The organism is Streptomyces sp. NPDC107581, assembly GCF_055657175.1.
Window position 1 is genome coordinate 169,839 of record NZ_JBVKBH010000016.1, and the last position, 57,171, is coordinate 227,009.

General features: G+C 72.6%; 48 protein-coding genes (1 of these 48 cut by a window edge). 29 read left to right on the forward strand and 19 right to left on the reverse strand.

Annotation, left to right across the window (positions count from 1 at the left end; genetic code table 11):
* Positions 1-216 precede the first annotated feature (216 nt).
* From murC to ACZ7P3_RS33665, 6 genes are all read left to right on the forward strand, one after another.
* Positions 217-1,608 (forward strand): UDP-N-acetylmuramate--L-alanine ligase, encoded by a 1,392-nt coding sequence (murC, locus tag ACZ7P3_RS33640; RefSeq protein ID WP_472087454.1) that lies wholly within the window; start codon positions 217-219, stop codon positions 1,606-1,608.
* A gap of 14 nt (positions 1,609-1,622) precedes the next feature.
* Positions 1,623-2,030 carry a peptide-methionine (R)-S-oxide reductase MsrB gene (gene msrB / locus ACZ7P3_RS33645; RefSeq protein ID WP_472087456.1) on the forward strand — a complete coding sequence of 136 codons (408 nt, stop codon included), beginning with the start codon at positions 1,623-1,625 and terminating at the stop codon, positions 2,028-2,030.
* A 79-nt stretch (positions 2,031-2,109) separates the two neighbouring features.
* Positions 2,110-3,405 (forward strand): PP2C family protein-serine/threonine phosphatase, encoded by a 1,296-nt coding sequence (locus tag ACZ7P3_RS33650; RefSeq protein WP_472087457.1) that lies wholly within the window; start codon positions 2,110-2,112, stop codon positions 3,403-3,405.
* Between the two features lie 284 nt (positions 3,406-3,689).
* Positions 3,690-4,817, forward strand: coding sequence for an ABC transporter ATP-binding protein (locus ACZ7P3_RS33655; protein ID WP_472087459.1), 1,128 nt, complete (start codon positions 3,690-3,692; stop codon positions 4,815-4,817).
* Positions 4,814-5,467, forward strand: a complete 654-nt coding sequence (locus ACZ7P3_RS33660) for an ABC transporter permease (RefSeq protein WP_472087460.1) — start codon at positions 4,814-4,816, stop codon at positions 5,465-5,467. The genes ACZ7P3_RS33655 and ACZ7P3_RS33660 overlap by 4 nt, the downstream gene beginning before the upstream one ends.
* A complete protein-coding gene (locus tag ACZ7P3_RS33665) occupies positions 5,464-6,132 on the forward strand; it encodes an ABC transporter permease (protein ID WP_472087461.1) in 669 nt (222 codons plus the stop codon). The genes ACZ7P3_RS33660 and ACZ7P3_RS33665 overlap by 4 nt, the downstream gene beginning before the upstream one ends.
* Positions 6,133-6,136: 4 nt before the next feature.
* Here ACZ7P3_RS33665 and ACZ7P3_RS33670 read toward each other — a convergent pair whose 3' ends face one another.
* Genes ACZ7P3_RS33670 through ACZ7P3_RS33685 form a run of 4 tightly spaced genes read right to left on the reverse strand, consistent with a single transcriptional unit; the run spans position 6,137 to position 10,176 of the window.
* Positions 6,137-6,760, reverse strand: coding sequence for a GTP-binding protein (locus tag ACZ7P3_RS33670; protein WP_472087462.1), 624 nt, complete (start codon positions 6,758-6,760; stop codon positions 6,137-6,139).
* Complete coding sequence (locus ACZ7P3_RS33675; RefSeq protein WP_472087463.1) at positions 6,747-7,169, reverse strand: DUF742 domain-containing protein; 423 nt, start codon at positions 7,167-7,169, stop codon at positions 6,747-6,749. The genes ACZ7P3_RS33670 and ACZ7P3_RS33675 overlap by 14 nt, the downstream gene beginning before the upstream one ends.
* Positions 7,170-7,201: 32 nt before the next feature.
* Positions 7,202-7,672 (reverse strand): roadblock/LC7 domain-containing protein, encoded by a 471-nt coding sequence (locus ACZ7P3_RS33680; protein ID WP_472087465.1) that lies wholly within the window; start codon positions 7,670-7,672, stop codon positions 7,202-7,204.
* Positions 7,669-10,176 carry a sensor histidine kinase gene (locus tag ACZ7P3_RS33685; RefSeq protein WP_472087467.1) on the reverse strand — a complete coding sequence of 836 codons (2,508 nt, stop codon included), beginning with the start codon at positions 10,174-10,176 and terminating at the stop codon, positions 7,669-7,671. The genes ACZ7P3_RS33680 and ACZ7P3_RS33685 overlap by 4 nt, the downstream gene beginning before the upstream one ends.
* A 218-nt stretch (positions 10,177-10,394) precedes the next feature.
* On the opposite strand from ACZ7P3_RS33685, the gene ACZ7P3_RS33690 reads away from it, so the two are divergent.
* The 3 genes from ACZ7P3_RS33690 (at position 10,395) to ACZ7P3_RS33700 (ending at position 15,691) form a co-directional block, all read left to right on the forward strand.
* Positions 10,395-11,354, forward strand: a complete 960-nt coding sequence (locus ACZ7P3_RS33690; RefSeq protein WP_472087468.1) for an ABC transporter substrate-binding protein — start codon at positions 10,395-10,397, stop codon at positions 11,352-11,354.
* 622 nt (positions 11,355-11,976) lie between these two features.
* A complete protein-coding gene (locus tag ACZ7P3_RS33695; RefSeq protein ID WP_472087470.1) occupies positions 11,977-14,022 on the forward strand; it encodes an NAD(+) synthase in 2,046 nt (681 codons plus the stop codon).
* A 256-nt stretch (positions 14,023-14,278) separates the two neighbouring features.
* A complete protein-coding gene (locus tag ACZ7P3_RS33700) occupies positions 14,279-15,691 on the forward strand; it encodes an MFS transporter (RefSeq protein ID WP_472087472.1) in 1,413 nt (470 codons plus the stop codon).
* A gap of 57 nt (positions 15,692-15,748) precedes the next feature.
* Here ACZ7P3_RS33700 and ACZ7P3_RS33705 read toward each other — a convergent pair whose 3' ends face one another.
* From ACZ7P3_RS33705 to ACZ7P3_RS33720, 4 genes are all read right to left on the reverse strand, one after another.
* Positions 15,749-16,735 (reverse strand): Lrp/AsnC family transcriptional regulator, encoded by a 987-nt coding sequence (locus ACZ7P3_RS33705; RefSeq protein ID WP_472087474.1) that lies wholly within the window; start codon positions 16,733-16,735, stop codon positions 15,749-15,751.
* 35 nt (positions 16,736-16,770) lie between these two features.
* Entirely contained in the window at positions 16,771-17,226 is a 456-nt protein-coding gene (locus ACZ7P3_RS33710; RefSeq protein ID WP_472087476.1) for a tellurite resistance TerB family protein, read from the reverse strand.
* 180 nt (positions 17,227-17,406) lie between these two features.
* Entirely contained in the window at positions 17,407-17,856 is a 450-nt protein-coding gene (locus ACZ7P3_RS33715; protein WP_472087478.1) for a DUF6114 domain-containing protein, read from the reverse strand.
* A gap of 4 nt (positions 17,857-17,860) precedes the next feature.
* Positions 17,861-18,556, reverse strand: a complete 696-nt coding sequence (locus tag ACZ7P3_RS33720; protein WP_472087480.1) for a DUF6230 family protein — start codon at positions 18,554-18,556, stop codon at positions 17,861-17,863.
* A 645-nt stretch (positions 18,557-19,201) separates the two neighbouring features.
* On the opposite strand from ACZ7P3_RS33720, the gene ACZ7P3_RS33725 reads away from it, so the two are divergent.
* Positions 19,202-19,855: a Tat pathway signal sequence domain protein gene (locus ACZ7P3_RS33725; protein WP_472087481.1), complete on the forward strand. Its 654-nt coding sequence runs from the start codon at positions 19,202-19,204 to the stop codon at positions 19,853-19,855.
* A gap of 34 nt (positions 19,856-19,889) precedes the next feature.
* Here the strand turns inward: ACZ7P3_RS33725 and ACZ7P3_RS33730 are convergent, their stop codons facing one another.
* Positions 19,890-20,834: a lytic polysaccharide monooxygenase auxiliary activity family 9 protein gene (locus ACZ7P3_RS33730; protein WP_472087482.1), complete on the reverse strand. Its 945-nt coding sequence runs from the start codon at positions 20,832-20,834 to the stop codon at positions 19,890-19,892.
* Positions 20,835-21,381: 547 nt separating this feature from the next.
* Here ACZ7P3_RS33730 and ACZ7P3_RS33735 point away from each other — a divergent pair.
* Together ACZ7P3_RS33735 and ACZ7P3_RS33740 are read left to right on the forward strand one after the other, a co-directional pair.
* Entirely contained in the window at positions 21,382-22,029 is a 648-nt protein-coding gene (locus tag ACZ7P3_RS33735) for a ScbR family autoregulator-binding transcription factor (protein WP_472087483.1), read from the forward strand.
* 23 nt (positions 22,030-22,052) lie between these two features.
* Positions 22,053-23,252: a damage-control phosphatase ARMT1 family protein gene (locus ACZ7P3_RS33740; protein ID WP_472087484.1), complete on the forward strand. Its 1,200-nt coding sequence runs from the start codon at positions 22,053-22,055 to the stop codon at positions 23,250-23,252.
* Here the strand turns inward: ACZ7P3_RS33740 and ACZ7P3_RS33745 are convergent.
* Together ACZ7P3_RS33745 and ACZ7P3_RS33750 are read right to left on the reverse strand one after the other, a co-directional pair.
* Positions 23,229-24,491, reverse strand: a complete 1,263-nt coding sequence (locus ACZ7P3_RS33745) for a cytochrome P450 (protein ID WP_472087486.1) — start codon at positions 24,489-24,491, stop codon at positions 23,229-23,231. The two genes, ACZ7P3_RS33740 and ACZ7P3_RS33745, sit on opposite strands and share 24 nt — an antisense overlap.
* A complete protein-coding gene (locus tag ACZ7P3_RS33750) occupies positions 24,488-25,279 on the reverse strand; it encodes an alpha/beta fold hydrolase (RefSeq protein ID WP_472087488.1) in 792 nt (263 codons plus the stop codon). Before ACZ7P3_RS33750 ends, ACZ7P3_RS33745 begins: the two co-directional genes overlap by 4 nt.
* A 272-nt stretch (positions 25,280-25,551) precedes the next feature.
* Here ACZ7P3_RS33750 and cyc2 point away from each other — a divergent pair, with 272 nt between their 5' ends.
* Entirely contained in the window at positions 25,552-27,708 is a 2,157-nt protein-coding gene (gene cyc2 / locus ACZ7P3_RS33755) for a germacradienol/geosmin synthase Cyc2 (protein WP_472087490.1), read from the forward strand.
* A gap of 120 nt (positions 27,709-27,828) precedes the next feature.
* The gene (gene phsA / locus ACZ7P3_RS33760; protein WP_472087491.1) at positions 27,829-29,727 is read left to right on the forward strand and encodes an O-aminophenol oxidase PhsA; all 1,899 of its coding nucleotides are present in this window, start codon (positions 27,829-27,831) and stop codon (positions 29,725-29,727) included.
* A gap of 11 nt (positions 29,728-29,738) precedes the next feature.
* Here phsA and ACZ7P3_RS33765 read toward each other — a convergent pair whose 3' ends face one another.
* Positions 29,739-30,473: a CTP synthase C-terminal region-related (seleno)protein gene (locus ACZ7P3_RS33765; RefSeq protein WP_472087493.1), complete on the reverse strand. Its 735-nt coding sequence runs from the start codon at positions 30,471-30,473 to the stop codon at positions 29,739-29,741.
* Positions 30,474-30,566: 93 nt separating this feature from the next.
* Here ACZ7P3_RS33765 and ACZ7P3_RS33770 point away from each other — a divergent pair, with 93 nt between their 5' ends.
* From ACZ7P3_RS33770 to ACZ7P3_RS33785, 4 genes are all read left to right on the forward strand, one after another.
* A complete protein-coding gene (locus tag ACZ7P3_RS33770; RefSeq protein ID WP_472087494.1) occupies positions 30,567-31,433 on the forward strand; it encodes a LysR family transcriptional regulator in 867 nt (288 codons plus the stop codon).
* 512 nt (positions 31,434-31,945) lie between these two features.
* Positions 31,946-32,509, forward strand: coding sequence for a PDZ domain-containing protein (locus ACZ7P3_RS33775; protein WP_472087495.1), 564 nt, complete (start codon positions 31,946-31,948; stop codon positions 32,507-32,509).
* Positions 32,510-32,724: 215 nt separating this feature from the next.
* On the forward strand, positions 32,725-33,852 hold the full coding sequence (locus ACZ7P3_RS33780; protein ID WP_472087497.1) for an aminopeptidase P family protein: 1,128 nt from the start codon (positions 32,725-32,727) through the stop codon (positions 33,850-33,852).
* 53 nt (positions 33,853-33,905) lie between these two features.
* On the forward strand, positions 33,906-34,859 hold the full coding sequence (locus ACZ7P3_RS33785; RefSeq protein WP_472087499.1) for an aminoglycoside phosphotransferase family protein: 954 nt from the start codon (positions 33,906-33,908) through the stop codon (positions 34,857-34,859).
* 53 nt (positions 34,860-34,912) lie between these two features.
* Here ACZ7P3_RS33785 and treZ read toward each other — a convergent pair whose 3' ends face one another.
* Positions 34,913-36,658, reverse strand: a complete 1,746-nt coding sequence (gene treZ, locus ACZ7P3_RS33790; RefSeq protein WP_472087500.1) for a malto-oligosyltrehalose trehalohydrolase — start codon at positions 36,656-36,658, stop codon at positions 34,913-34,915.
* Positions 36,659-36,832: 174 nt separating this feature from the next.
* Here treZ and ACZ7P3_RS33795 point away from each other — a divergent pair, with 174 nt between their 5' ends.
* Both ACZ7P3_RS33795 and ACZ7P3_RS33800 read left to right on the forward strand, forming a co-directional pair.
* Positions 36,833-37,408: an FHA domain-containing protein gene (locus tag ACZ7P3_RS33795; protein WP_472087502.1), complete on the forward strand. Its 576-nt coding sequence runs from the start codon at positions 36,833-36,835 to the stop codon at positions 37,406-37,408.
* 79 nt (positions 37,409-37,487) lie between these two features.
* Positions 37,488-37,910: an SSI family serine proteinase inhibitor gene (locus ACZ7P3_RS33800; protein WP_472087503.1), complete on the forward strand. Its 423-nt coding sequence runs from the start codon at positions 37,488-37,490 to the stop codon at positions 37,908-37,910.
* Between the two features lie 244 nt (positions 37,911-38,154).
* On the opposite strand, the gene ACZ7P3_RS33805 is transcribed toward ACZ7P3_RS33800, so the two are convergent.
* Positions 38,155-39,405, reverse strand: a complete 1,251-nt coding sequence (locus ACZ7P3_RS33805) for a M14 family zinc carboxypeptidase (RefSeq protein ID WP_472087505.1) — start codon at positions 39,403-39,405, stop codon at positions 38,155-38,157.
* Between the two features lie 136 nt (positions 39,406-39,541).
* Positions 39,542-41,119 carry a dihydrolipoyl dehydrogenase gene (gene lpdA, locus ACZ7P3_RS33810; RefSeq protein WP_472087507.1) on the reverse strand — a complete coding sequence of 526 codons (1,578 nt, stop codon included), beginning with the start codon at positions 41,117-41,119 and terminating at the stop codon, positions 39,542-39,544.
* 88 nt (positions 41,120-41,207) lie between these two features.
* Between lpdA and ACZ7P3_RS33815 the strand changes: the two genes are divergently transcribed.
* The gene (locus tag ACZ7P3_RS33815) at positions 41,208-42,149 is read left to right on the forward strand and encodes a LysR family transcriptional regulator (protein ID WP_472087509.1); all 942 of its coding nucleotides are present in this window, start codon (positions 41,208-41,210) and stop codon (positions 42,147-42,149) included.
* Positions 42,150-42,172: 23 nt separating this feature from the next.
* Here the strand turns inward: ACZ7P3_RS33815 and treY are convergent, their stop codons facing one another.
* Together treY and glgX are read right to left on the reverse strand one after the other, a co-directional pair.
* Positions 42,173-44,542, reverse strand: coding sequence for a malto-oligosyltrehalose synthase (gene treY / locus ACZ7P3_RS33820; protein WP_472087510.1), 2,370 nt, complete (start codon positions 44,540-44,542; stop codon positions 42,173-42,175).
* Positions 44,543-44,774: 232 nt separating this feature from the next.
* A complete protein-coding gene (gene glgX, locus ACZ7P3_RS33825; protein WP_472087512.1) occupies positions 44,775-46,883 on the reverse strand; it encodes a glycogen debranching protein GlgX in 2,109 nt (702 codons plus the stop codon).
* A 196-nt stretch (positions 46,884-47,079) separates the two neighbouring features.
* Between glgX and ACZ7P3_RS33830 the strand changes: the two genes are divergently transcribed.
* From ACZ7P3_RS33830 to ACZ7P3_RS33845, 4 genes are all read left to right on the forward strand, one after another.
* Entirely contained in the window at positions 47,080-47,892 is an 813-nt protein-coding gene (locus tag ACZ7P3_RS33830) for a Tat pathway signal sequence domain protein (protein WP_472087513.1), read from the forward strand.
* Between the two features lie 58 nt (positions 47,893-47,950).
* Positions 47,951-49,276, forward strand: coding sequence for a copper amine oxidase (locus ACZ7P3_RS33835; RefSeq protein ID WP_472087515.1), 1,326 nt, complete (start codon positions 47,951-47,953; stop codon positions 49,274-49,276).
* A gap of 103 nt (positions 49,277-49,379) precedes the next feature.
* A complete protein-coding gene (locus ACZ7P3_RS33840) occupies positions 49,380-50,621 on the forward strand; it encodes an SAV2148 family HEPN domain-containing protein (protein WP_472087517.1) in 1,242 nt (413 codons plus the stop codon).
* Positions 50,622-50,722: 101 nt separating this feature from the next.
* Positions 50,723-51,454 (forward strand): exonuclease domain-containing protein, encoded by a 732-nt coding sequence (locus tag ACZ7P3_RS33845; RefSeq protein ID WP_472087519.1) that lies wholly within the window; start codon positions 50,723-50,725, stop codon positions 51,452-51,454.
* Between the two features lie 249 nt (positions 51,455-51,703).
* Here the strand turns inward: ACZ7P3_RS33845 and ACZ7P3_RS33850 are convergent, their stop codons facing one another.
* On the reverse strand, positions 51,704-52,717 hold the full coding sequence (locus ACZ7P3_RS33850) for a DMT family transporter (protein WP_472087521.1): 1,014 nt from the start codon (positions 52,715-52,717) through the stop codon (positions 51,704-51,706).
* A 94-nt stretch (positions 52,718-52,811) separates the two neighbouring features.
* Here ACZ7P3_RS33850 and ACZ7P3_RS33855 point away from each other — a divergent pair, with 94 nt between their 5' ends.
* Positions 52,812-53,720 (forward strand): LysR family transcriptional regulator, encoded by a 909-nt coding sequence (locus tag ACZ7P3_RS33855; protein ID WP_472087523.1) that lies wholly within the window; start codon positions 52,812-52,814, stop codon positions 53,718-53,720.
* A 150-nt stretch (positions 53,721-53,870) separates the two neighbouring features.
* Here ACZ7P3_RS33855 and ACZ7P3_RS33860 read toward each other — a convergent pair whose 3' ends face one another.
* The gene (locus ACZ7P3_RS33860; RefSeq protein WP_472087524.1) at positions 53,871-54,734 is read right to left on the reverse strand and encodes a phosphotransferase enzyme family protein; all 864 of its coding nucleotides are present in this window, start codon (positions 54,732-54,734) and stop codon (positions 53,871-53,873) included.
* A gap of 159 nt (positions 54,735-54,893) precedes the next feature.
* Here ACZ7P3_RS33860 and ACZ7P3_RS33865 point away from each other — a divergent pair, with 159 nt between their 5' ends.
* The 3 genes in view from ACZ7P3_RS33865 to ACZ7P3_RS33875 are tightly spaced (each overlapping or abutting the next) and all read left to right on the forward strand, a layout consistent with a single transcriptional unit that may run on beyond the window.
* Entirely contained in the window at positions 54,894-55,826 is a 933-nt protein-coding gene (locus ACZ7P3_RS33865; RefSeq protein WP_472087525.1) for a carbohydrate ABC transporter permease, read from the forward strand.
* Positions 55,823-56,656 carry a carbohydrate ABC transporter permease gene (locus ACZ7P3_RS33870; protein ID WP_472087526.1) on the forward strand — a complete coding sequence of 278 codons (834 nt, stop codon included), beginning with the start codon at positions 55,823-55,825 and terminating at the stop codon, positions 56,654-56,656. The genes ACZ7P3_RS33865 and ACZ7P3_RS33870 overlap by 4 nt, the downstream gene beginning before the upstream one ends.
* Positions 56,656-57,171, forward strand: partial view of an ABC transporter substrate-binding protein gene (locus ACZ7P3_RS33875; RefSeq protein ID WP_472087527.1) — the start only. 762 nt of this gene lie beyond the right edge of the window; only the first 516 of its 1,278 coding nucleotides appear in the window; its start codon is at positions 56,656-56,658; the stop codon falls past the right edge of the window. The genes ACZ7P3_RS33870 and ACZ7P3_RS33875 overlap by 1 nt, the downstream gene beginning before the upstream one ends.

Genomic DNA, 57,171 nt, shown 5'->3' on the forward strand with positions numbered 1-57,171 from the left:
GTGCCGTTCCGGGCGCGGGTACCAGTGGTGCGGGTGCGGGTGCGGGTGCGGGTGCGGGTGCGGGTGCCGGCGCGGTGCGTGTGCGGTGCGTCGCGGACCGGTCGCGGAGTTCGCCGTGCCCCGGTCCGGACCGGCGGGGCCCGTTGCAGGGCGACCCGTGCTCCAGCGCATAGGCTAGGGCTGCTCAGCCTCGTACCGGATCTTATGGAGACACGCATGGCACCCGGACTTCCCACCGCCATGGACCGACCGCACTTCATCGGCATCGGCGGCGCCGGGATGTCGGGGATCGCCAAGATCCTTGCGCAGCGCGGGGCCGAGGTGGCCGGCAGTGACGCCAAGGAGTCGGCGACCGCCGAGGCGCTGCGGGCGCTGGGCGCCACCGTGCACATCGGGCATGCCGCCGGGCACCTCGCCGACGACGCCAGCTGTGTCGTCGTGTCGTCGGCGATCCGCAAGGACAATCCGGAGCTGGCCCGCGCGGCCGAGCTGGGGATTCCGGTGGTGCACCGGTCCGACGCGCTGGCCGCGCTGATGCAGGGGCTGCGTCCGATCGCCGTGGCCGGTACCCACGGCAAGACCACCACCACCTCCATGCTGGCCGTCTCCCTCTCCGAGCTGGGGCTGGAGCCGTCGTACGCCATCGGCGGCGACCTGGACGCGCCCGGCTCGAACGCGCTGCACGGCGACGGCGACATCTTCGTCGCCGAGGCGGATGAATCGGACCGCAGCTTCCACAAGTACGCGCCCGAGGTCGCCATCGTCCTCAACGTCGAACTGGACCACCACGCCAACTACGCCTCGATGGACGAGATCTACGAGTCCTTCGAGGCCTTCGCCGGGAAGATCGTCCCCGGCGGCACCCTGGTGATCTCCGCCGACCACGAGGGCGCGCGCGAGCTGACGCGGCGGCTGGCCGGCACGGTGAAGACCGTGACGTACGGCGAGGCCGAGGACGCCGATGTGCGGGTCCTGGCCGTCGTACCGCAGGGGCTGAAGAGCCAGGTCACCGCCGTGCTGGGGGGGCAGGAGCTGACCTTCGCGGTCTCCGTGCCCGGCCGTCACTACGCGCACAACGCGGTCGCCGCGCTGGCCGCCGGTGCCGCCCTGGGCATTCCCGCCGCCGAGCTGGCGCCCGCGCTGGCCGCCTACACCGGTGTCAAGCGTCGCCTCCAGCTCAAGGGCGAGGCGGCCGGGGTGCAGGTGATCGACTCCTACGCCCACCACCCCACCGAGATGACCGCCGACCTGGAGGCCATGCGGGCCGCCGCCGGTGACGCGCGCATCCTCGTCGTCTTCCAGCCGCACCTGTTCTCCCGCACCCAGGAGCTGGGCAAGGAGATGGGCCAGTCGCTGGCCCTCGCCGACGCCTCCCTCGTGCTCGACATCTACCCGGCCCGCGAGGACCCGATCCCCGGGGTGACCAGCGAGCTGATCATCGAGGCCGCGCGCGCGGCGGGCGCCGACGTGACCGCCGTGTCCGACAAGGCGGAGATCCCGGCGGCGATCGCGGGAATGGCGAAGCCCGGTGATCTCGTTCTCACCATGGGCGCGGGTGATGTGACCGACCTGGGCCCGCAGATCCTGGACCGTCTGTCGCAGCAGTAGAGGGGCTGAGGCTCATGTCGTACGACGTCGAGAAGCCGGACGAGCAGTGGCGCGCGGAGCTGACTCCGGCCGAGTACGCCGTGCTGCGCGAGGCCGCCACCGAGCCGGCCTTCACCGGTGAGTACACGGACTCCAAGACCAGGGGCGTGTACTCCTGCCGGGCCTGCGGGGCCGAGCTGTTCACCTCCACGACCAAGTTCGAGTCGCACTGCGGCTGGCCGTCCTTCTACGACCCGAAGGACAGCGACGCGGTGGAACTGATCGAGGACCGCTCGCACGGCATGGTCCGCACCGAGGTGCGCTGTGCCCGGTGCGGCTCCCACCTCGGCCATGTCTTCGCGGGCGAGGGCTACCCGACCCCCACCGACCAGCGGTACTGCATCAACAGCATCTCGCTGCGGCTGGAGCCGGACGAGGCCTGACCTCACCGGGGCTCACGGGGCGGCCGGGACATCAGGGACTGGTGCCCGGCCCGCTCCGGTTTGAGATTCTGTGAAGGTGATGGGTGTCGCGCGCTGGATCCAGGCCCGTCGCAGACCCATGCCTCCCCACGGTCACCGCCGCGACGACGGAGCCGGCGAGCCGGAGAGCGGGACGGTGCGACTGGAGGAGCTGCGGGCCGCCGCCGCGGGGATCGGCACCACGCTCGACGAGGAGACGACCTGCAACGAGCTGACCCGGGCCACCGTCCGGCTGACCGGCGGCGCGGCCGCGATCATGCGCCGCATCGGCAAGACGGTCTCCGGATACCAGTCGATCGCCGGTGAGGAGGATGTGCTGCCCGATGCCCGGTGGGCGATGGCCGTGGCCCGGGACGCGGGTACCCCGGCGGCCGACAGACAGCCGGAGCCATGGATCGAGCAGCCACCGAACCTCCGCGGGCTGCCCGCGCTCTGCGTGCCGCTGACCAGCGGAAGCGATCAGTACGGTGTCCTGGTCACGGGGCGGCACGGAGCGCGGTTCACCCGTTCGGAGGCCGAGCAGCTCACTCTCCTCGCCGAACGCGCCACCTCCCACATCCGGCACGCCCGCGCCTACGACCAGGTCAGCCGGACGGCCGGTGACCTGCAACGCGCGCTGCTCGCGGAGCCCGGCCGGCCGCACCCGAACCTGGACGTCGCCATCCGCTACCTGCCGGCCGGCAGCAGCCGGGTGCTGGTCGGAGGCGACTGGTGCGAGACCGTACGGCTCCATTTCGGCCGTACGCTGCTGGTCGTCGGCGATGTGATGGGCCACGGTCTGGAGGCCGCCGTCGACATGAGTGCCTACCGCTCCTCACTGCGCTACATCGCCTCCTCCGACCTGCCCCCGCACCGGGTGCTGCGGCAGATGGACGACATCGCCTCCGGCGAGGCCGACCGGAGGCCGGCCACCTGTCTGCTCGCGCGGATCGACCCGGGACGGGGGCAGATCACACTCGCCAGCGCCGGTCATCTGCCGCCGGTGCTCATCAGCGAAGACGGCCTGGCCGCACCGCTGCCCGTGCCCGTCGGGCCACCGCTCGGCACCGGCTTCGGCGGCTACGAGTCGGCCACCCACAAGCTGGCCTCCGACGAGACCCTGGTGCTCTTCACCGACGGGCTCGTCGAGCGCCGCGGCGAGGACATCGACAGCTCCATGGCCCGCCTGTCCGCCCTGCGCTTCACCGCCGGCCACGGCGTGGACGAGGTTCTGGACACCATCCTGACCACCCTGGACGCGCGTCACGCGGAGGACGACGTGGCGGTCCTCGCGGCCCGGCCGCACCCGCGGCAGTCGGCCGCGGAGATGCTGGACGGCGTCGAGGTGACGGGGTGACGGGGTGACGGGGTGAGCGTGCACACCTTGACGGCCTGACCGCGATGACCGCGACTCCCGCGATGACTTGACCGCGAGCCCGGCGAGCCGGGCGGGGCGGACCGCTGTCGGTGTCAGGGCGAACGCGAGCCAACTCACAGGTCAGACAGGGTCCGGTCACGCAGGGTTGCGGTCACTGTCCCGCCAAAGTGCTGAAACACTCGCCGTCTAGACTCTCCCGGCAACGGACCAGGTTCTCCCGGCAACGGCCCAGGCTTCGCCAAATCCGAAGGGTACGCGGCGTTTTGATACGGATAGATGCAGTTACCAAGCGGTACCCGGACGGCACGGTGGCCGTCGACGGGCTGTCGTTGGAGATACCGGACCGCGCGATCACCGTCCTCGTCGGCCCCTCCGGCTGCGGCAAGACGACGACCCTGCGGATGATCAACCGGATGGTCGACCCCAGCGAGGGCAGCATCCTCCTCGACGGCCAGGACATCCGGCAGCAGCCGGTCAACACCCTGCGCCGTTCGATGGGATACGTCATCCAGAACGCCGGTCTCTTCCAGCACCGCACCATCCTCGACAACATCGCGACCGTGCCCCGGCTGCTCGGCTGGAGCAAGCAGAAGGCACGGGCGCGCGCGGCGGAGCTGATGGAGCGGGTCGGGCTCGACACCGCGCTCGCCAAGCGGTACCCGTACCAGCTCTCCGGCGGCCAGCAGCAGCGCGTCGGCGTGGCCCGGGCGCTCGCCGCCGACCCGCCGGTCCTGCTGATGGACGAGCCGTTCTCCGCGGTCGACCCGGTGGTGCGCAAGGTCCTGCAGGACGAACTCCTCAGGATCCAGGACGAGCTGGGCAAGACCATCGTCTTCGTCACCCACGACATCGACGAGGCCATCAAGCTGGGCACGATGGTCGCCGTGCTGCGCACCGGCGGCAGGCTCGCCCAGTTCGCCCCGCCGGCCGAACTGCTCAGCGCGCCAGCCGACCGCTTCGTGGAGGACTTCCTCGGCGCCGACCGGGGCATCCGGCGGCTGTCCTTCTTCTCCTCGGGCGAACTGGAGCTGCAGACCGCGCCCGTGGTCGCGATCGACGCGAGCGCGGAGAAGCTCGCCTCTCCCGGCCCGGCCCCCCATCTCCTGGTGACGGACACCGACGGCAGGCCGCTCGGCTGGGGTGCGCCGGACGACCTCACCGCCGGCCCGGTCGACCGGGACCGGCTGCTGCCGTTCGGGCGGCCGTTCGTGCCCGGCAGGGACTCGCTGCGCACCGCGCTCGACGGGGCCGTTCTGTCGCCGACCGGCTGGGCGGTGGCCGTGGACGACGAGGGGCGTGCCGTCGGTGTCGTCTCCCAGCAGGTGATCGGCGAGGCGATCCGCGCCGCCCACGCCGGGGGCGGCCGGCAGGACGCGAAGGCCGTGCGATGAGCGGCTTCTTCGACATTCCGAGCGACCTCCAGTACGGCTACTTCGGGCTGATCGGCCTGCATCTGCGGGAGGCCCTGCTGCCGGTGCTGGCCGGACTGCTCGTCTCGCTGCCGGTGGCCCAGCTGTGCGTGCGGTTCCGCTGGCTCTATCCGCCCGTGTTCGGCGTGACCACCGTGCTGTACGCCATCCCGTCCCTGGCCTTCTTCGTCGTCCTCATCGACTACACCGGCCTGAGCGAGACGACGGTGATGATCCCGCTGGCGGTGTACAGCCTGGTGGTGCTGGTCCCCGCCATCGTGGACGGTGTCCGCTCGGTGCCGCCGGAGACCCTCGCGGCCGCCACGGCCATGGGGCTGGGACCCGTACGGCGTTACCTCCAGGTCCAGTTGCCCATCGCCGTACCCGCGATCATCGCGGGCCTGAGGGTGGCGACCGTGTCGAGCATCTCCCTGGTCAGCGTCGGCATGCTCATCGGCAACCAGGGCGCCCTCGGCAATCTGCTCAACGACGCGCAGATCTACCACCGGCCCGAACTCGCCGTGAACTCCGTGCTGACCACGGCGGTCCTGGCGATCCTCGTCGACGCCCTGCTGGTCCTCGTCCGTGTCCTGCTGACCCCCTGGATGCCGCGGAAGGGTGCCACCCGGTGAACGTACTCAACTTCGTCCAGGCCTTCTTCAGCGACGGCGCGCACTGGCACGGCCAGGACGGCATCCCCACCCGCGTCACCGAGCACCTCCTCTACTCCCTGCAGGCGCTCGCCGTCGCCGCCGCGATCGCCCTGCCCGTCGGCCTGGTCACCGGCCACTACGGGCGCGGCGGCAACGCCCTCGCCCTCATCGCCACCGCCGGCCGCGCGCTGCCCAGCTTCGGCCTGCTGGTGCTGATGTTCACCTGGCTCGGTTTCGGGCAGCTGCCGGTGATGATCCCGCTGGTCGCGCTCGCCGTACCGCCGATCCTGGTCACCTCCTACGAGGCGGTCCGCTCCCTCGACCCGTCACCGGTGGACGCGGCGCGGGGCATGGGGATGTCCGAGCCGCGGGTGCTGGTGCAGGTGGAACTCCCCGTCGCGCTCCCGCTGGTGCTCAGCGGGCTGCGCACGGCGGCCATCCAGATCGTCTCCACCGCCACCATCGCCGCCTACGTCAGCTTCGGCGGCCTCGGCCGCTACATCATCGACGGCCTTTACCAGAAGGACTACGAGAAGGTCGTCGGCGGCGCCACCCTGGTCGCCGGGATGGCGCTCGCGACGCTCGCACTGTTCTGGGCCGTGTCCCGGATCGCGGTCTCGCCGGGGGTGCGCCGCGGCAACTGAGGATTCAGGGCCTTTCTCCCGGGAGGCCCTGCTCCTCGGTGCGGGCCAGCGCCAGTTCCAGGACGACGAGCAGCGCGTCCCGCACGGAGCCGCGCTCCCGGGCGTCGAACACCACCACCGGGACGCCCTCGGACACGTCGAGGGCCCAGCGGACCTCGTCCAGCGAGTGCTCCACCGTGCCGTCGAAGGCGTTGACCGCCACCGCGAACGGGATGTCCTTGTGCTCGAAGTAGTCGACGGCCGCGTAGCAGTCGTCCAGACGGCGCGTGTCGACGATGACCAGGCCGCCGACCGCGCCCTCCACGATGTCGTCCCACATGAACCCGAACCGCTCCTGCCCGGGCGTGCCGAACAGATACAGCTTCAGGGTCGGGTCGATGGTGAGGCACCCGAAGTCCATCGCCACCGTGGTGGTGGTCTTGCGCGGGGTGTGCGTGAGGTCGTCCACGCCCGCCGCGACCTCGGTGATCGAGGCTTCGGTGGTCAGCGGCTCGATCTCCGAGATCGAGCCGACGGTGGTGGTCTTGCCCACGCCGAAGCCGCCCGCGATCACCACCTTCACCGGCAGCGGCGGCCGTACGGCGGCGGGTGCGGCCACGCCCCCGGTGAGCGGTTCAGTCGGTGTCACTCGGTACCCCTCGGGAGTCGGGAACGGCCCGCAGGCCGTCGATGACCCTGCGCAGGACGGAGGCGTCATGGGTGGCTTCCGCATCGGGTATGTGGACCGCCAGCTGCCCCGCCTCGCGCAGGTCTTCGGCCAGCACACGGACCACGTTGAGGTGCAGCCGCAGCCGGGCCGCGAGTTCCGCGACCGACTGCGGCAGCCGGCAGGCGGCGACGATGTCGTACCGCTCGAAGGAGAGCCGGCCGAGCGCGTCGAGGCCGGCCGCGGTGGCCACCACCTGGGTCTCCACGGGCAACGACCGGCCGGGGGCGGCGTCCGCCACCCGGCCGGCGGTGACCAGGAACGGCCGCACGGCGGGGGCGGGGCCGACCGGGTCCGCTTCCCGGTCCGGGCCCGGGGTGCCGTCCGCCATGCCTGTCAGCTCTTTCTCTCCGCGCGGACGTCTCAGCCGATGGCGCCGACGCTGTTCTTCAGCTCCAGCACCAGCTGCGGGCTGAGCGCGCCACCGGCGCGGTTGGCGAACAGCGTCATCTCGTAGGCGATGTTGCCGAGTTTGGCGTCCTTGTCGGCGACCACGCCGAGGACGGCGCCGCTGCCGATCGCGGAGACGATGACATGGCCGCCCTCCAGATCGATGATGACCTTGTTCAGGCCGCCCAGGCCGTAGTTGCCGGAGGCGCCCGCGGCCAGGCTGGTGATGCCCGAGACGATCGCGGCGAGCCGCTCGGAGTGGGCGCGCTCGCGCAGCTCGGAGACGGCGATCAGCAGGCCGTCGGAGGAGACGGCGATGGCGTCGACGACGCCGGCGGTCTCGGTCGCGAAGCGGTGCAGCAGCCAGGTGAAGTCGGCTGCGGCTGCCTGCAGGTCGGTCGGCGTGGTGCCGCCCGTCGGGGTGTCACCTGTCGACGTGCTCACTGCTCGGCTCCTTCCGGAAGGTGGTTCTGCTCGTGCGGCTGGGTGGGCGTGGAGGGAAGGTCGGGGTCGCCCTCGGGGCGGGGTCGCCGGGTCGGCGCGGGCGGAAGGTCGGGGTCGCCCTCGGGGTGGGGTCGCCGGGTCGGCGCGGGCGGAAGGACGGAAGCGCTCTCGGGGTGGGGTCGCGCGTGGCTTCCGGTCTCGCAGTCCTGGTGGGCGCGTTCCACCGCCGCCTCGAACTCCTCCAGCTCGCTGCGCTCCGCCTCCGCGTCACGCGGGCGGGCCGCCTGCGGCACGGCCTGGGCGGTGCCGGCAGTCGTGCCGGCGGTCGTGCGGAGCGTGGCCCCGCGCACCCGGCGGCGCAGGGGGCGGGCGGTGCCGGAGGGGACGGGCTGCGGCCGCTCCCCGGGGACGGCGGCCTCGCGGCTCGGAAGGCGGCGGGGCAGGGAGCCGGCGGCGCCGGTCCGCTCCCCGGCGGAGTCGGACGGTACCGGTCCGGAGGCGGCGTCCGCCGCCGCCGGTGCCACGGCGACCGGCTCCGCCACCGGGCTCGGCGTCAGCAGCAGGGCGGCCGGCAGGGTCGCCTCGGCCGTCACGCCGCCGCCCGGGGTGTGGGTCAGCTCGACCCCGATCTCCCAGCGGCGGGCCAGCGCGCCGACCACGAACAGGCCCAGCACCTTCGTCGGGACCAGGTCCAGGCGTTCACGGCGGATCAGGCGGGCGTTCTCCTCGGCGAGGCGCTCGGCACTCATGCCGAGGCCGTGGTCGGTGACGACGACGTGCGCGCCGTCGGCACCGGAGCGCACGGTCACCTCGACGGGGCTGCCCTCGGGGGAGAACGACACCGCGTTCTCCAGCAGTTCGGCCGTCATCAGGGTGAGGTCGCCGATGACGTCCGGTCCGACCAGGGCGTCCGAGGCGGCGTACAGCCGTACCCGCTGATAGCCCTCGATCTGTCCGAGCGCGGCCCGTACGACGTTGGACAGCGCCGTGGGACCGTCGTCCAGCCCGGTCTCCCGGATGCCCGCGAGCAGCATCAGGCTGTCGGCGTTGCGGCGCAGGCGTACGGCGATGTGGTCGATGGAGTAGAGGCGCTCCAGCAGCGCGGGGTCGGTCTCGCCGCGCTCCACGGAATCGATCAGCGCGAGCTGGCGCGTGGTCAGGTTGCTGACGCGGCGGCCGACGTTGCCGAACATCTCGGCGGTGTTGCGGCGGCTGAGCACCTGGCGCTCCAGGAGGGCGCCGGCGGTGGTCTGCACCCGGTTGAACGCCTCGGCCAGATCGCCGATCTCGTCGCGTGCCGTGACCGGCATGTCCCGCAGCCGGGGCGGCCCGTCGTCCTCGGCGTCGTCGTCGGCCACCCGGGCCAGTTCGCGTCCGGCCACGTCGGCGACCTCCCGCGCGGCCCCGGTCAGCGCCTGCACCGGCCGGATCACCGAGCGGCGCACCAGCACCGCGAGGGCGATCCACAGCGCGAAGCCGATGACCGCGCACCACAGCAGCAGGCCCGCGCGCCACTTCGCGGAGGAGGCGGCGTCGTCGGCGCGGTCGGCGATCTGGCCGATCAGCGCGGTGGTCATCTTCAGCCGGGCGGCGGCCTGCTCGGGGTAGTCGGGGTAGTGCTCCAGCGCGCTCTGGACGGCCCGGCGTATCTCCTCCCGGCTGCCCGCCTCCAGTCGGGTGGGGTCGATCTGCAGCTCGGCGTACGACTCGGCGATCTTCAGCTGGGCGGGGGTGTGGTCGATGCCGGCCAGCTGCCGGGCCTGGTCCTCGGTGGCGAACCGGGAGAAGCGGTCCGACTGGTGGGCGTAGAGGTCGTAGGAGCCGACCGCGTTGGTGAACTCGATCAGCGCGTTGGTGTCCCCGGTGGTCGCCGAGAACACGCTGGTCTCGAAGGCGCCGTGGGCGGCGTCCGTGCGCAGCAGGGAGTCCAGCAGGTTGCCGGTGAAGGTGGTCGCGAGGGTGGTGTTGCGGTCGAGCCCCAGACCGTCGATCACCCCGCTCGCCGCGTCCGTGTAGGCGGGGTCGATGTTGTCGGCCGGGAGATAGCCCCGCTCCACGCTCTGGCGCAGGCTGGACAGGCCTTCGACATCCCTCAGTGCCTGCTTCTCGGCGTCCGGCAGCCGGTCGCCGAAGGTGTCGCGCACCTTCTTCACCTGGTCGTCCACCGCCTCCTGCGCGGCACGGTAGGTGGCGAGCGAGGGCTTGGAGTAGCCGGATTCATGGCGTGCGGAGAGCAGGATCGCCTGCTGGTGCTCGGCTTCCACACGGTCCATCAGCCGGGCGACCTGTGCGCTGTCCCGAACCAGCCGGGCCGCCGATCCGGCGCTGTCCGACTGCTGGATCAGGTCGGTGACCGGGTACCACAGCAGGACGGCGACGACGGCGAGCGGGATGCCGACGAGCAGGTTGAGCTTGCGCCGGAAGGGCCAGCGGTCGGCGAAGCCCCGCACACCGCTGTGTACCGGGGCATGCCGGGCGGGCGCGTCCACCTGGTTCGTGGACACCTGGCCTCCTTCGGGGGGTGCCTTGTGGCGGAAGCGGGCCCCGTGCACCGCTGTGACCGATTTCAACTGCCGTGAGACTACCGCGTCCTTGAAGCGTCAATGAGCACGGCTTTTATCAAGAATCCGTTACAAGGCGCTGCCAACTGATCGCAGATCGAAGCCAATCAGTGACCTGGATGCACTTGACTGGTCTAGAACTGGCTGGATTGGATCAATGGGTGACTTTCACCAAGCGCATCAGCAGGCCCATCCGGAGGAACCGAGGCGCGGCGGCGGTCGCCCTTGCGGCGGCCACGGCCCTGCTGGCGGGCTGTAGCTCCTCCGACGGCAAGGGCGACGACCCCCTTTCGGACAACAAGGCCGGCGGCGACACCGTCGTCGTCGGATCCAACAACTTCGCCGAGAGCATCCTGCTCGCGGACATCTACGGCGAGGCCCTCAAGGCCAAGGGAATCAAGGTCACTTACAAGCCGAACATCGGCAGCCGCGAGACCACCTACGGTCTGCTCAAGAACGGCTCGGTCTCCGTCCTGCCCGAGTACAACGGCGCGTTGCTGGCCTACCTCGACCAGAAGGCGGCCCCGAAGACCGTCGAGGAGACCACGTCCGCCATCGAGGCCAAGCTGGACTCCAAGCTGAGCCTGCTCAAGCCCTCGCCCGCGCAGAACAAGGACTCGGTCACGGTCAACGCGAGCACCGCGAAGAAGTACCACCTCACCGAGAAGTCCTCCATCGCCGACCTGAAGGACGTCGCGAAGGACGTGGCCATCGGCGCCTCGCCGGAGTTCCAGACCCGCCGGCAGGGCCTGGTCGGCCTTAAGGACGTCTACGGCCTGGAGTTCAAGTCCTTCAAGGCGCTGGACGCGGGCGGCCCGCTCACCCAGGCGGCGCTGACGAAGGACGCCGTGCAGGTGGCGGACATCTTCACCACGGACCCGACCATCACCAAGCAGAAGTTCGTCGTCCTGCAGGACCCGAAGAACCTCTTCGGCTACGAGAACGTGCAGCCCCTCGTCCACAAGGGCGCCCTGCCCCAGAAGGGCGCCGACGCGCTCGACGCCGTCTCCGTCAAGCTGGACACGACGACCCTGCTGGACCTGGACACCCAGGTGCAGTCGCAGAACAAGGACCCGCTGGACGTCGCCAAGGCCTGGCTGAAGTCCGCCGGCCTCGGCTGACCGATGGACGTCGCCAGGGCCTGGTTGAAGTCCGCCGGCCTCGGCTGACCGATGGACGTCGCCAGGGCCTGGTTGAAGTCCGCCGGCCTCGGCTGACCGACCGCGGCACGGGCGCGACCGTGGCCACGACGACGCGGGTGTCCCCGGAGGCCGGGGGCACCCGCGTCGTGCTCGACGGCACCGGCCTCGGACCGGCCGCGCCGGTCCGCCCCGCCGACGGTGCTGCGGAGGCGTACGGAGGCGTACGGAGGCGTACGGTGCTCCTGTGCACGCCCTGCGGCCCTGCCCCGGGCCGGCCGGCCCTCCACCGTCGCGGCCGCCGCCCTGCCGGCCGGCACCGAGGGCCGCCCGCTGACCGGCGACATCACGACGGCGGCCGGCCTCCTGCCCCGGCCCGCCCAGCCGCGCGCGCCGAGGCCCGGCCGACTCGTGCAGCTGTGAGCACGAGGGGCCGCCCGATTCGTGCAGCTGTGGGCGCCGAGGCCCGGCGTGCAGCTGTGAGCGCCGAAGTCCGGCCGACTCGTGCAGCCGTGAGCGCGGAGGGTCGGCCGGCGACGGCGCGCGCCCCGGATGTGATCCACTGCAAGGTGTCCATCCGTCGTGTTCTCCTGAGGAAGCCCCGTTGAACTTCTGGTCGATCTACCAGCACGGCTTCGCACGCATCGCCGCGTGTACGGGCCACTCCGCCATCGCCGACCCGCACACCAACGCCGAGGCCGTCCTGCGACAGGCGCGCCGGTGCGCCGAGGAGGGGGTGGCCGTCGCCGTCTACCCCGAGCTCTGTCTGACCGGCTACTCGATCGAGGACCTCCTGCTGCAGGACGCGGTCCTCGACCAGGTCGAAGAGGCGCTCCAGACCATCGTGGCCGGGTCGGCGGACCTGCTGCCGGTGCTGGTCGTCGGCGCCCCGCTGCGCCACCGTCACCGGATCTACAACTGCGCGGTGATCGTGCACCGCGGCCGGATCCTCGGTGTCGCGCCCAAGTCCTACCCGCCGAACTACCGCGAGTTCTACGAGCGGCGGCAGATCGCCTCGGGCGAGGACGAGCGCGGCGGCACGATCCGGGTGGCCGACGCCACCGTGCCGTTCGGGGTGGACCTGCTCTTCGAGGCCGAGGACGTCCGCGGCCTCGTGCTGCACGCGGAGATCTGCGAGGACATGTGGGTGCCGGTGCCCCCGAGCGCGGAGGCGGCGCTGGCCGGGGCGACCGTGCTCGCCAACCTCTCGGGCAGCCCGATCACGGTCGGCCGCGCCGAGGACCGGCGGCTGCTGTGCCGCTCGGCGTCCGCGCGCTGCCTCGCCGCGTACGTCTACGCGGCGGCCGGACTCGGCGAGTCGAGCACCGACCTGTCCTGGGACGGCCAGACCATGATCTACGAGAACGGCGCGCTGCTGGCCGAGACCGAGCGGTTCCCGCTCGACGATCAGATCGCGGTGGCCGACGTGGACCTCGACCTGCTGCGTCAGGAGCGGCAGCGGATGGGCACGTTCGACGACAACCGTCGTACCCACGCCGCCCGTACCGGCGGCTTCCGCAGGGTGCCGTTCCGGCTCGACCCGCCTACGGCCGACCTCGGTCTGCGGCGCCGCGTCGAACGCCTCCCGTTCGTGCCCGCCGACCCCGACCGCCTCGCGCTGGACTGCTACGAGGCCTACAACATCCAGGTCGCCGCCCTGCAGCAGCGGCTCGCTGCGATCGGCGGCCCCAAGGTCGTCATCGGGGTGTCCGGCGGCCTCGACTCCACGCATGCGCTGATCGTCGCCGCCCGGGCGATGGACCGCGCGGGCCGCCCGCGCAGCGACATCCTGGCCTTCACCCTGCCCGGCTTCGCCACCAGCGAGCACACCAGGGACAACGCCCACCAGCTGATGCGCGCGCTCGGCGTCACCGCGGCCGAGCTGGACATCACACCGACCGCACGGCTCATGCTGCAGGAGATGGACCACCCGTTCGCGTCCGGTGAGCCGGTGTACGACATCACCTTCGAGAACGTGCAGGCCGGGCTGCGCACCGACTACCTGTTCCGGCTGGCCAACCAGCGCGGGGGCATCGTGCTCGGCACCGGCGACCTCTCGGAACTGGCGCTCGGCTGGTGCACCTACGGCGTGGGCGACCAGATGAGCCACTACAACGTCAACTCCGGTGTGCCGAAGACGCTGATCCAGCACCTGATCCGCTGGGTCGTCAGCAGCGGCCAGGTCGACGAGGGGACCGGCCGGACGCTGGCTGCCATCCTCGACACGGAGATCAGCCCGGAGCTGGTGCCCGGCGAGGAACTGCAGTCCACCGAGTCGAAGATCGGCCCCTACGCGCTGCACGACTTCACCCTCTTCCATGTGCTGCGCCATGGATTCCGCCCGTCGAAGATCGCCTTCCTGGCCTGGCACGCCTGGCACGACCGGGAGGCCGGCGCCTGGCCGCCCGGCTTCCCCGAGTCCGAGCGGGTGGCGTACGACCTGCCGGAGATCCGGCGCTGGCTGGAGGTCTTCTGCCGCCGCTTCTTCGCGTTCGCGCAGTTCAAGCGCTCGGCCATGCCGAACGGACCGAAGGTCTCGGCCGGCGGTTCCCTCTCGCCGCGCGGCGACTGGCGCGCCCCGTCGGACAGCACGGCCCGGGCCTGGCTCCGCGACCTGGCCCGCTTCGACGCACCGGACGAGGGACGGTAGCCGCCCGGGGTGTGAGGTCCCCGCACCGGGGACGGGTACGAGGGAAGGATCCCGCACCTTTCCCTGCCTGGTTCGCGCTCGCATTCCTGCGGTGGGCGGCAGCCGCCCGGCACGTGAGTTTTCTGCACCGGGGACAGGCGCGAGGGAAGAATTCCTCATACCTTCCCGTCTGGTTGGAGCCTGCCTCCCTCGCACTCGCACGCTGACCCCTGCCGGCCCGTCCGGGCCGGCGCGTGTCGAGTGCGAGAGGAACCCCATGACCACGGAACGCGTGCGGCCCGCCGAGGCCCACCGATGGCGCTGGCCCGCCCTGGCCGCCCTGCTGCTGGGCGAGGCGATGAACCTGCTGGACGCGACCGTCGTCCAGGTCGCCGCACCCGCCGTCCACGCCGATCTGGGCGGCTCGGTCTCCGACGTCCAGTGGTTCGGCACCGCCTACACCCTGCCGTTCGCGGTGCTGCTGATCACCGGCGGCCGGCTCGGCGACCTCGCCGGCCGGCGCCGCCTGTTCGTCCTCGGGGTCGTGGCCTTCACGGCGGCCTCGGCGGCCTGTGCCCTGGCACCCACGGCGGGCCTGCTGATCGCCTCCCGGGCCGTGCAGGGCGCGGCGGCGGCCCTGATCATCCCGCAGACCATCGGGCTGATCAAGGCGATGTTCTCGGGGGAGGAGACGGCGAAGGCGCTGGGCAGCATAGGCCCCGTGATGGGCCTCGCCGCCGTCTGCGGGCCCGTCCTCGGCGGTGTCCTGACCCACGCCGATCTCTTCGGCTCCTCCTGGCGGGCCGCGTTCCTCGTCAACGTGCCCGTGTCCGCGATGGTCCTGGCCCTCGCCCCGCTGCTCCCGGAGGACCGGGCACCGGTCCGGCCGGCCCTCGACTGGCCGGGTACGGCGCTGGCGGCGGCCGGCACCGGGCTCGTCGTGTACCCCCTCATCGGCGCCGATGTCACCCAACTCACCGTGCGGCGCTGGGCGTTGATGCTCGCCGGACTGCTCGCCCTCGCCGGCTTCGCACGGCACCAGCGGCGCTCGGCCCGGCCCCTGCTGGAGCCCGGCCTCTTCACCCACCGGGGCTTTCCCGCCGCCCTCGTCGCCTCGACCGCCTTCTTCGCGGTGACCAGCGGAATGACCACGGTGGTCGTCCTCCAGCTCCAGCTCGGCGCGCACACCGGCGTGCTGGCGGCGGGCCTGAGCCTGATCCCCTGGTCGGCCGGTCTCGCGGTCGCCTCCTGGCTCGCCGGCGCTCGTCTGGTACGGCGGTACGGGCGCCGGGTGATGCCGTACGGGCTCGGCACACTGCTCGCGGGCCTGCTCGCCGCCGCCGGGGCCTACCGCACGGCCGCGCCCGGTCACTACCCGGCCGCGCTGCTGCCCTGCCTCGCCCTGGTCGGCCTCGGTGCCGGTCTGTTCACGCCCGCCTTCTTCACTCTCGCCCTGCATCCGCTGCGCCCCCAGGAGGTCGGCTCGGCGGCCGGGCTGCTCAACGCGGTCCAGCAACTCGGGGCCACCATGGGCGTGGCGGTGCTCGGCAGCGTGTACCTCGCCGGTGCGGGGACCGGCGGCCGGGCTGCGGCACCGCACGCCGCCGCGGCCGCGTGCTGGGTGGCGATGGGGCTCGTGGGGGTGTGCATGGCCGCGAGCGTCCGGGTGGGTGCGCCGGACCGGCCCTGAAAGTGCCGAGGACGGCCTGCTCGCCCCGGTCGACCGCGGGGCACGGAGGCGTCGGCGTCAGCCGGGTCCGCGGCGCAGCCGGGCCAGGTCCGTCAGTGACGGGCTCGCCGCCTTCAGGGTGCGCAGCACGGGGCTCGTCTCCAGCGTCCGTACCGCCCGCAGCGCGCCGAGCCGCCGGGTGAGATAGCGGTGCAGGTCGGCCGGGTCGCGGCAGAGCGCCTGGGCGACCAGGTTCGTCGGCCCCGTGGTCGCTGCCACGAAGGCCAGCTCGTCGTGGCCGGAAAGGGCGACGGCGACCTCCTCCAGGTCCGCCGGGCGCACCGACAGCCACAGCAGCGCCCTGGCCCGCACCCCGAACAGCCCGGCGTCGACCTCCACGTCGAAGAACAGCGCGCCCGCCGCCCGCAGCTCGGCCAGCCGCCGGGCCACGGTGGCGGGCGACCATCCCGTAGCCCGCGCCAGCTCACCCTGGCCGAGCCGGCCGTCCTTCTCCAGCGCCGCCAGCAACGCCGTGTCGCCCTGCTCGGGTTGGCGTACCCCTTCCGCGGTGATGCGGTGGGCCAGCGCCGCCTGCTGTTTCTCGTCCAGAGCCTGGGCGCTGCGCCGCCAGTTCGCCGGGCCGCCCAGATAGGTGTGCAGCAGGCAGTGCGCGGACACGGAGGTGATGCCGCCGGTGCGCGGGATGTCCCGCAGCAGGAGCGAGTCGGGCGAGGCGTCCGCGGCCGGAGCGTGGATCACCGCCGTGATCTCGGTCCCGCCCGAGGTGAGCTTCACCCAGGAGGTGTCCGGCCGCCGTACCAGCGCCTGGGCGATGTCCTGCGCGGACCGGGCCGTCGCGGTGAGCCGCACCAGCCACTGCGTGCGTCCTGCCCGGTGCGGATCGGCCAGGCCCACCACCCTCAGCCCGGCCCCGGTGCGCAGGCTGCGGTAACGACGGGCAACGGTCTGCGCCGACACGCCGAGCACCGCGGCGATCCTGCTGAACGGCGCACGGCCGTCCATGTGCAGGGCGTGGATGAGGGCACGGTCGAGATCGTCGAGCATGCCCCCATCCTCCCGGTCACCGGGACGCCGGTGGATCAGAGGTCGAACTCGTGCGGCGGCAGGTCGAGCGTGTAGCACGCCTCGCGCACCACGCCCTGCTCGGTCTTGTCGAAGTCACCGTCCGCGCCGCCGATGACGATGCCGATCTGCACCACGGCGCGCGCCTCGGCGGGCTTCTTCTTCGCCTTGGCGATCTCCTGGAGCACGCTCACCTTGCCGAAGTCGAAGTCGGTGGTCAGCCTGTTCAGGTTCTCCTCGAAGCGGCGCCTGAGGTCGTCCGCCGGGAAGTTCTGCAACACCTCGTTGGTGGCGATGAGCTGGGCCACCCGCTGCCGCTCCGCCGGGTCGACGGTGCCGTCGGCAGCGGCCACGAGCGCGCACATCGCCATGCTCGCGTCGCGGAAGGCACCGCTCTTCAGGTCGTTCTTCTTCGCCACCAGCTGGGTCTGCATCTGCGACGCCGACTCCTTGACGCGGTCCCACAGGGCCATGCGAACTCCTCATATCCACGGTCGATTGCTTCGGCAGGAACGTCTACGGCAACGCTCACATGAACTTCTACAACAACGTAGAAACTCATGAGGTGGCCGATAAGTTCCGACGGACGGGACCGGGGATGAAGTTCCCGCGTCATTCGTTCGAGGACATGGTGATGGTCGCACCGCGGCCCCTCAGGCGGGTTCCCCCGCCCCTTCTGCCAGGCTCTGTGCCGCGGCCCGGGCCTGTTTGCGGCGCCGGCGGCGGCTCACGCGGGGCTCCTGGTCGGGGAGCCAGCCGAAGGCGAGACAGCTTCCGGTGGCGCCGAGGAGAAGGCCGATGAAGAAGCCGCCCAGGTTCGAGGTGAGCCAGGTGCCCAGGGAGAGCAGGATGCCGGTGAGGGAGTAGAAGAGCCGCTGGCCGGGGTTGAAGAGGACCAGCAGGCCCAGCAGCACCATCAGGGCCGGCAGCAGATAGCCGGCCAGGCCCTGCATGCCGATGTGCATCACGACCTTCATCGAGGCCTTTTCGGTGAGCAGGATCTCACCGCCGCCCAGGGCCAGCAGCAGCCCGCCCCAGAACGGCCGGCGGGCCCGCCATCCGCGGAAGGCGGGCCTCAGCGCCTGACGTGGACGCTCCGGCATCGGATCAGCAACCCGAGTCACTGAAGTGGAGCCTGAGACCGGGCAGCTTGAACACGCCGGCCGTGGTGGCGTAGTTGGTCTGCCGCAGGTCGCCGATGTGCACGGTGTCGGCCTGCTGGCTGAAGACGCCGATCGGGCCCTTCGCGTTCGCCTTGTTCAGAGTGCTGGCGTCGTTGCCGATCTCGATGTTGTTGAAGGCAGCGTTGCCCGACAGCTCGGTGGAGTCGGTGGTGAGGTCGCTCGCGGTCACCTTCTGTTCGCCACCGCCCGCGGTGATGAGCAGGTTGGTGCCGCCGAGGTCCACGCTCTGGCACAGCTTGGTGAGCGTGGCGTTCTTGATCGCGGAGGTGATGACGAGCACCTGCCCGCCGGTGTCTCCCGCGTTCGGGCTGCCGTCCGCCATGTTGTCGAGGCCGCCGAACTGCTCGAAGCCGGTGCCGTCGAGATCCGTCGCCGTGACCGTGAACGGCATGCCCGAGATCGCGAACTGGACCCCCAGCGCCCCCTGTGCGGTGAGGATCGCAAGGCCCGCGGCGACCAGGGTGGCGGGCACCGCCATGACCGCGGCCCTGCGCAGCCGGACCCGCCCCCGTCTCTCGCCGCCGGCGGTCCCGGATGCGGCGGATACGTCGGACGGTGAACCGCTTTCTGGGTTCTCGGGGGTGTTGTCGGCGGACGAGAAGTCCGGGGACGAGGCCATGTCTGCTCCCATAGGCATAGATCAAATGCGGGTTGGGCTTCAGTGGCGCGTTGTCCTGGCGCGGACAGCGGCTGACGCGCACGCCTCCTCGCACTCCCGACGGATGCAAGGGCTTTCTCACTACGCGGCAGTAGCCTGCGAGGAAGTTACCGCCGGTTACTTTGAAGGGTCAAGGGAGTTGTGAAAAAAGGGTGTTGGATGTGCGCGGGGGCCGACTGAGGCGATCGGAAAGAGGTATCGGACCGGGCGTCGACAACAGCAACTCCCTTGCGGCGCCTTGACGTTGATGGTTGAGCGGGTCTACAACTCTCCCTGGTTTCCCTCGGATCCGTGGCGCCGGATCCGCCGAGCGGTGTCGCCGCTTCCCGGCCTTCCCCAGCAATCGCTCCGCACCAGCGCGGCACCGGCACGATCGGCCGTCCCCCGGCCCGTGCCCGGCCGCTCCCTGTCCGGCCCGGTCGGAGGCCCGCCCCCGAGGTCTTCGGCCGGTGCCCGATCCGCCGCCGCTGCCGGTCCGTCACGTACGGAGAAGGCGTCACGGACCGGCAGCGGCGGCGTCCCCCCATGCCCCGTCACCGCCCCCACGCGCAGCACCACCCCCCACTTCACCTCACCTTGCCCCCACCTCAGGAAAGAGGCACCCGCATGCGCAACCGCTCCCTCCTCGCCCTCGCCGGAACCGTCACCGCGCTCACCGTCGCCGCGGCCGTCCCCGCCTCCGCCGACGGCACGGCCGTTCTGACCACGGGCAGTGCCGGCGGCACCGCCGCCGCGGTCGGCGACACCCTGACCGCACCGCTGGCCAGTGGCACCTCCGCGACGCTCTACTCCAGCGCGACCGGCACCAGCGGGGTCACCTGTACGTCGTCCCAGTTCACCGCGACAGTCGCGAGCAACCCGGCCGCCCCCGGCTCGGCCACCGAGTCGGTCACCGGGCACACCTTCGCCAGTGCCGGCTGCACCAGCAACGTCACCGGTGTGCTCGGTGTCAGCGGTATCACCGTCGACCATCTGCCCTACACCGCGACGGTGGCCTCCGACGGCACCCTCACCGTCTCGCCGGCCGCCGGCTCCACCATCCAGACCACGGTCAAGCTGCGCACCCTGCTGGGCACCATCACCTGCGTCTACCAGGCGCCGAGCCTGACCGGGAAGACCGACAACAGCGACAGCAGCATCACCTTCACCAACCAGCAGTTCACGAAGTCCTCCGGTTCGTCGCTCTGCTTCGCCAGCGGCTACTTCACCGCGAAGTACGCCCCGGTCACCGACGCGGGCGCCCAGGTCTACGTCAACTGACGCGGGACCAGTGGCCCTGCACGCAAAAAAAGGTTCAGCGTCGTCGCAGACGCAGGACCAGGGCGGCGCCCCCGGTGAGTACCAGCACCGCGGCGGCGCCGCCCGCCAGCAACGGAGCCGAGGGGCCCGCGTCGGAGCGGGTCGTCTCGGCCACCGGTGTGCCGGCCTCGGCGGTGCCCGCGGGTGATGAACTTGCCTTTTCCGCCACGGGAGTCGAACTCGCCGAGGAGGGTTCCGCCGCCGTCGGGGCGGGGTGCGCGCCGCCCGGTGTCCGCGAGGCGCCGGGCGCCTTCGTGCCCCTCGCTCCCGTACCCGAGTCCTGCGCCGATCCCGTGCCCGAGCCCTGGAACACCACGTCGGAGCAGGAGTAGTACGTGTCCGTCGTGCTGCTGTTCTGCCAGATCGTGTACAACATCTGACGACCCGTCCGGTCCTTGGGCAGCGTCGCCGGTATGTGGTACGCCCCGTCCGTCAGCGGCGGGTCCGTGACCTCGGCGAAGGGGCGCGAGGGCAGGTCGGACCACTTCAGCGGCTTCGCCGGGTCGTAGCCGGGCTCGGTGAGGTACAGCCGGAACGTTCCGGTGTGCGCGATCGTCGAGGCGTACGTCATCGTCAGCCGGGCGCCCGGGGCCAGGCGGGTCGCCGGCCAGTCCCGCCGGGCCAGATCGAGGCCGCGGTAGGCGGGCAGGTTACCGCTGCACAGCCGGCCGTCCGGGATCACCTGACGGTCCCGGCCGTTCACCCCCGCCACGCGCAGGTTGTCCCACGCGGTGAAGGGGGCGCCGTTCGAGGTGATCGCCGCCCGGCAGGCCGCCGAGCGGTTCGCGCTGCCGCCCTCGGGGGAGCAGGCGTAGACCCGGCTGACCGGGTCCGTCGGAGCGCCGTGCGCCTGGGCGGGCCCCGCCGTCCACGGCAGGAGCAGGAGCGGGGTCGCCGCAGCGGCCGCCGTGACGCTCAGGCGGGCGGTCATCCGGGTCATCCGGGACATCTCCTCGGCGGGCGCGGGAACGGGGTCTGCCGCGTCCAGTACGCGAGCCACACCGCCCGCGTTCACCCGCGCCCCGCGCCCCGCGCCCCGCGCCCCACGCCCCGCGCCCCGCGCCCCGCGCCCCGCCCCGCGCCCGGTGGCTCGTGCCTGGCCGCTCGGGAGCGGTCGGTCGGGGAGCCGGTCGGCCTGGTGCAGGACCGGTCGGTCATGGACAAGACCGGTCGGGCTGTTTCTGCGGCCACCGTGCGGTCCTGCCGGCGGGGCGGCCCCCGCGCCCCGCAGGTCGGCGACCGGGCGTCCGGAGACCGCCGAGCGTTGGCTTCCGGAAACAGCTGAACATCAGTGGATCAAAGGCATTTGCTGCTGGTCATTTGCAATTTGCAAGGGCTGGTGCCTGGTGTCGGGCGCCCGAGTTACACGTGTCCGATGAGAAGTCCACCCATCCGACTCCCAAAGTCGCCCGGTGAGTTATCGTAGGCATGGGGGCAAAACAAACCGCGTGTCCCGTTCGTTCGAGCCGCGAGGAGGGGTGAGGTCGATGGCGAGGCAATTGCGCGCCGAGCAGACCCGGGCGACGATCATCACGGCCGCCGCCGATCTGTTCGACCGGCAGGGCTACGAATCCACCAGTCTGAGTGACATCGTCGGGCATGCACAGGTGACGAAGGGAGCGTTGTACTTCCATTTCGCCGCCAAGGAGGACCTGGCCCACGCCATCCTGGAACTCCAGGCCAAAGCGGCTCAGCAGCTCATGGCCGACAGCGAGGGTCGTGGCTGCTCGTCCCTGGAGTCCCTGATGCGGACGACGTTCGCCATGGCCAGGCTCGCCGTGGAGGACCCGGTACCGCGCGCCGGACTCCGCCTCGCGACGGCGGACGTCTCCGTACGGCCGCCGCTCAGGCATCCCTTCACCGAGTGGCTGGACTTCGCCACCCTGAAGTTCGGCGGCGCCGTCAAAGAGGCGGACGTGCACACCGAGATCGACGTAGGTGTGGTCGCTCATTCCCTCGTCTGCTTCTTCGTCGGCACCCGGGTCGCCGGCCGCTCGCTCGAACCGGTCGGGCGACTGCCCCGCAGGGTGGCGGAGATGTGGCTCCTCATGGTCCGGGGCCTGGTGCCGGTGCACCGCCGCCCCCGCTATCTGACCCTCGCCACGCAGCTGGAGCGTGAGATCAGAGCGGGCTGACCGCGCGCGGTACCGTGACGGGCATGCCCGCCACCCCCGCCGCGCCCGTGCTCCTCGGCAACGAACCAGGCTCGTTCCCGCACAGTGTGCTGGCCGAGCGGCATCCCGCGATCATCCGACAGGTCCGGGACGCCTTCCCGTACGGCCCTGGGCAGCACCGCGCGCTGGACGAGCTGCTGAAGAGCTGCACGGCAGGCGTGATCGAGCCGCTGCCCGAGGACGCGGGCGACCGGGACCGATGGCGTGCCTGGGGGCTGGACGGCTATGCCGGACGGTCCTGGTTCGACGTGCCCTGGCTGTGGTCCGAGAGCTACTTCTACCGTCGGCTGCTCGACGCCGTCGGCTATGTCGGCCCGGGCGCCTGGCAGGGCATCGACCCCTTCCGCCCGTTCAAACGCGCCGAACTCGACGCCCCGGAGACCGACGAGGAACTCGCCGCGCTCGACGCGCTCCAGGACCGGCCGGAGCGGGAGCGGGCCGACGCCCTGCTGCACGGCTCGCTGTGGGGCAACCGTGCCGACCTCGGCTTCCGCCTCTCCGCCGTCGGCACCGAGGCCGCGGAACCGGCCCCCGCCCTGGTCGCCGACGACAGCGAGACCCTGTGGGCGCTGCTGCCGCCCTCCGGCACCGGCACGCTCTGCCTGGTCGCGGACAACGCGGGCCGCGAACTCGTCCCCGACCTGCTCCTGATCGCCCATCTCCTCACCGAGGGGCGGATCGGCCGGGCCGTCCTGCACGTCAAGCCGTACCCCTACTACGTCTCCGACGCCACGACCGCCGACGTGGTCGACGCCCTGCAGCGCCTGGCCGCCGCCCCGGGCGCGGCCGCCGGGTACGGGCGCCGGCTCTGGTCGGCCATGGCCGACGGCCGCCTCACTGTACGCGCCCACCCCTTCTCCGCCTCACCGCTGCCCTACGCCGACCTGCCGGACGACCTGCGCGCCGAGTTCGCCTCGGCCACGCTCACGCTCTTCAAGGGCGACCTCAACTACCGCCGGCTGGTGGGCGACCGGCTGTGGCCGCCCACCACGCCCTTCCGGGACGTGACCGCCCACTTCCCCGGACCGGTCGCCGCCCTGCGCACCCTGAAGTCCGACGTGATCACCGGCCTGTCCGCAGCCACCGAGGCCGCACTGGTCGCGGCGGAGGACCAGCGCTGGCGCACCGGCGGCACCCATGCGCTGATCCAGGTGAACGCGTCAGACGACGGTCAGCGGAAGTGACTTGATGCCGTTGATGAAATTCGACACCAGCCGCGCCGGCGGACCGGCCGGGCGCGGGGCGGGCAGGGCGCGCAGCACCTCCTCGTAGAGCAGGCGCAGCTGCAACCGGGCGAAGTGGGCCCCCAGGCACACGTGCGGACCGTCCCCGAAGGAGACGTGCGGGTTGGGTGTACGGGCGAGGTCCAGCCGGTCGGGCTCGGCGAAGACGCGCTCGTCGCGGTTGGCCGAGGCGTGGAACACGACCACCTTGTCGCCCGCCCGGATCCGCCGGCCGGCCAGCTCGGTGTCCCGCGCGGCCGTCCGGCGGAACGTGAGCACGGGCGGATGCCAGCGCAGCAACTCCTCGACCGCGCCCCCGATGCCGGCCTTCCCGGCGCGCAGCAGCTCGTACGACTCCGGGTCCTCGGCCAGGGCCAGCAGTCCGCCGGGGGCCGCGCTGCGCACGGTGTCGTTGCCGGCGACGGTGAGCAGGAAGAAGAACATCTCCAGCTCGGCGTCGGCGAGTTCCGGATCGCCCGCGACCGTCGTCATGATGTCGTCGGCGGGATGCCGTCGCTTGTGTGCGGCCAGCTGCCGGGCGTAGGCGAACATGTCCTCCAGCATCGCCGGTGACCGCGGATCCACCGGCTTGCCCGCCCCGTCCAGCACCGGGGACGGGGCCTCGTCCGGATCCTGGTAGCCGATGACCCGCTGCGTCCACTGCAGCAGCAGCCGCCGGTCGCTCTCCGGAACACCCAGCAGATCGGCGAGGTTCAGCAGGGCGTACTCGTCGGTGACGGCGGCGACCAGGTCGGCCGTGCCGTCGCCCGACCGGGCCCCGTCCACCGCCCGGTCGAGCAGATCGCGCGCCCGCTCGCGCGCGAGAGCCGCGAACCGGTCGACGCGTCCCGGCGTGAACGCCCGGCTCACCAGTCGCCTCAACCGGCCGTGGTGCGGGGGATCCTGATTGAGCATCATGCGCCGGATGAACGGCAGATCCTCCGGGGCCGGGTCCCGGATCTGGGTCGCGCCGACATAGGAGGAGTACGTCGCCGAGTCCTTGAGCACGCGCACCACGTCCGTGTGCCGGGTCACCGCCCAGAACCCGGGCCCCGCCGGCCAGCCCAGCATCTCCGGCTCCTCCTGCCGGGCCACGGGGTGGTGGTCGCGCAGCACCCGGTAGTCGCCGTACGGCACCCCGGCGGCATACCGGCGCGGGTCGAAGACGTCGGGCACCGGCGGGGCCTCGCGCACACTCACGCCGGCCCGCCCTCGTCCGTCGCGTCCGCGCGCAGGAAGTCCTCCACCGTGCGGATCAGCTCCAACGGGGTCTCGTCCATGGCGTAGTGCCCGGCGCGGGCCAGGACGGCCAGTTCGGCGCGCGAATACCAGGACATCCATGTCTGCCGCATCAGTGCCGGGGACAGCGCAGGGTCCAGGTCCCCGGCCACCGCCAGCGCGGGCACCTCGCTGCCCTCGACGTCGGCGCGGAAGTCGTCGCCCGCCCACGAGTCGAGCCAGGCCCGGAACGCCTTGGCGTCGCTGCACTCCAGCGAGCGGTCGACCATCCGGTCCAGCCAGGCGGCGGGGCGGCGGCCCCCGGTGGTGAAGTCGATGATCGCGCGCCGGTTCTCCGGCCTGTGCGCCGCGTCCGTGAACAGCGCGCCCTGCTCGCCGGACAAGGGCAGCCCCGAGGCGGGGACCGGGGAGACGCCGGCGATCCGGCGCAGCCGGTGCGGAGCGACCGACAGCAGCCGTTGCGCCACCGACCCGCCCATGGAGTGCCCGATCACCGAGAACCTGTCCCAGCCGAGCCGGTCGGCCAGCTCGACCAGGTCCACGGCCGCCTCGGTCGTGGTGAAGGAGCCCACGGCGTCCCTGGCGCGGCCGTAGCCGCGCAGATCGACCAGGGCGTAGGTGAAGGCGGTGCGGTCGAGGTCCGGCAGGACGGCGGCGTAGGCGGTCCGGTCGGCGAACCAGCCGTGCACGGCGAACACCTTGTGGGCGCCGTCGCCGTGCACTTCATGAGGCAGCAGGAAGGAGGTCATGCGCCTACCGTGGCCCGCGCGCGGGGCCCCGGCAAGGGTGCGGACCGGGCGCGGCGGCGGGCGTCCGGGTGTTGTCCTGCGGACATCCGGCGCCCATCCGGCGGACGTCCTGTCGACCGGACGGGGAGCATCTTCGCCCGGCGCCACTCGCGTTGCCGCCAGATGCGGGGCGAACCCGCGGAAGGTCCCCGTTTCGGCGCCGGTTCACGCGATGGTGTGATCATCTGCCGCCGGGTGGATGGCTCTCAGAAGCCCCGGGTAGGCCCCCCGCCATGACGCAGCCGTTCGAACTCCCGCACTTCTACATGCCGCATCCCGCGCGGCTCAACCCGCATGTCGACGAGGCGCGCGCCCACTCGACCGCGTGGGCGCGCGAGATGGGCATGCTGGAGGGCTCCGGGGTCTGGGAGCAGGCCGACCTCGAGGCGCACGACTACGGGCTCCTGTGCGCCTACACCCACCCCGACTGCGACGGCCCGGCCCTCTCGCTGATCACCGACTGGTACGTGTGGGTGTTCTTCTTCGACGACCACTTCCTGGACATGTACAAGCGCACCCAGGACCGCGCCGCCGGAAAGGCCCACCTGGACCGCCTGCCCCTGTTCATGCCGCTGGACCCGGCCGCCCCGATGCCGGAGCCGCAGAACCCGGTCGAGGCGGGCCTCGCCGACCTGTGGAAGCGCACCGTGCCGTCGATGTCCGTCGACTGGCGCCGGCGCTTCTCCGTCGCCACCGAGCATCTGCTCAACGAGTCCATGTGGGAGCTGTCCAACATCAACGAGGGCCGGATCGCCAACCCGGTCGAGTACATCGAGATGCGCCGCAAGGTGGGCGGTGCCCCCTGGTCCTCGGGGCTCGTGGAGTACGCGACCGCGGAGGTGCCCGTCGCCGTCGCCGGGACCCGGCCGCTCAGAGTGCTCATGGAGACCTTCTCCGACGCGGTCCACCTGCGCAACGACCTCTTCTCCTACCAGCGGGAGGTGGAGGACGAGGGCGAGAACAGCAACGGCGTGCTCGTCCTGGAGCGCTTCTTCGGCTGCACCACCCAGGAGGCCGCCGAGACCGTCAACGACATCCTCACCTCACGGCTGCACCAGTTCGAGCACACCGCGCTCACCGAAGTGCCCGCCGTCGCCCTGGAGAAGGGACTCGGGCCCGACGAGGTGGCCGCGGTGGCCGCCTACACCAAGGGACTTCAGGACTGGCAGTCCGGCGGCCACGAGTGGCATCTGCGCTCCAGCCGCTACATGAACAAGGGCGCCACCTCCGTCGCGCCCTGGCGGAAGCCGGCCGGCCCCGGCACCTCCGCGGCCGACGTCGGCGCACTGCTCGCCTCGGCCGCCGCGGAACGTCTGCGCGCGTACGCGCACGTGCCCTTCCAGAAGGTCGGACCTTCGCTGATCCCCGACTTCCACATGCCCTACGAGGTCGAGCTGAGCCCTCACCTGGAGGCGTGCCGTCCCCGACTGACCGCGTGGATGCACCGCATGGGCATGCTGGAGGAGGGCGTCTGGGACGAGGACAAGCTCGCCGCCTACGACCTGCCGCTGTGCTCGGCCGGGCTCGACCCGGACGCCACACCGGAGGCCCTCGATCTCAGTGCCCACTGGCTCGCCTGGGGCACCTACGGCGACGACTACTACCCGCTGGTCTTCGGAGGCCGCCGCGACCTGGCCGCCGCCCGGCTGAGCACCGCCCGCCTGTCGGCCTGCATGCCCGTCGACGGCGGGGCGACACCCGTCGTCCCCCTCAACGGCATGGAGCGCGGCCTGATCGACCTCTGGGCCCGCACCACCGCCTCGATGACCCCCGGCCAGCGTCGCACCCTGCGCGACTCGGTGGACAAGATGACCGAGAGCTGGGTGTGGGAGCTGTCCAACCAGCTGCAGAACCGCGTCCCCGACCCGGTCGACTATCTGGAGATGCGGCGCGCCACCTTCGGCTCCGACCTCACCCTCAGCCTGTGCCGCATGGGCCAGGGGCCCGCGATCCCGCCGGAGATCTACCGCACCGGCCCCGTCCAGGCGCTGGAGAACGCCGCGGTGGACTACGCGTGCCTGACCAACGACGTCTTCTCGTACCAGAAGGAGATCGAGTACGAGGGGGAGCTGCACAACGCGATCCTCGTCGTGCAGAACTTCTTCGGCTGCGACTACCCGACCGGGCTCGGGATCATCCACGACCTGATGACCCAGCGCATGCAGCAGTTCGAGCACATCATCGGCCATGAACTGCCCGTCCTGTACGACGACTTCGATCTGTCGGCCGAGGCCCGCGAGGCCATGGACAACTACGTGCGCGACCTGCAGAACTGGCTGGCGGGCATCCTGCACTGGCACCGTGAGGTCGACCGCTACAAGGCCGGGTACCTGGCCCGCAGGACGCATGGCTTCGTACCGGACCCGAGGCCCCCGCTGCCCGTCGGCTGACCACGGACCGGCCTTTCCGAACTTTCTCGTACGGAACGCCATATTCCGGGAACTCCGGCGGGGTGTCAGGAGTCTTCTGGGGCAAGGGGAACAGACACGAGAGCACGGGGGTGTTCGACCTTGACCGACATCATCGAGAGGATCACCAAGGGCATCACGGGACAGCAGCCGGCGACGGCACCGGAACCGGACGAACTGACGCCGTACGTCGCCCGGTTACCGGTCCCGCCCGTGCTGCGCCCGGCGTCCGCGTCCGCCGATGTGACCTGCGAGACCGAGATCGCCCTGCGCCCCGCCTGGGTCCGCCTGCACCCGCAGCTGCCGCCGACGCTGATGTGGGGATACGACGGACAGGTGCCCGGCCCGACCATCGAGGTGCGGCGCGGACAGCGCATCCGCATCGCCTGGACCAACCGCGTCCCGAAGGAGAGCGAGTACCCGGTCACCTCGGTGGAGGTGCCGCTGCGCACCGACGGCCGCCCGCCCGCCACCACCGAGCCCGGCCGCGAGGGCGTCGAACCGAACAAGGACGTCGCTGCCCTGCCCGCCTGGACGGTGACCCACCTGCACGGCGCCCAGACCGGCGGGGGCAACGACGGCTGGGCCGACAACGCCGTCGGACACGGCGACGCCCAGCTCTCCGAATACCCGAACGACCACCAGGCGGTGCAGTGGTGGTACCACGACCACGCGATGAACATCACGCGGTGGAACGTGATGGCAGGCCTCTACGGCACCTACCTCGTCCGCGACGACGAGGAGGACGCCCTCCACCTCCCCTCCGGGGAGCGGGAGATACCGCTGCTGCTCGCCGACCGCAACCTCGACACCGACGAGGACGGCCGTCTCAACGGCCGTCTGCTGCACAAGACGGTGATCGTCCAGCAGCGGAACCCCGAGACGGGCAAGCCGGTCTCCATCCCGTTCAGCGGCCCCTACACCACGGTCAACGGCCGCATCTGGCCGTACGCCGACGTGGACGACGCGTGGTACCGCTTCCGGCTGGTCAACGCGTCCAACGCGCGCATCTACAACCTCGTCCTGGTGGACGAGGACGACAACCCGGTACCGGGAGTCGTCCACCAGATCGGCAGCGACGGCGGGCTGCTGCCCCGCCCCGTCCCGGTCGACTTCGACGAGGCGCTGCCCACGCTGACCGCGGCCCCGGCCGAGCGGTTCGACCTGCTCGTGGACTTCCGGCGGCTGGCGGGCAGGAAGCTCCGGCTGGTCAACAAGGGCCCCGACCAGCCCGCGGGCGTGCCCGACCCGAAGGGCGACGTGCGGTATCCGGCGGTCCTTGAGTTCCGCGTCCGCGAGACCGGGATGTGCGACACCTTCGAACTGCCCCAGGTGCTCTCCGGCTCCTTCCGGCGCCTCACGCACGACATCGAGCACGGCCACCGCCTGATCGTGCTCACTCCGCCCGCCACCAAGGGCGCCGGCGGCCATCCGGAGATCTGGGAGATGACCGAGGTGACGGACCCGGGCGGCCTCCGGCTGCCCGCCGACGGCATCATCCAGCTCACCGGGGCGGACGGCACGACGAAGACCTACCGGCGCACGGCACGGACGTTCAACGACGGCCTCGGCTTCACCATCGCCGAGGGCGGCTACGAGCAGTGGAGCTTCCTGAACCTCGCGCCGATCGTCCACCCGATGCACATCCACCTGGCCGACTTCCAGCTGCTCGGCCGGGACGCGTACGACGTCTCGGGCTTCGACCCGGCCGTCGGCGGCACCCGCACGCCCATCGCACACGACCCGGACACGCAGATACCGCTCGCCCCCAACGAGCGGGGCCACAAGGACGTCTTCCGCGTCCCCGGCGGGCAGATCCTGCGCGTCATGGGCCGGTTCGACGGGGCGTACGGCCGGTTCATGTACCACTGCCACCTGCTGGAGCACGAGGACATGGGCATGATGCGGCCCTTCGTCGTCATGCCGGCCGAGGCCATGAAGTTCGACCACGGGGCGCACGGCGGTCACGACGGCGGTCACGGCGCAGGCCACACCGGCTGACCCCGGTCACGTCACGCGGGCCGGCGCTCCGTCCGGCCCGCCTGCCCGACGGCGGCACGCGCCAGCGCCCGCACGATGGGGTGGGGGCGCGAGCCGTCGCCGGACAGCTCCGGCTGGAACAGCGTGGCCAGGAAGAAGGGATGGCCCGGCAGTTCGGCGACGCGGACCTGCCCGTCCTCGTCGTGTCCGGAGAAGCGCAGCCCGTGGGCGCGGAGCGTGTCGAGGTGGCGGGAGGGGCCGTAGGCGCAGAAGTACCGCTCGACCGAGCGCGCCGAGCCGATCACGGACTCGGCGAGCGAGCCCGGCTCCAGCGCCACCACGGCCTCATGGCCCACCAGGGAACAGGCCAGCGGCTCGATCAGCAGGTCCTCGGCGTCGGGATCGTTCTCGGCGTGCGCGGTCCGGGTCAGCCCACATGCGTTGCGGGCGAACTCCAGCAGCGCGTGCTGGAAGCCGCCGCACGTGCCGAGGAACGGGATGCCCTCCTCACGCGCGGTGCGGACGGCCGCGAGGACGCCCGCCTCGCTGCGGTACGGGCTGCCCGGCAGGACCCAGACGGCGTCGAAGCCCCGCACCGCGCCCTCGGCCCCGGCCTCCTCGGACGGGATCCAATAGGCGTCCAGGACCAGCCGGTCGCGCTCGGCGAGGGCCTCCAGCAGGAGCGGGATCCGGGTGTGCGAGACGACGTTGGGGGAGCGGTCCCCGACGAGGGCGAGGGTGGCGGTGCGAGCTGCGGTGTTCGTCATGGCGCTCATCCTGGGCACCGCCCCTGGTTCACGTCCAACGATGATTCCTGCATGCTCGATAAGCGTTGCTGATGCAGTGGGATCCTGTCCGCCATGGACCCCCACCTGCTGCGCACCTACGTCACCGTGGCGCGCCTCGCCTCCTTCTCCGAGGCCGCGCGCGAGCTGGGCTACACCCAGTCAGCGGTGTCCCAGCACATCGCCGCCCTCGAACAGGACCTCGACGCGCCCCTGCTCACCCGGCGGCCCGTCACCCCCACCGCGGCGGGCGAACGCCTCCTGGAGCACGCGGGACCGCTGCTGCTGCGCCTGGACGCGGCCCGCGCCGACGTCGTCCGCATGGCCGCGGCGCCGGCCCAAGGCCTGACCGTGGCCGCCACGGCGAGCGCGCTCGGCCCCGCCGTCCTCGGCGCGCTCCCGGCCGCGGGCGTGACCCTGCGTGTCCTCGCCCGGGACGAGATCCCGGCCGCCGTCGCCACCGGCACGGCCGACGTCGGCCTGGTCGACGGTCTCGCCGCCCCCAGCGATCCGCTGCGGCTGCCCGACGTGGCGCCGCTGACCACGCACGGCGTCAGGGAGGAACCCGTCAGCGTCCTGCTGCCCGCCCGCCACCCGCTGTCCGGCCGTACCGGACTGCGCCTGGGCGACCTCGCCGACGCCCGCTGGCTCGACGCCCCCGACGCGGCCCTCCCGCTCGCTCAGCTGCGCGCCGCCGGCGGCGGGGGCGCCTTCCGTCCCTCCGTCCGCTACGAGGGCACCGACCTGCGCACCCTCACCGCCCTCACCGCGGCCGGTCACGGCCTCGCCCTGCTGCCCCGCTCGGCGGCCACCGGCGTACCGGGCACGGCCGCCGTCCCGCTCACCGCACCGCGGGTCGTGCACCGCACGGAACTCCTGCACGGCGGCGCACCGGCGGGAGCGGCCGCCGAACTGATCCGGCGGCTGGTGGCGGGTACGTGACGCCGCGACGACGTGACGCCGCGACGACGTGACGCCGTAATGCCGCGACGACGTGACGCCGCGACGACGTAATGCCTGTGGGGCCCACAAGCCGGAGGCCGCCGGGGCGCCCGCCAACCCGTGGCCCTGAGCGCGGCACTCGTCGGCCCATGCTCCTGCGCGGCGCGCCCGCCGGACCCGCCGCACCCGCCGGCCCGCGGTCCTGTCCGCCGCGCCTCTGGCCTTTGCTCCCGCGATCCGCACTCGCCGGTGTGTACTCGTGTGCGCCGCGCCGGTCGGCCCGCGGTCCTGTCCGCCGCGCCTGTGGCCTTTGCTCCAGCGATCCGCACTCGCCGGTGTGCGCGCCGCGCCCGCCGGCCCGGGGTCCCGCCCGCCGTGCCCCCAGCCCGTCGTCCCGCGCTTCGCCTCGAAGGCCATGACTACCCTCCGCGACCCTCCGGCCAGTCTCACTCGTTCGTGTCCCATCGCGGCCGGGCGCCACGGGTAGAGCATCAGCCGGAGGCGAGCGAACCATGGAACAGACTGCGTTGCGTCCCAAACCGATGCCCGGTCGGGAGGGGCGCGAGGGCGGCACGCCGCGCCCCGCCACCCGCCCGCACGCCGCGCGCCGGCGCGGCCGGCGGATCAGGACCCTGCTGTTCGGGCTGGTCACCGGCACCGTTCTGGTGCTCTCCGGAGTCGGCATCGGCACGGTCGGCGCCACCGTGATCGGCATGAGCAGGCTGGCCGAGCTGCAGCGCCAGATCCCGCACGCGGGCTCCTCCGCCCGGCCCACCCCTTCCGCGTCCCCGAGCCCCGCCGACGTACGGACCGGCGCGACCCTGGGCGTGGAGGCCGTCGACGCCGGCAAGCCGGGCGCCCTGGTGGTGGGCGTCCATGTGCCCGGCCCCGGCTACACGGCCGGCCTGGTCCGCGGCGACGTCCTGCTGCAGTTCGGCACCCTCCGCGTCGATACGGCCGCCGACCTCGTCCGAGCCGTCGCCCACGCCCGCCCCGGAACGGCGGTGACCCTCACCGTGCGCCACCCCAGCGGCGGCTACCAGCAGCTGACGGTCGTTCCTGGGGTGGTGACATGACCGCGGCACCGGCCCGGTCCGGCGTGTCCGGGCGCCTCGGGAAACTCGCTGGTCGCTCCCCGCCCCAAGCGCCATGATGGCCCCATGCCGCGCCCCCGTCCGCGAACCGCGCCCCCGGGACTTCGCGATCGGCTCGCGCCGCCCTGCCCGGCCGGGCAGGATGCTGCCCGAGACCGCTTCGCCCCCCGCCACCTCGACCGCGCACGGAGGCCCGGATGACCGGTAGCACGCCCGCGCCCTTCACCGCCGACGACTACAGGGCCCGCATGGAGCGTGCCGCGCGCTCCGCCGCCGACGCCGGCCTCGCGGGACTGCTCGTGGCGCCCGGACCCGACATGGTGTGGCTGACCGGCTACACGCCCACCGCGGCCACCGAACGGCTCACCGTGCTGGTGCTCGCCCCCGGCCGCGACCCCGTGCTGGTCGTGCCCGCCCTGGAGGCCCCGGACGCCGAACACGCGGCCGCCGCGACCGCTCTCACCCTGCGCGACTGGACCGACGGCAAGGATCCCTATGCCGTCACCGCCGCCCTGCTCGACGACCGAGGGCGCTTCGGCATCAGCGACAACACCTGGGCGATGCACCTGCTGGGCCTGCAGCGCGCTCTGCCCGGCACCTCATACGCCTCCCTCACCGACGCCCTGCCGATGCTGCGCGCGGTCAAGGACGCGGCCGAACTGGAACTCCTGGCAGCCGCCGGGGCGGCTGCGGACGCAACGTTCGAGGAGATCCGGAAGGTTCCCTTCGCCGGCCGCCGCGAGTCCGACGTCGGCCACGACCTCGCCGGCCTGCTGCGCCGCTTCGGGCATTCCCAGGTCGACTTCACCATCGTCGGCTCGGGTCCCAACGGCGCCAACCCGCACCACGAGGTCGGCGACCGTGTCATCCAGGACGGCGACATGGTCGTCCTCGATTTCGGCGGTCTCAAGGACGGCTACGGCTCCGACACCACCCGCACTGTCCATGTCGGCGAGCCGACCGAGGAGGAACGCACGGTCCACGACCTCGTGCGCGCCGCCCAGGAGGCGGGCTTCAGGGCGGTACGGCCGGGCGCCGCCTGCCAGGACGTCGACCGTGCCGCCCGCGCGGTCATCGCCGACGCCGGATACGGCGAGTACTTCATCCACCGCACCGGGCACGGCATCGGCGTGACCACGCACGAACCGCCGTACATGATCGAGGGCGAGGAACAGCCCCTCGTCCCCGGCATGTGCTTCTCCGTGGAGCCGGGCATCTATCTGCCCGGCCGCTTCGGGGTGCGCATCGAGGACATCGTCACGGTGACCGAGGACGGCGGCCGCCGCTTCAACAACACCACCCGTGAGATGGTCATAGTGGGCTGAAGCGACCAGGAGACACACCTAGACGACATCCCGGAACGGCGACGACGCGACTCATGACCCAGGCACCGACACCCACCGCGGACACCGTCCGCCGACTGGTCCGTTCGCTGCTCAAGGAGGGCGAAGGGAGCAGCGGGAACGGTGCCGGCAGCGAGGGCCCGGACGTGCGGCCCGTCGGAGAGGGTCACGAGCACACCTGGTGGGTCGGCACCCGCCACGTGCTGCGCCTGGCCCCCGACCGTGACGCCTCCGTCCGCCGCCGCCGCGAACTGCGCCTGCGCGACCTGGTCCGCCCGCAGGTGCCCGTCGCCGTCCCCACCAGCGTCGCCCGCGGCGACTGGGCGCCCGGCCTCGCCTACACCCTGGACCTCAAGGTGCCCGGCGGCACCGCGGACCGGCACGACGTCTCCGCCGTCGGCGAGGACGACCTCGCCGGGCTGCTCAGCGGACTGCGCACGGTGCCCGTACGGCAGTCCGAGACGCTGGGCGTACCGCGCACCGCCCCGCGCTCCCTGGAGGCGCTGCGCCGCATGGCCGTGCACGCGGCCGAACGGCTCGCCGCCACCGACGAGTTCGACGCCGCCCGCCTCCACCAGCTCACCGCGCCCGGCGCCGCCCAGCTCGCCGCCCAGCCCGGCACTGCCGTCCTCACCCACCACGGCCTCACCGGCGAGCACGTGGTGGTCAGCGCCGACGGGCGGGTCCGCGGCATCCTCGACTGGACGGAAGCGGCCCTCGGCGACCCCGCCGAGGACATCGCCGGGCTCGCCGTCGCCGTCGGCTCCCCGGCGGCCGTCCGCGCCGCCACCCTCGCCGGCTACGGCGCCCGCCCCTGCCTGCGCGGCCTGTGGCTCGCCCGCTGCGACACCGTCATCCGCCTCACGGACCACCTGGAGGGCCGCGCACCGGGCTCCCCGCAGCTGCTGAGAACCCGGCTGCGGCGCGTCTGGGAGCCGATCCTGCTGGAGCGGGTGACGGAGTTCAAGGACGACGAGCCGGAGCCGTAGGCCGCCCCACGACCGCCGACGGCCCGCGCCGACGGACGGACCCCGGGCGCCGCTCAGGGCTGGATGAGCACCACGCACGACTCCCCGGGCACCTGCAGCAGCCCGTCCGGGCCCGGCGCCGCCACCGGCTCCCACGCGGCGAGGACCTGCGCCGGACGGGTGCCCAGCGGAATCGCCGCCGGCGTCCCGCCCAGGTTCACGGCCACCCGGACGTCCCCGCGCCGGAACGCCAGCCAGCGCGCCTCCCCGTCGTAGGCCACCTTCGTGTCGGCGAGGTCGGGATCGGTCAGGTCGGGCTGGTCCCGGCGCAGCGCGATCAGCTGCCGGTACCAGGCCAGCACGCGCGCGTGGGGCTCGCGTTCCGGCTCCGACCAGTCGAGGCAGGAGCGCTCCCGGGTCGCCGGGTCCTGCGGGTCCGGTACGTCCTCCTCGGCCCAGCCGTGCTGTGCGAACTCCCGCCGCCTGCCCCGCCGTACCGCCTCCGCCAGCTCCGGATCCGTGTGGTCGGTGAAGAACTGCCAGGGCGTGCCCGCCGCCCACTCCTCGCCCATGAACAGCAACGGCGTGAACGGCGCCGTCAGCGTCAGCGTGGCCGCGCAGGCCACCAGGCCGGGCGAGAGGAGGCCCGAAAGCCTCTCGCCCTGGGCGCGGTTGCCGACCTGGTCGTGGGTCTGGCTGTAGCCCAGCAGCCGGTGCGCGGCCACGCGCGCCCGGTCCAGTGGCCAGCCGTGGCCGCGGCCCCGGAAACTCGAGTACGTGCCGTCGTGGAAGTAGCCGCCGGTGAGCGTCTTGGCGAGTGCGGCGAAGGGGGCGCGCGCGAAGTCGGCGTAATAGCCCTGGGACTCGCCCGTCAGCGCGGTGTGCACGGAGTGATGGAAGTCGTCGTTCCACTGCGCGTGCAGCCCGAGGCCGTTCTCCGCGCGCGGGGTGATGATCCGCGGGTCGTTCAGGTCGGACTCGGCGATCAGGAACAGCGGGCGGCCCACCTCCTCGGCGAGACCGTCCACGGAGGCCGACAGCTCCTCCAGGAAGGAGCACGCGCGCGCGTCGTGCAGCGCGTGCACCGCGTCCAGCCGCAGCCCGTCGATCCGGTAGTCCCGCAGCCACGCCAGCGCACTGCCCAGGAAGTACCCGCGCACCTCGTCGGAGCCGGGTGCGTCCAGGTTCACCGCCGCACCCCACGGCGTGTGGTGCCTGTCCGTGAAGTACGGGCCGAACGGCGGGAGATGGTTGCCGGAGGGCCCCAAGTGGTTGTGCACGACGTCCAGGACGACACCGAGGCCCAGCTCGTGCGCCCGGTCGACGAACCGCTTCAGCGCCTCGGGCCCGCCGTACGGCTCGTGCACCGCCCATGGCGACACCCCCTCGTACCCCCACCCGTGCCGTCCCGGGAACGGGCACAGCGGCATCAACTCCACGTGCGTGATCCCCAGTTCCACCAGGTGTTCCAGGCGCGCCGCGGCCGCGTCCAGGGTGCCCTCGCGGGTGTAGGTGCCCACGTGCAGCTCGTAGAGCACCGCGCCCGGCAGCTCGCGCCCCGCCCACGCAGAACGCCACGTGTACCGCCCGTGGTCGACGACCGCGCTCAGCCCGTCCGGCCCGTCCGGCTGGCGCCGCGAGCGCGGGTCGGGCAGTACGGGCCCGTCGTCCAGCGCGAACCCGTACCGCGAGCCGTCCTGCGCAGGCGCCTGCGCGCGCCACCAGTCGACGCGCTCCGGGTCGCGCTCCAACGCGCGCGTGGCGCCGTCGCAATGGAGCGTCACACGGTCTGCCTGTGGTGCCCACACCTCGAACTGCACGGACGGTTCCCCTTCGTCTGCTCACCGTGATGTAGCCCGTCCATCGTGCCGCGAAAGAGATCAATCCGCTTTCGAATACGCCCTTTCCCGGCAGGTGTCGTGGAATCGCACGCGCAGGGCAACCGTTTCCCCCGTTTCTGGACACCAGGGGTTCACTGCCCGACAATCACGAGTGTGACGTCGTCCTTCGAGTTCCCCACGTACCCCGCGCGGCTGTCCGACGCGGAGCGCGACAAGGCGCTGCAGGTGCTGCGCGACGGCGTCGCCATGGGCCGGCTGTCGCACGACACGTTCGTGCGCCGTATGGAACTCGCCCTCTCCGCCTGCCGCGCCGACGAACTCGCCGCACTCACCGCCGACCTGCCCCGCGAGAACCGCTTCTCCCGCGCGGTCCTCGGCACCGTCGAGGCCGTCTCCGGATTCACCGTACGGCTGCGCCGGGCCTGGCAGGCCGAGCGGCTGCCCAAGCTGCAGCTGCCGCACCCGGCGGGCGGCCATCCGCTGCGCATAGGCCGCGACCCGGCGAACGGGCTGCGGCTGAACCACGACACCGTCTCGCGGGTGCACGCCGAACTGCGCCGGCAGGGCGGCATGTGGGTCCTCAGGGACCTCGGCTCCACCAACGGCACCACCGTCAACGGCCGCCGTGTGGTCGGCGCCGTCGTGGTCAACGAGGGCGATCAGGTCGCCTTCGGACGGATCGCCTTCCGGCTCGCGGGGAACCGGGACACCGGCCCGCATTCGAACTGACGTCCCACCGCGGACCCGTACCGTTCCGTTCGGGTGAGTCGGGGTGCGGAACGCGGACCGCCGTGCCGATGGATCGGACATGACGTACCTCACCCGAGCGACAGCGGCCGCCGGCGCACTGCTGGCCTCCGTCGGCCTCCTCGCCGCGGGCCCGGCCCAGGCGGCACCCCGCAGCACGTTCCCCCTCCCCGGCAACTGGCTCTACGTCGCCGTCACCCCCGGCGAGACCCAGCCCAGCCACGTGCGCGGCAAGCTGCTGCTGTGCGACCCGCTGCCGCTCGGGTACGCACAGGCGGCCGAGGCCTGCGGCGAACTCGAGGCCGCCGAGGGCGACATCGCACGCATCCCGCACACGAAGGTCTTCTGCCCGATGATCTTCGCGCCCGTGACCGTCCGCGCGCACGGGCAGTGGAACGGCCGGCCGGTCGACTACCAGGAGACCTACTCCAGCAAGTGCGTCATGCGGTCGCGCACGGGATCGGTGTTCGCGTTGGACGGATGAGCCCGGCTGCCGGCGGGCGCGGCAGGCGCGCAGCAGGCGTGTCGGGCACAGCAGGCGTGTCGGGTACAGCAGGCGTGTCGGGTACAGCAGGCATGTCGGGCGCGCCAGGGCACGGCGGGCACGGAAGACGCCGCGGGCACGGGAGGCGCGGGCGGTGCGGGCGCATCCGGGGCACGGGTGGCGCGGGCGGTGCGGGCGCGCCCGGGACATGGGTGGCGCGGGGGACGCGGGCGGCGCGGAGGCCTCACGCGGCCCTGTCCCGTGCCTGCTGGGCCGCCACCAGCACCGTGCGGGACTGATGCTCCACCTGGTGCTCCAACGGCACCCAGCGGGCCCTGAAACGGTCCGCGAAGGCCTCGCACCAGGAGGCGACGAGCTGTTCCAGCCGGGGCGCCGCCCGGTCGTCCGCCTCCCGCAGCACCCGCAGCAGCATCGCCGCGGCCCGCAGCGGCAGCCGCCGGCCGAAGGCGTCCACACTGCCGACGTACGCCATCGTCGTGCCCGCCGGCGGTGTGTGGATCCAGTCCTGCGCCAGGCCCGGTATCAGCTCCAGGGCCCACCGCGCGGCCCGCAGCAGCGGCCCCTCCACGCCCTCCAGCCGGGGCAGTGCCTCGGCGAGCACCCGCTCCACCTCCAGCGAGTCCCGCAGCAGCCGCCGCGCCAGCCGGTGTATCGCCGCCGCCGGCGCCGGGTGCGGCGCCGGGTCGTCCACCAGGTCGCTGGCCCACATCGGAACCTCCACGACGGCCGTCAGACCGCCGTAGCGGTGCGTGTGGTACCAGGTGCTGTGCCGTGCGTCGTCCGGCAGGCTCGGGTAGGCGACGCCCGTCTCCGGTCCCGGCATGACATGCACCCCGGGCCCGGAGGCGGGCCAGCCCGCGGCGTCCGAGGCGCCCGCCTCCACCGGGATGTGCAGCTCCGCCGCGGACTTGGCGAACGGTTCGGCCAGGCCCGGCACGTCCTTGGTCAGCTGCACCCAGCTGCCGCCCAGATCGGTGCCGTGCAGCGTCACCTGGAGGTAGGGGCGCAGCTCGTCGATCACCCCGGTCAGGGTCCGGGTCTCGGGCGGCAGCCGGTCCGGCGGAAGCACGGCCGGCGACCACTCGGGCTGTTCCGCGCCCGTCGGCCGGTAGAAGCCGAGGTGGTAGTCGAGCAGGCTGCGCGGCGCCGGAGTCACATGCAGGCTGGCGCCGTCCGGATCCGCGCAGAGCAGGAAGTGCCAGGAGGTGCCGGCCCGCAACTCCCGCTCGGCCAGCACGCGCTCGGCCAGCACCCGGAGGGTGGATCCGCCGGTCGGCTCGTTGGCGTGGGCGCCCGCGACGACCAGTACCGCGCGCCGGGCGTGCCCCACGGACAGCAGGTGCAGGGGCCGGCCGGCCCGCGAGACGCCCACCTGCCTGAGCGCACACAGCCCGGGCTCCTGAGCGGCCAACGCCCGTGCGGAGGCGATCAGTTCGGGAACGCTGGGGTAGCGCAGCTCCGGCAGAAGACTCACCCCCGACTTGTTCCGCCCGGCTTCGCCCTCCCAGTGCCGCACGGCATGGGTGAACTGTCAAGCACTCGACGGGGGAGGCTCCAGGGGGCGCCCGGACGCATTCCCGGATCGCGGCCGGGCGCCGTGCTCCGGGCGCTCACTGCTGGTGCAGGCCGCGTCCCGCGAGCGTCAGGAACACCTCGCCGACCGCCTCCGACAGCGTCGGGTGGGCGTGTACGTGCCGGGCCACGTCCGAGGGCTGGGCGTCCCAGCCCACGATCAACTGGCTCTCGGCGATCATCTCCGAGACGTGCGGGCCCACCAGGTGCACTCCGAGCACCTGCCCGCCGCCGGCCTCCGCGACGACCTTCACCATGCCGCCCTGTCCGTGCACCATTCCCTTGGCGACCGCGGTCAGGGGCATCGTGTTGACGTCGACCTCGTGCCCACGCGCGCGTGCCTCCGCCTCGCCGAGCCCCACGGACGCGGTCTGGGGCGAGGAGTACGTCACCCGGGGCACCGCCGCGTACTCGACCGGCGGCGACGACAGGCCCGCCAGCGTCTCGGCGACCAGCAGACCCTCGGCGAAGGAGGCGTGCGCCAGTCCGAGCGAGGGCGCAGGCAGCAGATCGCCCACGAGATGGATCCCCGGCACGGCCGTCTCCAGCCGGCTCCAGTCAGCCGGTACGACGAGCCCCCGCTCGTCCGTCGTCAGACCGGCGGCGGCCAGGTCCAGGCCCTCGGTGACCGGGACCCGGCCGACGGCCACCAGCAGCCGCTCCGCCTCCACCGTCCGGGTCTCCCCGCGCGCGGTGCGCACCCGTGCGCGTACGCCGTGTTCGTGCACCTCCGCGTCCAGCAGCCGGGCGCCGGCCTGCACGTCGATGCCCCGTTTCTTCAGACCGCGCGTCAGATGACGGCTCACGTCGGCGTCCTCCAGGGGCACGATCCGGTCGGCGGCCTCAACCAGCGTGACCTCGGCACCCATCGACCGGTGGAAGGAGGCGTACTCCACGCCGATCGCGCCGCCGCCCAGCACCAGCACGGAGGCGGGGAGCCCCGGCGCGAACAGTGCGTCGTCGCTGGTCACCACGCGCCGGCCGTCCGGCGTGAGCCCCGGGAGCATGCGCGGGCGTGAGCCGGTCGCGAGGACGATGCCCCGGCGTGCGGTGAGATCGTGCACGCCGGGCGCGGAATACTCGTGCACGCCCTCCACGCGCACCGTGCGTGTTCCGGTCAGCCGTGCGCTGCCCCGCACCACGCGGATGCCCGCGTGGGCCAGATGGGCCTTCACCCCCTGGTGGTTGCGCGCCACGATGTCGTCCCTCGTGGCCACCAGCGCGGCCCAGTCCACGGAGTCCAGCGTGGCCTTGACGCCCCAGCGCTCGCGGGCCTCGGCGATGCCGTCGACCAGTTCGGCGGCGTGCAGCATGGCCTTGCTCGGGATGCAGCCCCGGTGCAGACAGGTCCCGCCGACCTTGTCGCGTTCGACGAGCACGACGTCGAGACCGAGGGAGGCGGCACGCAGGGCGGTGCTGTACCCGCCCGTGCCGCCGCCGATGACGACGACGTCCGACGTGTTCGAGGCTCGCGTGGGCGCGGATTGCGCATGCGCGGCCCGGACGCGGGTGGCTTGCGTGTACGCGGTCTGGGTGCGGGTGGCTTGCGTGTACGCGGCCTGGGCGCGAGCGGCCTGCGTGTTGACGGCCCCTGTGTTCATGGCCTCTGTGTTCATGGCCTCCACCCTCCGCCCGTCCCTTGCCATGAGTCCAAGGCAATGTTCTTGTGGAACCGATGCAGGATCCTTATGGGAGGGCGGGGCGATGAGCCTGCGGCAGATGGAGTACTTCCTCACGGTCGTCGAGGAGGCGTCCTTCACGCGCGCGGCAGAGGCCCTGCACGTCACACAGCCCGCGCTCTCGCACCAGATCAAGGCCCTGGAGAAGACGGTGGGCGGTGCCCTGCTGGAGCGCATGCCGCGCGGAGTGCGCCTCACATCGATGGGACGCGCCTACCTGCCGCATGCCGAACTGGCCGTCCGCAGCGCGGCCCGGGCCCGCCGGGCGGCCCGCGCCGCCGCCGGGGCCGAGGGCGGCGAGCTGCACATAGCCGCACTCCACTCCATCGCCGTGGGCGTCCTCCCCGACGTCTTCGCCCGCTGGCGTGCCTCCCACCCGAGGGTCCTGCTGCGGCTGCACGAGTACGCCACCTCCGAGGCCCTGGAGGAGGCGGTGCAGCGCGGCACCGCCGATCTCGCCGTCGGCCCGGAGCCCGCCGGTCCGCCCGCCACCGTCGTACCAATCGGCGAAGAGGAAATCGTCCTCGTGGTGCCCTTCGACGACCGGTGCGCGGGCCGTACGACGGTGACGCTGCCGGAGCTGGCCGACCGCGCCTGGATCCGCTGCGCGATGGAACCCGTGGTCCACGGCGAGCGCTTCCTCGACTGGGCGTGCGGCCGGGCCGGGTTCCGGCCCCGGACCGCCGTGTGGACCGAGCACACCTCCACGGCCGTGCGCATGGCCGCCGCAGGTGTCGGCGTGTGCGTGGCGCCCGCCCATGTGGTGCGGGGCGCCGTCGGCGAGGACTGTGTGGTCCTCACCCCCGACCCGGCCTGGAGGCGCGCCCTGACCGTCTACGCACGTGTGCCGCCCGCCGGAGCCGCCGCGGCCTTCGTGGACCTGCTGCGCGCCGCCTGGCCGTCCCCGGGGGCGGTCGCCGCCCAGGCGTACGAGGAGTGCGGCCCGCCCACCGCGCAGGCCGGCTGAGCGGGCGCCGGCCCGGCCGTCCCTCAGTCCTCCCCGGTCCGCTCCAGCAGCACCACCGGCAGCGGCTCGAAGAGGTCCGCCGCGCGCGCGTGCCCCGTGAATTCCCGCCCGGGGGTCAGCACGTCCGCCCACCGTCCCGGCGGCAGGTCCAGCCCTGTCTCCCGCCAGCCGCCCGACTCCGCCAGCCGCAGCGACAGCCGGGTCACCGCCGTGACCACCTCGCCGGAGCGCGCGAACGCCGTGCAGTGGTCCGCCGCCGGCCCCTGAGCGGCCAGCGGGGCGTACGTCGCGGACGCACCGAAGGCGCCGGGCCGGCGGGCCCGCAGCCGCAGCGCGGCCGCCGTCAGGGCGTCCTTCTCGCCGGGCGTGAGCGCGGGGAACGCCACCGGGCGCCGGTTGTCCGGGTCGACCAGCGCCCGGTACTCACCCTCCGTGCCCTGGTACACGTCCGGCACGCCCGGCATCGTCAGATGGACCAGCGCGGTGCCGAGGACGTTCGCCCTGACGTGCGGCTCCAGCGCCTTGCGGAAGGCGGCCACGCGCTCTCCGGGCGGCCCGCACGGCCCGGCCGCGACGAAGGCGGCCACCGCCTCCTCGTACGCCGGTTCCCGCTCCGTCCAGCTCGTGTACATGCCCGCCTCGCGCACATGCTTGAGCAGCGCCTCCCGGACCCGTTCCGCGGGCGCCGGACCGAGCCCGAACACCGTCTGCCAGGCCGCCCAGGCCAATTGCCCGTCCGGTGCGCCCGCCTCGGGCAGGGCGGCCTCGGCGAGCGTCTCGGCCCAGCGGCCGGGGCACTCGGTCAGCACGGCCAGCGCCGCGCGCACGTCGGCGCTGCGCTTGGTGTCGTGCGTGGAGACCACCGTGCCGCTCAGCGGCCGGTCGCGCTGCACGCGCGCGCAGTACGCGTGGAAGTCCTCCGGGGACACGCCGGGACTGCCCGGGTCGCCGCCCACCTCGGTCGCCGCCAGCAGGGGGACATAGCGGTAGAACGCCGTGTCCTCCACGGACTTGGCGCGCAGCGCCGACGCGGTCTGCGCGAACCGGGTGCGGAAGTCGGCCCGGTCGGCGTGGTCCGGCGCCGACGGGTCGCCGGGCGCCTCGACCAGCAGCCGGCGCACGATGTCGACGGCTTCGGCCTCCTCGGGCACCACGAACGCCAGCCGGGCCTCCTCGGCCGCCTCCTCGGTGAGCACGGCGGAGGCGTCACCCGACGCGTACGGCCGGTAGACCCGCAGCCGCACCAGCAGCTCCTCCACGGCCGTGCGCAGCGCCCAGGGAGCCCGGTCGCGCAGCGCGAGGTCCGGCGAGGCGGCGCACAGCCGGGCGGCCGCCCGGGTGAGCCGGTCGGTCTCGGCGGCCAGTTCGTGCGTGAGCACCTTGTAGGCGGCCCGCCGCACGGTGGCCTCCCAGTTGCCGCCCCGGTCCGTCTGGGGGGCAGCGAACGCCCGGTACCGTCCCACCAGTTCGTAGGCCCCGTCGCTGTCCGTGAACAGGCCGTCGACGTGGCGCAGGGCGTCGTAGCCCGTGGTGCCCGCCACGGGCCAGGAGGCCGGCAGCCGCTCGCCGTCGGCGAGGATCTTCTCCACGACCGTCCAGCGTCCGCCGCTCGCCCCGTGCAGCCGCTCCAGGTAGCCGTCGGGGTCCGCGAGTCCGTCGGGATGGTCGATCCGCAGCCCGTCGACCACGCCCTCCGCCAGCAGCTGGAGGACCTTGGCGTGGGTGGCCTCGAACACCTCGGGCTCCTCCACGCGCACCCCGATCAGCTCCGAGATGCTGAAGAAGCGCCGGTAGTTCAGCTCGGTGCGGGCCAGCCGCCACCACACGGGCCGGTACCACTGGGCGTCCAGCAGCCGGGGCAGCGGCAGGTCCTCGGTGCCCGCGCGGAGCGGGAAGGCGTGGTCGTGGTAGCGCAGGACGTCTCCGTCGACCACGAGGCGGTCCAGTTCGGAGCCGACCGGGCCGCCGAGCACGGGCAGCAGCACGCGCCCGTCCTGCGCCTCCCAGTCGATGTCGAACCAGCGTGCGTACGGCGAGCCGGGCCCCTCGCGCAGCACCTCCCACAGGGCGTGGTTGTGCCGGGGTGCCATGGCCATGTGGTTCGGCACGATGTCCACCACCAGCCCCAGGCCGTGGTCCCGCGCGGTGCGCGCGAGGGCGCGCAGCCCCTCCTCGCCGCCCAGCTCCTCGCGTACGCGCGCGTGGTCCACCACGTCGTAGCCGTGCGTGGAGCCCGGCACGGCCTCCAGGACGGGGGAGAGGTGCAGGTGCGAGACGCCCAGCGACGCCAGGTACGGTACGGCCGCGGCGGCCGCGGCGAACGGGAACGCGGGCTGGAGCTGCAGCCGGTAGGTGGCCGTGGGCACCTTCGGTCCGGATGGCGCAGAAGTCATGCAACCCTACGTACCCAGCCGGCCGGCTTTCGTGTCATCGACGCCGCCACGGCCCCCCGCACGCGTGTCCCTCGACGGCCCGTCCGGCGACGTACCCCGGACGGGCCGGACCTGTCCTCCGCGCGCGCGTGGAGGACGGCGGGGGCCGGCACGCCCCCTGAACCGGCGGCCGGCACGACCCCCTGGACCGGGAGCCGGCACGCCCCCTGAACCGGGACCGCGCAGGAGGGCGTCAGGCCGGCCGCTGCAGCACCGTCAGGCTGCGGTCGGGCAGGGTGACGCGGTCACCGGCCGCGACCTTCGCCCCCGTCCCCGGCGGGACCCCTTCCGGGCGGGCGGTGTCGACGACGACCTGCCACTGCCGGCCGTGGTCGACCGGCACCAGGAAGTCCAGCGGACCGGGCGAGGCGTTGAACATGAGCAGGAAGGAGTCGTCGGCGATCCGCTCCCCGCGCGGACCGGGCTCGGAGATCGCGTTGCCGTTCAGGAACACCGTCAGCGCGGAGGCCTGCGCCGAGTCCCAGTCCTGCTGGGCCATCTCGCCGCCCTCGGGGGTGAACCAGGCGATGTCGGACAGCTCGTCGTGGGTGCCCTCCACCGGGCGCCCGTGGAAGAAGCGCCGGCGGCGGAAGACCGGGTGGTCGCGGCGCAGCCAGACCATCGCCCGGACGAACTCCGGCAGTTCGCCGCCGTCCTCGGGCCAGTCCACCCAGGACACAGGGTTGTCCTGGCAGTAGGCGTTGTTGTTGCCGTGCTGGGTGCGGGCGAACTCGTCGCCGTGGCTGAGCATCGGTACGCCCTGGGACAGCATCAGTGTGGCGACGAAGTTCCGCATCTGGCGGTCACGCAGGGCGAGCACCCCCGGGTCCTCGCTCCCGCCCTCCGCGCCGCAGTTCCAGGACCGGTTGTGGCTCTCGCCGTCCCGGTTGTCCTCGCCGTTGTCCTCGTTGTGCTTGTCGTTGTACGAGACGAGGTCGTGCAGGGTGAAGCCGTCGTGGCAGGTCACGAAGTTGATGGAGGCGAGCGGGCGGCGCCCGTCGTCCTGGTAGAGGTCCGAGGAGCCGGTCAGCCGGGAGGCGAACTCCGCGAGCGTGCGCGGCTCGCCCCGCCACAGGTCCCGGACCGTGTCGCGGTACTTGCCGTTCCACTCGGTCCACAGCGGTGGGAAGTTGCCCACCTGGTAGCCGCCCTCGCCCACGTCCCACGGTTCGGCGATCAGCTTCACCTGGGAGACCACGGGGTCCTGCTGCACCAGGTCGAAGAACGACGACAGCCGGTCCACCTCGTGGAACTGCCGGGCCAGGGTCGCTGCGAGATCGAAGCGGAACCCGTCGACGTGCATCTCGGTGACCCAGTACCGCAGCGAGTCCATGATCAGCTGGAGGACGTGCGGGGACCGCATGAGCAGCGAGTTCCCGGTCCCCGTGGTGTCCGTGTAGTAACGGGGATCGTCCGCGAGACGGTAGTACGACGCGTTGTCGATGCCCTTGAAGGACAGGGTGGGGCCCAGGTGGTTGCCCTCGGCGGTGTGGTTGTAGACGACGTCCAGGATGACCTCGATCCCGGCCTCGTGCAGCGCCCTGACCGCCGACTTGAACTCCAGGACCTGCTGCCCGCGATCGCCCCAGGACGCGTACGTGTTGTGCGGGGCGAAGAAGCCGACCGTGTTGTAGCCCCAGTAGTTGTTCAGGCCCATGTCGACGAGCCGGTGGTCGTTGACGAACTGGTGGACGGGCATCAGCTCCAGCGCCGTCACGCCCAGCGTGGTCAGGTGCTCGATGACCGCCGGGTGCGCGAGCGCCGCGTAGGTGCCGCGCAGCTCCTCGGGCAGGCCCGGGTGGCGCATGGTCAGGCCCTTCACATGGGCCTCGTAGATCACCGTGTGGTGGTACTCGGTGCGCGGGGGCCGGTCGTCGCCCCAGTCGAAGTACGGGTTGACCACCACCGAGGTCATGGTGTGCGGCGCCGAGTCCAGGTCGTTGCGCCGGTCGGGGGCGTCGAAGTGGTAGCCGTACACCTCCTCGCCCCATCGGACACTGCCGCTGATCGCCTTGGCGTACGGGTCGAGCAGCAGTTTCGCCGAGTTGCAGCGCAGCCCGTGCTCGGGGGCGTACGGGCCGTGCACCCGGAACCCGTAGCGCTGTCCCGGCATGACGCCCGGCACGTACGCGTGCCGTACGAACGCGTCGCTCTCGCGCAGTTCCACCGCCGTCTCGGAGCCGTCGTCGTGCAGCAGACACAGCTCTGTTCGGTCCGCGGCCTCCGTGAAGACCGCGAAGTTGGTTCCGGCGCCGTCGTACGTGGCGCCGAGCGGATACGCCTCTCCAGGCCAGACCTGCATGGACACGACTCTTCCAGGTGTGCCGCCCCGCCGGGGCCGCGTTGACTCCGAGTCTGCCCGAAAGTGACGGAACCTCCTGTGACTTACGTCCCTCTTACCGGCCGACCAGTGCGCGCGGCGGACTGACCACCCGCCGTGCGCCGAACCAGTGGGGCAACACGTACTCCCGGGGAAAATGGGGGAGTAGGGGGAAGATGTGCGCGAGATGGTGCACCGCCACCTGGGCAAGGTGGTGGCCGGGGCGGCCCTGGCGGTGGCCGGGACCGCCGTGATGATCGGGATCACCCTGCCGGGCACGGCCGGCGCGGACGAATCGGGAGGAGCGAGCGGCGGCGCGCAGGCCGCGCGGCAAGGGGGACAGGGGCCGGACGCGGTCCGGCCGGGTGTCGTGGAACAGGCGCCGGCCGAGGGGAAGAAGGGCACGGGCCGTGACCCGCTGACCGACGACGAGATGCAGCGCGTCGAGAAGATCGCCCTGAACAAGCAGCTGTTGAACACGGGCGAGGACGTCGACGGCGACCGCGGTCCGCAGCGCCTCGGCGTCGACCTCGCGGACCCCGAGGCGAACGAGCTGGACGACCCGAATGCGCCACGCCGGGCGGACGTCACCTTCTACGACTACCGGAACGACACGCTCGTCACCAAGACGGTCGACCTGGAGACCGGCAAGGTCGAGCAGACCAGCAGCCGGCACGGCGTCCAGCCCCCGCTGAGCCGCGCCGAGAACGCCGAGGCGGCCGCGCTGCTGATCGCCGACCCGCTGGGCGCGGGCCTCAAGGCCGACTACAAGGACGCCACCGGCGACGAGCTGACCTCCGCGGACCAGCTGCTGCTCAACGGCGCCGTCTACCGTGCCGTTCCGGACGGACAGCCCGCGGTGCTCGACAAGTGCGGCGAACACCGCTGTGTGCGGCTGTTCCCGAAGGTCAAGAACGGTCCCTGGATCGACGCCCGGTCACTGGTCGTCGATCTGAGCACCCACAAGGTCGCCCGGCTCGAGCGCCGCTGAGCCCCGGCAGTCCGTTCACTTTTCCAACTTGCATCTCCTGCAGGGGAGCCACGTCTTCATGCGCAAAGACAGAATGACCCGTGCCCGCACGCGGGCTGCCGTCGGCCTGACCGTCGCCGCACTGGCCGCCGGTGCGACGGCGGGCGCCGGACCGGCCGCCGCCCGGCCCGGGGCTGCCCCGGCCGCCCGCGCCGCCGCCGACTGCAGCGCCGCCTACAGGATCGAGCAGAAGCTCGCCACCGGCACCACCTGGCGGATGTGCTGGCGCTACGACAGCAAGGCCGGACTCGTCCTGGAGCACGTCTCCTACCAGCCCAAGGGCGAGTCCAAGCCGATCAAGGTCCTGAACAGCGCCCGTCTCGCCCAGATCGACGTGCCCTACGACGACGGCAGCGTCGAGTACGACGACCTGACCGGATTCGGCTTCGCCCAGGGCCTGGTGGACCTGGCGCCCGGTGAGTGCCCCGGCGGCACCATCAAGACCGTCCGGGTCCCGGAGGCCTGGGACCCGCGGCACCAGGACGTCAAGGGCCTGTGCACGACCACGCGTTCACGCGGCCACGCCTACCGCATGCAGGGCGACAGCGCGAACAAGGTCTTCCAGACCCAGGGCAAGGACCTGCTCGTCTACACGGTCAACAAGGTCGGCTGGTACGAGTACATGACCGAGTGGCGCTTCCAGGACGACGGCACGGTCAACATGAACGTCGGCGCCACCGGAAGCCTCTCCTACGACGACTACGACGCGGGCGACGGCCGCGGCTGGCCGATCGGCAAGGGCGCCAAGGCCTACGCCACCAGCCACAGCCACAACGTCTTCTGGCGGCTGGACTTCGGCCTCGACGGCTCCTCCAGGACCAAGGTCGAACAGTACGACTCCGCCGTCACCGCCCCGGCCCGCGGCCAGCAGGCGCCCACCAACAGGACCACCCGCACCAAGGTCACCAAGGAACTCGCCGGCGACTACAAGACCTACCGCTGGTGGCGGGTGGTCAGCGAGACCGGCAAGAACAAGGACGGGCACGCGCGTTCGTACGAGATCGTGCCCGGCCCCACCACGAAGTACCCGGGCCGCAGCTTCACGAAGCACGACGTGTACTTCACCGAGTACAACAAGTGCGAGCAGTTCGCGAGCAACAACCCGGGGGCCTGCCCGGCCGGAGCGGGCAAGTCCGTCGACACGTGGGTCAACGGCCAGACGCTCACTCACCCGGTGGTCTGGATGAACGTCGGCTTCCACCACATCGTGCGGGACGAGGACCAGCAGCCCATGCCGATCCACTGGCAGGGCTTCGCCATCTCGCCGAGGGACGTCACCGCTATGAATCCGCTCACTCCCGACGCATTGGCGTGGCAGAACGGCCACTGGCGTCCGCGTAGTTGAGAAACCGACCTGTCCATCCGGCTGCATCGCCGACCGCTCCCGGAGTACCCTTCCTTGATCGTTGAGACGGGGAAGGCCCGGGGTGGCGGAAGGCGGTGCACGGGTGGGCTCGGGAGGGCTGGAGCTGCCCCCTGGTGGCGAGGGTCACGAGGGTAACTCCACAGACGTCCCGCCCGGCGCGGTGTCCCTGGCCCGCCCGATGGACGCGGCGGGGTCCATCGGGCCGGAACTGGACTGGGACGCCGACGCCTGGCTCGAGGTGCGCACCCGCGCCCAGCGGGCGGGCCGGGCCTACATCTGGCTGAACCTCGTCGAACAGCGGCTGCGCGCGGTCGTGGCCGCCGTGCTGCGCCCCATCTACGAACCCGTCCACGGCGACGAGTGGGTGGTGGCCGCGGCCGGACCGGCCGGACAGGAGTGGGTGCAGCGCGCGGTCGCGGTGCGCGAAGTCAGCCGCCGCAAGGGCTATCTGCTCGACCCGGCCGACGACAACGTGCTCAGCTTCCTCACTCTCCCGCAGCTGCGCGAGCTGATGGTGCAGCACTGGCCGTGCTTCGAGCCGTATTTCGACGAGCGGCGCGACCTCGAACTCGCCCTGGACGAACTGGAGGTCACCCGCAACGTCGTCTCCCGCAACCGGGCCCTGTCCGGGGCCGTGCTGAGCCAGGCCGAGCGGGCCTCGGCCCGGCTGCTGGAGATGCTCGGGGCCGGCGGCGACGTGCCCTCAGCGCGCCGGCTGCCGGTCGACGCGGTCGAGGACCTGGTCGGCGACCGGTACGCGGACGTCGTCGCGGTCCACCCCGACCGGGTCCGGCTCATGCGCCAGTTCCCGGCCGAGGACCTGTTCGGCGGCGCCCGCCGTGTCGACGCGATCGGCATCGGCCTCAATCTGCTCGTGCAGAACTTTTCCGGCCGGCGCCTGGTCAGGCTCGCCGAGTCCGGCTGCCGGGTACGGCTGCTCTTCCTCAACCCGGCCTCCAGCGCGGTGAAGCGTCGTGAGCGCGAACTAGGGATGAAGCGGGGCGAACTGGGCCGGTCGGTCGAGATGAACATCCTGCACATGCGCCGGGTGCGCTCCCGGCTGCGCGACCCCGGCGCCTTCGAGATCCAGGTCTACGACGAGACGCCCCGCTTCACCGCCTACCTCGTGGACGGAGACGGTGCCGACGGCATCGCCGTGGTGCAGTCCTATCTGCGCGGGGCGCGGGGGATGGAGTCGCCGGTGCTGGTGCTGCGCAGCGGCAACAGGCTGGTCAAGTCGGAAGATGTGGTCGAAGCCGGACTTTTCCCGACTTACCGCGAGGAATTCGAGCTGGCCTGGGCGGATTCGCGCCCGGTGTCCTGAACCGTCCCCACCGGCAAGCGGAACGCGCTCCTCGGATTGTCAGTGCCGCGTGCGATGGTGGAGGCACTGGGGGAAAGCACCACCAAGAAGGGGGGCCGCTCATGGGCTGGCACCGGGAGCTGCTGATCGGCTTCGACCTGGAGACGACCGGGACCGATCCGTACGAGGCGCGCATCGTCACGGGCGCGGTGATCGAGGTCAGGGCCGGTGAGCCCATGGGGCGCCGGGAATGGCTGGCGGATCCGGGCGTGGAGATCCCGGCCGACGCGGTGGCGGTGCACGGCATCAGCAACGAACGCGCGGCGACCGAGGGCCGCCCGGCCGACCAGGTGGCCGACGCCATCGCGGACGTGCTGGCCTCCTACTGGAAGGCGGGAGTGCCCGTCGTCGCCTACAACGCGGCCTTCGACCTCACCCTGCTCTCCGCCGAGCTGCGCCGGTACGGCCTGCCGTCCCTCGCCGACCGGCTGGGCGGCGCCGACCCGGCGCCGGTCGTCGACCCCTACACCGTCGACCGCCGCGTCGACCGCTACCGCCGCGGCAAGCGGAACCTGGAGGCGGTCTGCGCCGAGTACGGCATAGTCCTCGACTCGGCCCACAACGCCTCGGCCGACGCCCTCGCCGCGGCCCGCCTGGCCTCCGCGATAGCCGACCGCCACCCGAAGGTCGCGTCCCTGGCCCCGGCGGAGCTGCACCGCCACCAGATCCAGTGGTACGCCGAGTGGGCGGCGGACTTCCAGGCGTTCCTGCGCCGCAAGGGGGATGCGACGGCGGTGGTGGACAGCGTCTGGCCGCTGCGCGAGCCGGCGGACCTGACAGACGAAAGAGTCTGAGCCGAGAGCACCAGGGCCGAGGGCCTAAGCCGAGAGCACCAAAGCCGATGGCACCAGAGCCCTGCGCCTGAGCCGAGAGCACCAGAGCCGAGGGCCTGAGCCGAGAGCACCGAAGTCGCGCGCCTAAGCCGAGAGGGTCCGGACTGGCAGGGTCCGGACTGGCGGGTCCGGGCCGGGCCGAGACGGTGGTGCCCTCGGGAGCGCGGTCGATGAGGCTGTGGTCGGCGGCAGAGGCGTCGAGCACGGAGATCAGGTGCTGGTGAGTGTCGTGGTCCGGCGTGGGGCGTCTTCTCCGTCGCTCTCCGGGGACGCGGCGCGTGCGGGCACCCCGGCTGTATCGGTGGTCCCGGCTGTGGCGGTGGCCCCGGGACCGATGGCGGTCTTCGTGGTCCGGTGGGCGCGTTCCACGGCCTGGCCCCAGTACGTGCCGGCGACCATCAGGGCCGCGCCCAGGGCGGTGAGCGGGGTGAGACGTTCGCCGCCGAGGGCGATACCCACCGCGGCGGCCCAGACGGGCTCGGTGCCGAGCAGCAGGCTGGCCCGGCTGGCGGAGGTGCGCTGCACCGCCCAGGTCTGGGCGAGGAAGGCGAACACGCTGCAGAAAAGGGCGAGATAGGCCAACTGGGCCCAGGTCGCCGCGTCGGCACGGGCCAGCGCCGGGAGGTCGCGGGCGGCGGGTGCGAGGAACAGCGCGGTGCCGACCAGGGTCTGCACCGCCGTCAGATGCAGCGGGCGGATCGCCCTGCCCGCGGTGAGCCGGCCGACCAGGGCCACGTGCACCGCCCGGACGCAGGCCGCCGCGAGCATCAGCAGGTCCCCGAGGCGCGGAGCGTGGAACCCGTTGCCGGACATGAGCAGACCGACGGCGAGGACACATACGCCGGCGGCGGCGAAGAGGGCGGGAGGCGGACCGCCCCGGCGGCCGGTGCGGTCGAGGAGTGGGGTGAGCACGATGGTGAGGCTGATGATCAGGCCCGCGTTGGCGGCCGTGGTGTGGGCGACGCCGTACGTCTCCACGACCAGGACCGCGGCCTGGGTGACCCCGAGCGGCAGCCCCGCGCGGATCTCGTCCCGGGTCCACCCGCGCGGTCCGCTCCGGGCACCGATGAGAGCCAGGCAGGGGAGTGCGGAAAGGGCGTAGCGCGCGAACAGGACGAGGAGGACGGGCAGGGCGGCAGCGGCCGTCTGGGCGGACAGATAGCTGGAACCCCAGACGAGCGCCACGAGGAGGAGTACCGCGTCGGTACGGCGGGCGTCGGTCACCCGCCCACGGTGCACCGTCGGCGTATATGAAGCCCAGACCCAGTTTCTTAAACGATCTTTTAGCGGACCTACATGGTTGTCCTACACTGACGAGATGGACGAACGGCAGCTGAGGATCCTGCGGGAACTGGGCGAGCTGGGCAGCGTCACCGCGGTCGCCGAGGCGCTGCTGGTGACGCCGTCGGCGATCTCACAGCAGCTGCGGCTCCTGCAGCGCTCGGTCCCTGTGCCGCTCACCGAACGGGACGGGCGGCGCCTGGTGCTCACCGACGCCGGGCAGGCGCTGGCGGACGCGGCCGTCGAGGTGGAGTCGGCGCTGGCCCGGGCCCGGCATGCGGTCGAGCAGTTCGCCGGCAGAGCGGACGGCGAGGTGTCGGTGGCGGCGTTCCACAGCGCGGGCGCGGCGTTCTTCCCGCTGTTGCTGCGCGGCCTCGCCGAGCCGGGCGGGCCGACGGTGGCGCTCGCCGACGAGGACGTACCGCAGGAGGACTTCCCCCGGCTGACCCGCGCGTACGATCTCGTCCTCGCCCACCGCCTGGACCACGCCCCGCCCTGGCCGCGCACGGTGACCGCGACCACGCTGCTGCACGAGCCGCTCGACGTGGCGATGCCGGCCGGGCATCCGCTCGCCGCCAAGCGGCGGGTGACGCCGGGCGATGTCGCCGACCAGCCGTGGATCACCGTGCACGACGGGTTCCCGGTCATGGCCACCATCGAGGCCATCGCGGCGGCGGCCGGCCGGCGGCTCCGTCTGGCCCATCGCATCAACGAGTTCGCGGTGGTCGCCGAGGCCGTCGCCGCCGGGGGCGGGATCGCCCTGATGCCGCGCTGGACCATGCGCCCGCATCCGGAGCTGGTGCTCCGGCCGCTCAGCGGCGTCCAGGCCACGCGCCACATCGACGTCCTGTGCCGTCCCGAGCGCACGGCGAGAAGGGCGGTCCGCACGGTCCTGGCCGAACTGGAGCGAGCGGCACGGACCATCCAGGGCGAGGCGACTCCCTGAGGGGCGCTGAGGGCGCTGAGGGCACTGAGGTGCGCGGGGCCGTGTGCGGCATGCGGCCGCGCCGTGGTGGCGGGACCAGCCCGGTGTCGGGACCGGCCACGAACATTCCGCGGACTCCGACAGACAGCGCGCCCCTTCCTCCGCGGGCGCTCAGAACGGATACCAGCGCACCGTCTCGTCCCCGTTCCGCAGGGACGCCACCCGGCGGCGGAACTCGGCCAGCGCCTCGGGGTTGCTCGGCGCATGCTGGGCCACCCAGGCGCAGCTGGCCGTCTCGCGGGCGCCGCGCAGCACTCCGCAGCCCTCCCACTCCCGCACGTCCCAGCCGTAGGCCTCGGTGAAGGAGGCGTACGCCTCGGCGGGCAGGCCGTAGCGGTCGCGGGAGAGGGCCATGACCACCAGGTCGTGCTCGCGCAGGTCGGCGGAGAAGGTCTCCAGGTCGACCAGGACCGGACCCTCGGGGCCGACGTGCACATTGCGGGGCAGCGCGTCGCCGTGGATCGGGCCGGGCGTCAGACGCGGCGTCAGCGCGGCGGCGGCCGTCGCGAAGCCGTCCCGGCGCTCGCGCAGGTACGCCGCGTCCTCCGGGTCGATCGCGCCGTCCGCCAGCCGCAGCCAGCGCTCCACACCGCCCAGCAGCTCCCGGGGCGGGAGGGGGAAGGCAGGAGAGGGGAGCGCGTGCACGATCCGCAGCAGCTGTGCCAGATCCCGGGGCTCGGCCGGCCGCACCGGCTCGGGCAGCCGGTGCCACACGGTCACCGGGTGCCCCTCGACCAGCAGCGGCTCCGGCTCGGCCGCCCGCACCGCGGGTACGTCCGCACCGGCCAGCCAGCCGGCGATGTCCAGCTCCCGCCGGGCCCGCTCCAGCAGTTCGGCGTCGCGGCCCACCTTGACCACCAGGTCACCGGCGGCGAACACCGCGTTCTCACCGAGGGCGAGGAGCCGTGCGTCCCATGCCGGGCCCGGCAGCACCTTCGCCGCGGCCAGTAGGTCCCGCGCCCGCGCCTCGTCCATCGTCCGCCTCCGTGCCGTTCTTCCCGTGCCGTGTGCGTGCCCGTTCTCCGGCCAGTCTCGCATTCGTACAGGTCGCACCGGGTGCGCGGGCCCTTGACGAGGTGTCATGCCTTCACGACCATGAACACGCCAACCGGATCCGGCGAAGGAGCTGATCCCGTGACGTCAGTGGCCGAAGCCCGACGACCGGCCGGACGTGCCGCCGGACGCGCGGCAGGACGCGCGGCCGGTCACGGCGCCTGGTTCCTGGTCCTGCCCGCACTGATCCCGATCCTCGTCCTGAGCGTGGGCCCGCTGCTGTACGGCATCCTGCTGGCCTTCACCGACGCCCAGTCCGGCCGGACCGCGGCCACCCGGTGGACCGGCGTCCTCAATTTCCAGGACCTGTGGCACGACACGCTGTTCTGGGAGTCGTTCCGGATCGGGCTGGTGTGGGCGGTCGGCGTGACCGTGCCCCAGTTCCTGCTGGCCCTCGGCCTCGCCCTCCTGCTCAACGAGGAGTTACGGCTGCGCCCGTTCGCCCGCGCCCTCGCGATCCTCCCGTGGGCCATGCCCGAGGTCGTCGTCGGCATCATGTGGCGGCTCGTATACAACCCGGACGCCGGCATCCTCAACGAGACCCTGCGCGGCCTGGGCCTGGGCGGCGGCCGGGACTGGCTGAGCGGCCTGGCCACCGCACTGCCCGCCGTCATCGTCGTCGGCATCTGGGCGGGCCTGCCGCAGACCACGGTCGCCCTGCTGGCCGGGCTGCAGAACACTCCGCGCGAACTGCACGAGGCGGCCGCCGTGGACGGCGCGGGCGCCTGGCGCCGCTTCCGCACGGTCACCTGGCCCGCCCTGCGGCCCGTGGCGCTCGCGATCACCGCCCTCCAGCTGATCTGGAACGTCAACTCCTTCGCCCTGGTGTACGTGCTCACGAACGGCGGGCCCGGCGGAAAGACCCGGCTGCCCATGCTGTTCGCCTACGAAGAAGCCTTCCGCTACGGGCAGTTCGGCTACGCGGCGGCGATGGGATGCGTGCTGGTCGCGGTGGTCTCGGTCCTGCTCGCGGTGTTCCTGGCCGGCCGGCTGCGGGACGGTGAGCACGCATGAGGACCCGCCCCGCGGCTCGCGCCGGCCAGTACGCCGCCCTGCTCGCCTACCTCGTCTTCCTGGCCTTCCCGTTCCTGTGGCTGCTGTCCACCGCGTTCAAGGCGCCCCGCGAACTGGGCAGCCTCCATCCCACCTGGATCCCGCGCCACCCCACCCTGGACAACTTCCGGCAGGCCTTCGACGAGCAGCCGCTGCTGCACGCCGCCCTCGACTCCCTGCTCGTGGCGCTCGCCGCCGCCGTCATCGCCGTGGTGCTCGCGACACCGATGGCGTACGTCATGGCGCGGCACCGGTCCTGGCTGTCCCGGGCGGCGACCGGATGGGTGGTGGTCAGCCAGGCGTTCCCGTTCGTGCTGGTGATCATCCCGCTGTTCCTGGTGCTGAAGCACCTGCGGGCGATCGACTCCCTGCCCGGGCTGGTCATGGTGTACGTGGTGTGGGCACTGCCGTTCGCGCTGTGGATGCTCGTCGGCCACGTGAGGGCCGTACCCGCCGAACTGGAGGAGGCCGCGGCCGTCGACGGGGCGGGGCGGCTGCGGATCCTGGTGTCGGTGACGGCACCGCTGCTCGCGCCGGGGATCGCGGCGACGGCGCTGTTCGCGTTCGTCACGGCGTGGAACGAGTTCTTCTTCGCGCTGGTGCTGCTGAAGAGCCCCGGCAAGCAGACCCTCCCGGTCGTCCTCACCCACTTCATCGGCGCGGAGGGCGTCGCCGACCTCGGTCCGCTGGCCGCGGCCGCGTTCCTCGCCACGCTGCCCTCCCTGCTCCTGTTCGCCCTGATCCAGCGGCGGATCACGGGCGGGCTGCTCACCGGGGCGGTGAAGAGCTGATGAGGACCAGAGCCGCCACGGCACTCGTCGCCCTCCTCCTGGTCCTCGCGGGCTGCTCGCCGGGGGGCCGGCACGGCGGCCCCATCACCCTGCGCTTCCAGTCCCTGGCCTGGCAGCAGGAGTCCGTCGCCGCCAACCGCGCACTGGTGAAGGAGTGGAACGCGACCCACCCGGACGTCAGGGTCGAGTACGTGCAGGGGAGTTGGGACAGCGTCCACGACCAGCTGCTCACCTCCTTCGAGGGCGGCGAGGCCCCGGACATCATCCACGACGCCTCCGACGACCTCGCCGACTTCGCCTACGGCGGCTATCTCGCGGACCTGACCGGTCTGCTGCCCGCCCGGCTCCGGTCCGGCATCCCGCAGCGCAGCTGGCGCACGACGGCCTTCGGGGACGGGATCTACGGTGTGCCCTTCCTCCAGGAGCCCCGGGTGCTGATCGCCGACGCCGCCCGGCTGCGGAGGGCAGGGGTGCGCATTCCGACACCCGGACACCCCTGGAGCTGGGCGGAGTTC

What these genes read in the sequence shown, in the direction of transcription:
- murC (WP_472087454.1), top strand. Translation starts at nt 217, where the DNA reads ATGGCACCCGGACTTCCCACCGCCATGGACCGACCGCACTTCATCGGC.
- msrB (WP_472087456.1), top strand. Translation starts at nt 1,623, where the DNA reads ATGTCGTACGACGTCGAGAAGCCGGACGAGCAGTGGCGCGCGGAGCTG.
- ACZ7P3_RS33650 (WP_472087457.1), top strand. Translation starts at nt 2,110, where the DNA reads ATGGGTGTCGCGCGCTGGATCCAGGCCCGTCGCAGACCCATGCCTCCC.
- ACZ7P3_RS33660 (WP_472087460.1), top strand. Translation starts at nt 4,814, where the DNA reads ATGAGCGGCTTCTTCGACATTCCGAGCGACCTCCAGTACGGCTACTTC.
- ACZ7P3_RS33675 (WP_472087463.1), bottom strand. Translation starts at nt 7,169, where the DNA reads ATGGCGGACGGCACCCCGGGCCCGGACCGGGAAGCGGACCCGGTCGGC.
- ACZ7P3_RS33700 (WP_472087472.1), top strand. Translation starts at nt 14,279, where the DNA reads ATGACCACGGAACGCGTGCGGCCCGCCGAGGCCCACCGATGGCGCTGG.
- ACZ7P3_RS33705 (WP_472087474.1), bottom strand. Translation starts at nt 16,735, where the DNA reads ATGCTCGACGATCTCGACCGTGCCCTCATCCACGCCCTGCACATGGAC.
- ACZ7P3_RS33710 (WP_472087476.1), bottom strand. Translation starts at nt 17,226, where the DNA reads ATGGCCCTGTGGGACCGCGTCAAGGAGTCGGCGTCGCAGATGCAGACC.
- ACZ7P3_RS33715 (WP_472087478.1), bottom strand. Translation starts at nt 17,856, where the DNA reads ATGCCGGAGCGTCCACGTCAGGCGCTGAGGCCCGCCTTCCGCGGATGG.
- ACZ7P3_RS33720 (WP_472087480.1), bottom strand. Translation starts at nt 18,556, where the DNA reads ATGGCCTCGTCCCCGGACTTCTCGTCCGCCGACAACACCCCCGAGAAC.
- ACZ7P3_RS33725 (WP_472087481.1), top strand. Translation starts at nt 19,202, where the DNA reads ATGCGCAACCGCTCCCTCCTCGCCCTCGCCGGAACCGTCACCGCGCTC.
- ACZ7P3_RS33730 (WP_472087482.1), bottom strand. Translation starts at nt 20,834, where the DNA reads ATGACCCGGATGACCGCCCGCCTGAGCGTCACGGCGGCCGCTGCGGCG.
- ACZ7P3_RS33735 (WP_472087483.1), top strand. Translation starts at nt 21,382, where the DNA reads ATGGCGAGGCAATTGCGCGCCGAGCAGACCCGGGCGACGATCATCACG.
- ACZ7P3_RS33740 (WP_472087484.1), top strand. Translation starts at nt 22,053, where the DNA reads ATGCCCGCCACCCCCGCCGCGCCCGTGCTCCTCGGCAACGAACCAGGC.
- ACZ7P3_RS33750 (WP_472087488.1), bottom strand. Translation starts at nt 25,279, where the DNA reads ATGACCTCCTTCCTGCTGCCTCATGAAGTGCACGGCGACGGCGCCCAC.
- cyc2 (WP_472087490.1), top strand. Translation starts at nt 25,552, where the DNA reads ATGACGCAGCCGTTCGAACTCCCGCACTTCTACATGCCGCATCCCGCG.
- ACZ7P3_RS33765 (WP_472087493.1), bottom strand. Translation starts at nt 30,473, where the DNA reads ATGACGAACACCGCAGCTCGCACCGCCACCCTCGCCCTCGTCGGGGAC.
- ACZ7P3_RS33770 (WP_472087494.1), top strand. Translation starts at nt 30,567, where the DNA reads ATGGACCCCCACCTGCTGCGCACCTACGTCACCGTGGCGCGCCTCGCC.
- ACZ7P3_RS33775 (WP_472087495.1), top strand. Translation starts at nt 31,946, where the DNA reads ATGGAACAGACTGCGTTGCGTCCCAAACCGATGCCCGGTCGGGAGGGG.
- ACZ7P3_RS33780 (WP_472087497.1), top strand. Translation starts at nt 32,725, where the DNA reads ATGACCGGTAGCACGCCCGCGCCCTTCACCGCCGACGACTACAGGGCC.
- ACZ7P3_RS33785 (WP_472087499.1), top strand. Translation starts at nt 33,906, where the DNA reads ATGACCCAGGCACCGACACCCACCGCGGACACCGTCCGCCGACTGGTC.
- ACZ7P3_RS33800 (WP_472087503.1), top strand. Translation starts at nt 37,488, where the DNA reads ATGACGTACCTCACCCGAGCGACAGCGGCCGCCGGCGCACTGCTGGCC.
- lpdA (WP_472087507.1), bottom strand. Translation starts at nt 41,119, where the DNA reads ATGAACACAGAGGCCATGAACACAGGGGCCGTCAACACGCAGGCCGCT.
- ACZ7P3_RS33815 (WP_472087509.1), top strand. Translation starts at nt 41,208, where the DNA reads ATGAGCCTGCGGCAGATGGAGTACTTCCTCACGGTCGTCGAGGAGGCG.
- treY (WP_472087510.1), bottom strand. Translation starts at nt 44,542, where the DNA reads ATGACTTCTGCGCCATCCGGACCGAAGGTGCCCACGGCCACCTACCGG.
- glgX (WP_472087512.1), bottom strand. Translation starts at nt 46,883, where the DNA reads ATGCAGGTCTGGCCTGGAGAGGCGTATCCGCTCGGCGCCACGTACGAC.
- ACZ7P3_RS33835 (WP_472087515.1), top strand. Translation starts at nt 47,951, where the DNA reads ATGCGCAAAGACAGAATGACCCGTGCCCGCACGCGGGCTGCCGTCGGC.
- ACZ7P3_RS33845 (WP_472087519.1), top strand. Translation starts at nt 50,723, where the DNA reads ATGGGCTGGCACCGGGAGCTGCTGATCGGCTTCGACCTGGAGACGACC.
- ACZ7P3_RS33855 (WP_472087523.1), top strand. Translation starts at nt 52,812, where the DNA reads ATGGACGAACGGCAGCTGAGGATCCTGCGGGAACTGGGCGAGCTGGGC.
- ACZ7P3_RS33860 (WP_472087524.1), bottom strand. Translation starts at nt 54,734, where the DNA reads ATGGACGAGGCGCGGGCGCGGGACCTACTGGCCGCGGCGAAGGTGCTG.
- ACZ7P3_RS33870 (WP_472087526.1), top strand. Translation starts at nt 55,823, where the DNA reads ATGAGGACCCGCCCCGCGGCTCGCGCCGGCCAGTACGCCGCCCTGCTC.